The following is a 57,671-nucleotide window of genomic DNA, read 5'->3' as shown; positions in this document are numbered from 1 at the left end:
ACCAGAATGGGCACCGATCCGTTGACTTCTGTTGTCGATAGCAATTGCAAAGCCCACGATTTGGATAATTTGTACATCGTCGATGGTGGATTTTTCGTGTCGAGTGGTGCGGTTAATCCTGCTTTGACGATTATCGCGATGGCGCTTCGTGTTGGTGAATATCTTAAAAATTCTGTCTTAAAGTGATTTCTGATAACCGATTAAAAATAAGGATTGTTTTTGCCTTGGCTTTTTTGACGGGACTTAACTTTGTTATGTTTCCTGCTTTGTCGCCTGTTTTGATGAGTCCTACTTACTTTGCATTAAAAGCTTCTGCATTCGGATTTCTATTTGCGCCACAGGTTATTTTTATTGCTTTGGGTTGTATGTTTGCACCATTTTTAGCAAATAAATTCGGTGCAAAATTGATACTGATTAGCGGACTCATTTTAATGCTTTTGGTGACATTCGTTCTTGGATTTTTAGGTTTTCGAGATTCGGTTTTTCAAAATTTTTCAAAGGATAGTTTGTACAAAATTTTGCTATGCTTAGTTGGTTTAATGGGATTCGGATTTGGTACAAGTGTTACTGTTCTCAATCCATTGGCAGCAAGCTTTTTCCAAAATAATAAAGCATCAGCAATTTTGATGTTGCAGTTTTTGGTTGGTTTAGGAACTTCGGTTGCGCCTTTTTTAATGTTTTTATTAAAAGACTTAAGCGACTGGTATTGGATCCCGAGTTGTATCGCTGTTGTAATGTTTGTCCTAATTTTGGCTTTGGCTTTAACCAAAATTGAAGAAGGCGACTTTTTCAAACTACCAAACAGTATCCAGATTCCACACAAACTTTGGATGTTTATCATCATCATTATTATGTATGGTTTTTTGGAAGGTAGCTTTGGGAGTTTTGGCATTCCAATTTTAATAAGCAAGGGTTTAACAAGTCAAGAAGCTTCACTGGGATTATCCTTGTTCTGGGCGGGAATGGCACTTAATAGATTGTTATTCGGCATTTTTACACCTTTAAAAGATTTGTCCAAAATTTTTATTTTCTCACCTTTGGTTTTGGCGCTGGCTTTAGTACTGTTTCTTTTAGTAAATACCAATCTTGTAATAATAGTTAGTTTCTTTCTAATTGGATTCTTTATGGGAAGTATTTTTCCCGGATCCATTGGTTGGGCAACCGTCGAATTTCCGAATCTCGCTGTTCTGGTTTCTGGTGTTTTGATGGCAGCGAATCAAACAGGTACGGGCATTGTTACCAATGTTTTAGGTATATTTCAAAATGAGATTATTGGAAGTCCAATTATTTTTGGTTTGATCTTGGTTTGCGTTCTGATATTCATGTTGATATTTAAAATAAGTTTAAAGTCTAAAATTAAAGAAGCTTTTTAGTTTCGGAAACGTGAATTATCGTTCTTATCACACATCAATGCAGAGGCTGATTTTTTTGCAGAAATTTGTCCTAACAAAATAGAATTATTATGAAAACAATATTTTATAAAGCAGATAGCAGAGGTTACGCCGATCATGGTTGGTTAAAAAGTAGCCATACATTTAGTTTCGCAAATTATTACAATCCAGAACGTATGAACTTCGGAGTTCTTCGTGTTATCAACGATGACTTCGTAGAAGGCGGAATGGGATTTGGTCGTCATCCGCATCGCGATATGGAGATTATTTCAATTCCATTAGAAGGAAAATTGAAACATGGTGACAACATGGGAAGTGTTGGCGTTGTTGAAAAAGGCGATATCCAAGTGATGTCAGCTGGGACAGGTGTAATGCACAGCGAAGAAAACGGTAGCGATACCGAAGCTGTTAAATTTTTACAAATTTGGGTGATTCCTAATAAGCAAGATGTTACGCCGCGTTATGATGATCTTAATTTTGAAGAAAAATTAGTTCCGAATCAATTATTGCAGATTTTGTCTCCTAATGCCGATGATGATGGCGTTTGGATTCACCAAGATGCTTGGTTCAATTGGGGTAAATTCACAGAAGATACAACGGTTGATTACAAATTCCATAAAGAAGGAAATGGACTTTATGTTTTTGTTTTGGAAGGTGGCGCAATAGTTGATGCGCAACAATTAGACAGACGCGATTCAATTGGTATTTGGGATACCAACAATGTCGAATTAAAATTCCAAAAAGGCACAGAAGTCTTATTAATGGAAGTCCCAATGGATTTACCACAATAATTTTAAGAAATATTTAAGCCTTGTAATTTAATTATTATGAGGCTTTTTTGCCGAAAAAGTATTATTTTTGGCAGAATAAATTTATAATAGTAAAATAACAAATAACACAATGAGAGTACTTATCGTTGGAAACGGAGGTCGTGAATCTGCAATTGCACAAAAACTTAGTGAAGATCAGCGTATTACAAAAATGTATTTTGCACATGGTAACGCTACAACAGAGCAATTAGGAGAAAACATTTACGAAAAAGATATTGATAAACTTAAGCATTTTGCTATCCAACATAAAGTAGACATGACAATTGTAGGGCCAGAGGCGCCTCTTGTTGATGGTCTTGTTGATGAGTTCAAAAAAGCTGACTTATGTGTTTTTGGTCCATCAAAAAAGGCGGCTTCTTTAGAAGGTTCAAAAGCTTTTTCTAAAAAATTCATGCAGACTTATAACATCAAAACTGCGAGAGCAAAAACATTTGATGCTTATAACGAAGCAGTAGAGTATGTAAAAGACGAAAAATATCCTTTAGTTATCAAAGCAAGTGGACTTGCTGGTGGTAAAGGTGTTGTAATTTGTGAGAACGAACAAGAGGCAGAAGCAACTTTGCACGATTTCATGATCAAAAGAATCTTTGGTGATGCGGGTATCCAAGTGGTAATCGAAGAACATCTTAAAGGTTTCGAAGCGTCAATTATCGCATTTTCGAATGGCGAAAAATTGTTCCCTTGCATCTCTGCAAAAGATTACAAAAAAGTAGGAAACGGCGACAAAGGTGCTAACACAGGCGGTATGGGATCTGTGGCGCCAAGTCCAGAATATACGGCTGAGCACCAAGCTGACTTCGAAAAAAATATCCTTGCACCAACAGTGGAAGGTCTTAAGAAGGAAGGTCTTAGCTTCAAAGGATTTATTTTCTTTGGATTAATGGTGACCAAAAACGGAACTTATCTGTTAGAATACAACATGAGATTGGGCGATCCAGAAACGCAAGTTTTGTTACCACTTTTGGAGAACAACTTGTTGGACGTTATCCAAGATTGTATCGATGGCAAAAATGTTGACTTAAAGTTCAAAAACCAAAAAGCAGTTTGTCTTGTGATGTGTTCTGGCGGTTATCCGAAGAACTTCGAAACAGGTTTCGAAATCCGTGGTACCGAGAAAGTTAAACACAGCCAAATACTTTTCGCTGGTGCGAGAATGCAAGGCGACAAGATCCTTTCGGATGGCGGACGTGTGCTTAACATCGTGGCGACGGGCGACACTTACGACGAGGCTCGAAAGAAAGTCTACGAAGATGCCGTGCCGGTTGACTTCGACTACGGCTTTTACAGAGACGATATTGGCAAATTCTAAATACAGAATAAGAGATGTTGGGCAACCAATGTCTCTTTTTATTTGGAGCTAATCCCGCTTTTCGTTGCAATCTTTTTGGATGCCAAAGCTTTATGCCATTTCATCCAAAAAGGATTTCCACTGCAATCGGGGCTAGTTTACAAAATACCGCTAAACTAAATTTTTAGTTTGATAAATAATATCAAGTTAAATCGAGAAAGTTTAGAAAAACCTAAAAATAAAATTATTTCAAAACAATTATAAAACCTATGCAAAACGGAATTATCATATTAGACTTCGGTTCGCAATACAATCAACTTATTGGACGTCGTATTCGCGAGATGGAAGTTTATTCAGAAATCATCCCATTCAACACACCTTTAGAAGACATCTTAGCAAAACAACCAAAAGGAATTATCCTTTCTGGAGGACCAAGTTCTGTTAATGCAGAAGACGCAAATCTTGTGGAGAAAGCTTTGTTCGAGCAAGGTATTCCAGTTTTTGGGATTTGTTATGGTATGCAGTTAACGGCGCATCTTTTAGGTGGAAAAGTTGACAAAGGTCAAAAAGGAGAATACGGAAAAGCGAATTTAGAAATCGTAAAAGAGAATGCTTTGCTTAATGGCGTGTCTCAAAATTCTGTAGTTTGGATGAGTCACTTCGACGAAGTTTCGGCTTTACCTGAAGGTTTTGAACTTAATGCTAAATCTGGCGTTATCGCAGGAATTTCAAATCCTGAAAAAAATATTTACGGCGTACAATTCCATCCAGAAGTTTCGCACAGCGAAGAAGGAGGAAAGATGTTGGAGAATTTCGTTTTCAACATCTGTAAAGCTGAAAAAAACTGGAAATTAACCAGTTATATCGATACGACTGTTGCTGCCATTAAAGAAAAAGTTGGTGACCAAAAAGTAATTCTTGGTTTATCTGGTGGTGTAGATTCTTCTGTTGCTGCGGTTTTAATCCAAAAAGCAATTGGTGATCAGTTGACTTGTATTTTTGTAGATACAGGACTTTTGAGAAAAGACGAAGCTAAAAAAGTAATGGAAAACTACGGTGAGCATTTTAATATGAACATCAAGTTGGTGGATGCTGCTGATCGTTTCCTTTCAAAATTGGCTGGTGTTGACGATCCAGAACAAAAACGAAAAATTATCGGTAACGAGTTTATAGCCGTTTTCGATGAAGAGTCTCACAAAATAGAAGGTGCAAAATTTTTAGCACAAGGTACAATCTATCCTGACGTTATAGAATCTCAATCTGTAAAAGGACCTTCTGCGGTGATCAAATCGCATCATAATGTTGGTGGACTTCCAGAAGATATGGACTTCGAATTGTTGGAGCCACTTCGTGAGCTTTTCAAAGACGAAGTTAGAAAAGTGGGCGAGGAGCTTGGTATTCCGCATCATTTAGTGTATCGTCATCCCTTCCCAGGTCCAGGTTTAGGAATTCGAGTTTTGGGCGCTGTAGATGCCGATAAAGTAAGAATCTTACAAGAAGCAGACGATATTTTTATTGAAGAACTTTACAAAAATGATCTTTACGAAAAAGTTTCTCAGGCATTTGTTGTATTGCTTCCAGTAAAATCTGTTGGCGTCATGGGCGACGAGAGAACTTACGAATATACAGCAGTTGTTAGATCAGCGAATACGATCGACTTTATGACGGCAACTTGGAGTAGACTTCCTTACGAATTTTTGGATACGGTGTCTAGCCGAATTATCAACGAAGTGCGCGGGATTAACCGTGTGGCTTACGATATTTCGAGTAAACCACCTGCAACCATCGAGTGGGAATAAAAAAAAACATGATAAAACTCTTAGATTTTTTCTAAGAGTTTTTTTGTTATTGTATAATTTTTGCAAGACCTCAAAGATTTTCAAAAAACTAAACCTAGGCATCTTATTTATGTCTAATTTTGTAATCTTAAAATATAGCTAAAAATAAATTTCTTTAAAACAATGCATCATCCACACCAAAGCATAATGGAATTGCATCCCGGATTAATCTGGGGATTTGCAGTGGTCGTACTTATTATGCTATTGCTCGATTTGGGCATCTTTAACAAAAAAGCGCATGTTGTGTCTTCCAAAGAAGCAACGACGTGGTCCATCGTTTGGATTTCCCTAGCGATGATATTTTCTGGCGTTGTCTATTGGGTTTTCAATCAGGATGCAGGTGGTCACAAACTTGCCATCGAAAAATTTACAGAATTCCAAGCGGCGTATTGGATAGAGAAAGCCTTGTCTGTCGACAATTTGTTCGTATTTATCATGGTTTTCAACTTCTTTAGAGTTCCGAAACATCTTCATCATAAAGTTTTATTTTGGGGAATTATTGGTGCTTTAATTTTCCGTGCGATATTTATTTTTGCAGGTGTTGAGATCATTAATATGACGTATTTGCCAGAGTTTGAGCTGTTTGGTCATATGGTGAAAATAAATGCTGTTATGACTATTTTCGGATTTTTCTTGGTGTATTCTGGGATTAAATCTTGGGGCGGACATAATCATGACGACGATTCGGCGGAAGATTTCGCGGATAACGCTGGCGCACGATTGGTTAAAAAATTCTATAAAGTTTCTAAAACCTATGATGGCGACAAGTTTTTCACCATCGAAAATGGTATTAAAATGGCGACACCTTTGTTAGTTGTTGTCGCGGTTATCGAGTTCACAGATGTTATTTTTGCAGTGGATTCTATCCCTGCGATTTTTGCAATTTCGGATGATCCATTTATCCTTTATACCTCTAATATTTTTGCGATTTTGGGACTGCGTTCGTTGTATTTTTTACTAGCGAATTTCATCTATATGTTCAGCAAATTGTCTTATGGTTTAGCAATTATCTTAGCCTTTATTGGTGTTAAAATGATTATTGCACCTTGGCTTCATATTCCATCGCCTGTTTCTTTAGGAATTGTTGGCGGAATATTGGTGATTGCTGTTGGTTTATCATTATTGTTTCCAGAGAAGCCAAAAGTAGAAGAACATCATTAATTTAGTTTAAACATAAAAAAATCCGACTTAGAAAACTGAGTCGGATTTTTGTTTTATGGATATTTAATCGCAGTAGCTAAATCTACAGGATTATTTTGACGCTTTATCCGTTCCTGAACTTCTTTCGCATATTGATCAAGCTGAGCGATTGTATTAATAACGCGGCCTTCACTAGGGCTTATGCTCCAAGTACCAGCACTCATACTTCTATAATCTGCATAAGGATTTTTGTAGTCATTCAATTTTAATTCTTCATATTTTTTTCGAGTAATTGCAATTGGTTTTGTGCCGAAATGGGTTTCGATAATATTGGAAGTATCGTAAGTTTTATCCAATTTTTTAACTTCAATAAGTTCGTAAGTGAAATTATCTTTACTGTCTTTAACTTCATAGATTAAACCAGGAAGTCCACGGAATTTGTAAGGTCCTTCCATAATCGGGATGTCTGGGATAAACCAAGCTTCCCATTGACGCCCAATAAAGTTGCTTGTCGCTTTTTGAAGTTTATAAGTATTTTCGGTTTTAGTATCTTTTTCAATGGTCCAACTTATAGGATTTGATGACGGATAACTGTAATAGTTTTGAAAAATAACCTCATAATTGGTGTAATCATCGGCGTTCCTTTTATGCTGTACAATTTGTTCCATTGGCAAATCGTAAAACATACGTGTATTGGCATCTAGAATTTTGTTGCCATCTATAAGACTTTTAAAAATGAATTTGGTTTGATCTTTTTCGACTTGTAAAACAAAATTTTTGTTTATATAATTGGTTGACAAAGAGTCTTCTCGATACCTTAAATTATAAGTGATCTGATAATCTTGCGAAAAGAAAAGTTGTGCAAATAAAATAGAGCCGACGAGAATAATTTTCTTCATAGTTTTTATTTTAATTAAATATATAAAAAAAACCGATTAACAAATTAGTGTCAATCGGTTTTAATATTTTTAAAAACTATTTCTTAAACGAAAGGTGTTTTCACAACTTTTGCAGGAATGTTTTTATTTCTCACTTGGATGAAAATCTCTGTACCAACTTTATTGTGCGATTTGTCAACGTAGGCAAGTCCAATTCCGATTTTCTTCATTGGTGATTGCGTACCAGAAGTTACTTTTCCGATAACATTACCCTCAGCGTCAACGACAGGATAATCGTGTCTTGGCACACCTTTGTCCGTTAATTCGAAACCAACTAATTTTCTAGTAACACCTTCTTCTTTTTGTTTTGCGAAGATTTCTTTTGATACAAAATCTTTATCAAATTTAGTAATCCAACCAAGACCAGCTTCTAGGGGAGAAGTTGTATCGTCGATGTCGTTACCGTAAAGACAAAAACCTTTTTCTAGTCTTAAAGTATCTCTAGACGCCAATCCACAAGGCACAATTCCGAATGCTTCGCCAGCTTCGATAACCGCATTCCAAAGTGTTTCGGCAGCATCGTTTTTAAAATAAATTTCGAAACCTCCAGATCCAGTGTAACCCGTGTTAGAAATAATCACATCGTTAACGCCAGCAACCGTACCAACTGTAAAGTGATAATAAGGAATCTCAGAAAGATTAACCTCGGTCAATTTTTGTAAAGTTTCAACAGCTTTTGGACCTTGGATTGCAAGTAACGACATATCGTCGGAAGCGTTAGTCATCGTCGCACCAATTTCTGCATTGTATTTAGAAATATGATTCCAATCTTTATCGATGTTAGAAGCATTAACCACAACGAAGTACTTTTCGTCATTCATTTTGTAAATAATAAGGTCGTCAACAATACCACCAGTTTCGTTAGGAAGACAAGTATATTGCGCTTTTCCGTCTTCTAAAGTATCAAGATTGTTGGTTGTAACCTTTTGTAAAAGCGCTTTAGCTTGAGGACCTTCCACAAAAAATTGTCCCATGTGTGACACATCAAAAAGTCCAACTTTCTCGCGCACAGCGAAATGTTCTTCTGTAACGCCAGAATATTGTACAGGCATATCAAATCCTGCGAACGGAACCATCTTTGCACCCAAAGCTACATGCTTGTCGTATAATGCTGTTTTTTTCATTTTTAAATTCTAAAATTCGTGATACGCAAAGCTAATGATTTGTATGCTGAAAATAAAGTTTTTCTAAGATTTAAAAGTTGTTTACGGAAAGTTTCGATAATTCTGATGATGAATCAATTTAAAAAAGAAGTAAAAAAATTAAATACTACTTCGGATTCTGCTCAAAGTTTCTGGCGAAATGCCAAGGTAAGTTGCGATAGTCCCAAGCGGTGCACGAAGAATAATATCTTTGTGGTCTTGCATTAGATCTTCATATTTTTCTTTCGCTGTCATATATTGCAAAGAAGTCATTCTGTTGGACATTTGCACCATGAGATTCCCGAGAATATAACGACTAAAATTAGCCGCAGGTAAAGATTCTTTACATAACATTTCGAGTTTTTCGTAATCGCAATACACAATACTCGAATTTTCTAAAGCCTCAATATTGAAACGTGTTGGTTGCTCTTGGAAAAGCGTATCGATATTGGCAACAAGCTTTCCTTCGGGATAAAAATTGGTGGTAATATCTTTTCCATTTTCTAAATAAAAAGCTCGTAATAAACCATTTTCAACAAAATAAATATTACGATTGTAACTTCCATTTCGGCTAATAACATCGCCTTTTTTCACTTCTAAACTTCTAATATTATTTATGATGAAATCCTGAATTTCGGTATCGTTAGGGAAAAACTGAGATATTATTTTTTGGAATATCATGGCGTTTAGTTTTAAAAAATGGAGAATCTATTATTTACTTAATTAAAATTGGTTTTAAAAATACACTTTTTTAATGATTCAAAAAAAAATAAGACCTTCCCGAACTAACGGAAAAGCCTTATCAACAAACACAAAAATGAAAAACTGCCTAGACAGTTAATCTATTTTTTCTTCAATAACCTCTTTAGGTTTATCATTTTTAAAAATGAATTTTAATTTAATTTTTAATGCTACCCAACCCAATACAAAATAAACGGTTGCTAGCGTAAATAGATGCCAAAAATATTTGTCCGTTAAATAATCTGAACCATGTTGTATCACCATAATTTTAAGCGCTTCCAGATATGGCGTTAACGGAATAATGTCTGTTAATGCACGTATTGCTGTTGGCATCGCATAAGTCGGCCATGTAAAACCGCTGATGATGAATGCAGGTGACGCAATAACCATCAAAATTTGTGTCGCTTTTAGCGCGTCAGGAAGAATAATACTGAACAATACTCCCAAGTTGGTTGATGCTAAAACAAAGAAACTTGTCACCCACAAAAAGTTCATCACATTGTCTGGTGCAGGCACTTTGAAGTAAATACTTAATGCGTAAAACATCAAAATATTAAATATTGAAAACACCCAAATCGGAAGACATTTAATCGCCATTATTAAAGCGGCATATTTTTCTTTACCTGCAAAATCTCTTTTAAAACTTTCTCTTTTAAACTCTTCTGAAAAAGTCACCGCCATCGCCAACAGAATAACTTGTTGTAGAACAACTGCCATTAAAGCAGGCCACATGAAAATTAAATAATTACTCGTCGTATTAAAAAGTGTGATGTAATTGGCTTTAAAAGGCTCGTATTGCGAACTCGCTTCAGTGGCAGAAAGACCTTTCTTTTGTAAAGCTTTCATCTCTGCGCCAGCCGAAAAACTTCCTAAAGTAACTTGTATCGCTTTACTCGCAAAATTGGCGGTTAAGACATTGGAAGTGTTTACAAAAACATTAATTTCTGGATACTTTTTTTGCAACATCATGGCTTCAAAACGCTCAGGAATAATAACCACAGCCGCTGCATCTTTTTTAATCACTTCATCTTTTAAATCCAAAGGTTGCTCAAGATAATTGAGAACTTTGATAGAAGAGTTATCGTCAAGCATATCAACAACCTGCTGTGACAGAGGCGTTTTGTCCTGATTAACGACAATGACTGGGATGTCGGTTACTTTTCCTTGTTGGTAGGTAAAGCCCATTAATAATGCATAAACCAAAGGTGCCAAGAAGAAAACAGATCGTAATGTACTATTCGATAGAAAGAGTTTGAATTCTCTCCTTATTAAAAATAATATTTGTTTCATCGCCTTGTTTTTATTGTAAAACAACACTAGAGTTCACCAATAATCCTTTAGTAACGGTGTTATCATTTGGGATAACTTTCACTTCGTACACGGCATCTTCGGGATTATAATCTGGGAAAGCCGTTGTAATATCAGCATACTTTGTCAACTGTTTGATGCTAACTATTTTTCCACTAAATTCTTTATCGCCATAAGTTGTTTTCATTTGTACAGCTTGACCTTTCTGATATTTAGAAATCAAACTTTCGGGAACTGTAAATCTGAAGTAAGTTGTATTCGGCACATAACCATTGAACAACGCATAACCCGCAGTAGCTAATTCGCCTTTGTGTAAAGCAATGGTCTCGATTTCCATGTCGTTGGTGGCAATAATATAACGTTCAGAGTAGGCAACATTGGCTTCTTGCAATGCGCCCATCGCTTGGCTAGCTTGGCCTTCTGCCATATTTATTTTTTCGTAACGCGTTCCTAATTCTACGTCGTGTAACTCTGCATTAACGGCGTCTAGTTGCGCTTTTGCACCTTGATATTTTGCGAAAACTTCGTCATAACTTTGCGGTGACATTAGACTATCACGGAACATATTTCTTGCTCGATTATAAGATTTATTAGCAAAATCATATTGCTCTCTAAGACCTTTTTGTTTGGCTTTTAATTGTCGTAATTGATCGGCTGTTGCACCGTTTTTAGCCATTTGAGCTTGTGCTTGCGCTGCCGCTGTTGCTCCTTTTGCTTGTGCTATTTTTGCAGAAACTTCGGGTACATCGAGTTTTGCTAACGTATCACCAGCTTTTACAGTTTGTCCTTCCTCAACATAGATTTCTAAAATTCTGCCGGTTACTTTTGGTGAAAAAGAAATGACGTCTTTTTTAGTTTTTCCTTCAAAACCTTTTTGGACTTTGGTGTCGTTACAAGCTGTTAAAGTTAAAATTGTCGCTAGACCTAATATTTTTGATAGATTATTCATTGTTTTGTGATGTTTAAAGTTGGTTAATGTCAAGATTTTGTGTGGCTTTCATCAGTTCTATAGCGCTACGTCTTTGGTTGTAGATGGCGGTTTGATACTCGAGTTCTGCAGTTTGCAAATCGTTTTCGGCATCGATAAGATCTGATGATTTTTTAGTCCCGTAACGGAATTCTTTCTCTACATTTTGCAAAGCAATACTTGCAATACTTTTTGCTTTAGCTTTCAGAGTAATCTGTGCATCAGCAATGTCGTAATTGGTTTGATTGTTCGCTAAATTTAACTTTAATTTTTTCTGTGCTTCACGTTTTTTATTCTCTAAAATTTCTTTATTTATTTTGGCACTTTCGACCGCAACTTTACCTTCGTTACCATCAAAAACATCCCACTTGAAACCAACACCCGCTTGGAAAATTGGTAAAATATTTAAGTTAGATGGGTTGATGTTGAGTTTGGTATTTAAACCTTGAATTAAATCTTTGGAAGTCGAAATATGATTGTCATAAAGTCCAAAGTAGGAGAGTGATGTCTGCGCTTGCACCTTCGGAACCCACCATTTTTTCTCGGCTTCTATTTTGAATTCAGTAGCTTTAATCCCATGATCTAAAGCCTGAACTTCTGCACGTTGATCAATATTTTTGTCAGTAACAGCGTACGAAATGGGTTTAAGATTAGGTTTAATCTCCGCAATTCTTTCGCGCTCGATGCCTGTTAATACTTCGAGTTGTGTTATCAAAAGTTGCTTTTTACCTTCATATTCAACAATTTTTGAATCTAAAGTCGCTTGTGCTAATTCAATTTTTTTATGATCATAAGGTGTAATAAGTCCGTAACCAAGCGCTTTATCAGCAGTTTTTCTGTTGATGTCTAATCTCTTTTTACTCTCGTCTAGAACTTTTCGAGATTCTTCCAAAAGTGCAAATTGATCGTAAGCTTGCGAAATCATCGATACAACATCGTCTTTGCTTTTCTCCATCAACATTTGTTCTGATAGATTTTTTTCACGGTTGGCTTCTTTTAGATATTTCACTTTTCCACCAGAATAAAGCAAGACCGAAGCTTCAGCTTTCGCCATTGCAGAAATCCCAGAGATATTAAGATTGTTGCTTCGTTCTGGCACTGTCAATCCTGGAAAAACATTCGGAATTGCTGGCACATTGACTTCTGGCGTCGAAAACTGAGCTGATGTGTACATGTAACCTCCTTTCCCCGAAATTTCGACTTTCGGTAGAAAAATGTCTTTCAGTTTTTCGTCGTCGAGATGTGTGATTTTGTTTTGCAGAACTTGTTCGTTAAGCGTCGCATCATTACGAAGTGCGCTGTTGATAAGCTCTTGCAATGTTGGCGCAGAAGTTTGCGAAAAAATAAGCGATGGTAGCAAAAGCAGAATCCCCGCCCATTTCTTATTTCTGTTTTTCATTTTTGTATGTTGTTTGTTTGTGGTACAAAGTTGAGACAATTAAAACCTCCTTCCTTTGACAAATGTCAAAAAGTATAAACAACAGCAATAATCCGCTAACATTAGGATAGTTGTAAAGTTAAAAATTTAAGATTCAACTTTCAATTTATTTTTTTGATTTTAGACTGAAATTTTAAAATGAAAAATAAATAAATTAAAGAAAAGTTTAGACGAAAATAGTTGATGAAAAATTCAAAACAAAAGTCTCATAATTACACCGAAATTGAAAACAACAAAAACTCTTTTTAATTAATTTAGCAATACAAAAATCTAGATTATGAATTGGAATAATCAAATCACAGAACTTTTACAAATAAAATATCCTTTCATACAAGCACCAATGCTCGGTGTTTCGACACCAGAAATGTTAGTTGCTGCTGGCGAAGCTGGCTGTTTAGGAAGTTTGGCTTTGGGTGATTTGGATGCCGAAACTTGTCTTAAAAATATTCATCAGGTTCAACAAATGACCGACCGAAGTTTTGCTGCAAATATTTTTGTTCACCAACTTCCAAAAGTGAATGATGAATTAAAATTTCATTACGAAAAAACAAAATTATTTCTTGAGAATTTCGCAAAAAACCAGAATTTAGAAGTTGAATTTCCAGATTTTGAATCGATAAAACTTCATCCTTACCAAGAACAAATTAATGCAATTATTGATGCAAAAGCTAAGATTTTTAGTTTCACTTTTGGAAACATCGATGCAGAAAGTATTGAAAAGCTTAAATCAAAAAATATTAATATCATCGGAACTTGTACATCACTTCATGAAGCTTTAGAACTCGAAAAAAATGATGTTGACTTAATTTGTGTTCAAGGACTTGAAGCGGGCGGCCATCGAGGAAGTTTTGTTGACGAAAACATTCCAAAAATTGGAGGTTTGTCTTTGTTAAATAGTGTTTTTGAAAAGGTGAAGAAACCAATTATCTATGCTGGTGGACTTTGTAATTCGCAAACTATTTTAGCTGCTAAAACTTTGGGCGCGCAAGCTTTTCAAATTGGCTCGATGTTGCTTTGTTCCGAAGAAAGTCAATTAAATTTAGCCGAAAAACAAAAATTAAAATCAGCTTCCGAACAAGATATTATGTTGATTAAAAGCTTTTCTGGGCGCTACGCACGAGGATTGCAAAACACTTTTACGGATGCTTTTGAAAACTCAGAATACGTGCTTCCGTATCCGTATCAAAATAAGTTAACAGCAAACTTGCGAAAAGTTGCTAAATCGCAATCTAATGTTAATTTTTCGAATATTTGGACAGGTCAATCGATTGGTCATTTCAGTGAAAAAAGCACCAAAGATATTCTTCAAAATTTGATTAAGAGCATTTAATCATAAACCAAAAATCCTCCATTGTTAATAGAGGATTTAGAATCTATTATCGAGAAAAAACTTAATTTAGAAATCAATAAAATCTGGATTAAGACCAGAAAATCCTGCTTCTTCCATAGCGCTAATCCTTTGCATATCGTCATTATCGATTGTAAAAGCATTAACATCAATATTGGCAAGAATATTCTTCGGCGTTACAGATTTTGGAAGTGGTAAAATCCCGTTTTGAAGACAAAATTTAATACAAAGTTGCGCAACCCAAACATTGTACTTTCCAGCAATGTTTTTTAATAATTCGTTGTCAAGAATTCGTCCCGAACCAATTGGGCTCCAAGCTTCTACCAAAATATTATTCTTTTTGCAATAGTCTACAACATTATTTTGTAGATAACCTGGATGATATTCGATTTGGTTAACCATCGGCGGTATTTTTGCAGTTTCTGCTAAGCTTTCGAGATGATGAACAAGGAAATTGCAAACACCAATTGCCTTTATTTTTCCTTGGTTATAAAGATCTTCCATCGCGCGCCAAGTTTCGGAATTCAGTTCTTTCCAATTATCAAACTGTTTAGCATTTGCGGGCCAATGGATCAAATATAAATCAATATAATCGGTTTGCAAAAGCTCCAATGACTTCTCGAAAGCATCCAAAGTTGATTGATAACCGCGACTTGTATTCCAAACTTTAGTCGTCAGGAAAATATCTTTTCTGTCCAATTGACTTTCTTTGATCGCATCACCAACGCCTTTTTCGTTTTCATAGATTTTTGCGGTGTCGATATGCGTATATCCATTTTCTAAAGCAAAAGTCACTGCATTTTTAACATCGTCACCATCAGGGATTTGCCATGTTCCGAATCCAATTTCTGGAATTTCTAATCCATTATTTAAAACAAAATTTTTCATATTTCTGTATTAATTCATTTAATGAAAACAAATTTAGTTTAAACCAAAAAAACTTCGAGAAATTTTAAGATAAATTAACTTGTGGAAAATGGCTTGCAGTCGATCTTTTAAAAAAGAAAAATTATCTTTGCACCGAAAATTAAAACAATTAAAAATGTCAACAAAACAAGATAAAATAAACAACTTCGATCCATCGCAACCAGGCTTAGCTGATGGGACAATTTTTGGGTTACCTTTTACCGCAGACGAGTCAGAAATTGTTGTTGTGGCAGTGCCTTGGGAAGTTACGGTAAGTTATGGCGCTGGCGCTTCGGAAGGTCCAGATGCTATTTTGGATGCTTCTTTTCAAGTGGATTTGTTGCATCAAGAATTTCCAGGATTGTGGAAGCAAGGGATTTATTTTGATGCTGGAGCCGAACATTGGAAATCGACAAGTGATGAACATAAAGCTTTGGCACAACCAATTATCGAAGCTTTAGAAAATGGAGAAGTTATCGCTGAAAATGAAGCTTTAAGTCAAAGTTTAAAAACGATAAATGAAGCTTCCACTAAATTGAATGCAGAGTTGAAAGAGCGTGTTTTGGATTGGCATTCAAAAGGGAAAAAAGTAATTTTGTTAGGTGGTGATCATTCAACGCCTTTTGGATATTATCAAGCTTTGGCGTCTCAATACGACAATTTTGGTATTTTGCATTTTGATGCACACATGGATCTGAGAATTGCCTACGAAGGTTTTACTTATTCCCACGCGTCTATTATGTATAACACGATTCAGCTTCCGCAAGTGTCAAAGTTGGTACAAGTCGGCATTCGTGATTTTAGCGAGGAAGAAGTTGGTGTAATAAAATCAACGGATAAAGTGAAAGTTTTTACTGATACTGATCTTAAAAAAGCGCAGTTTGAAGGTAAAACTTGGAAGCAACAAGTGGACGAAATCATCGAGTTGTTACCAAATAATGTTGCAGTAAGTTTTGATATCGATGCGCTTTATCAATGGTATTGCCCGAATACAGGAACGCCAGTTCCGGGAGGTTTGTCGTACGAACAAGCGGTGTATGCGTTAAGTCGTTTGGCGGAATCTGACAAAAACATCATCGGAATCGACCTTGTAGAAGTTGCGCCTAGCGAAACTGACGAATGGGACGGAAATGTTGGTGCAAGAATGTTGTTCCACATGTGTGGTGTTTTGGCGAAGAATAACAAACTGAATGTTGGCGAGCCAGTTCGGTTTTAAGAAATTATAAATTCAAAAAAATATAAAGCAACTTGTCATTTGATAGGTTGCTTTTTTGTTTCAAAACAAGCAAGGAACAATTTTTGCGTCCAAGAAAACTAGAATAAATCTTATGTTTGACAAGCAACAAAAAAAAATAAAACGATCGGCAAAGCTTCTTCAAGTTATTAGCAAATATGGACTTCAGGATATGTTGAGCCGAATCTCAAATGGTTCAGATTCAGATTCTGAGAAGAATAAAGCTGGTTACGAAAGACTTCGTTTAGCTTTGGAAGAGTTGGGACCGAGTTTTGTTAAATTGGGACAATCTTTTAGTAATCGCGATGATCTGTTGCCTAAGGATTTAATTCTTGAACTTCAAAAATTACAAGATCGGGTAGAAGTTGTCGATATGGATGTCAAGATGATTCTACAAAAGTCTTTAGATATCGTTGTTGATGAGCATTTTAATTACATCGATACAACGCCGATTGCCGCAGCATCTATCGCGCAAGTTTATAAATCGCAACTTAAAAACGGTCAGGATGTTATCCTAAAAATTAAACGTCCCAACATTGAGAAAACCATACAAGCGGATCTTTTGCTCTTAAAAGATTTAGTGAATTTAATCGACACTTATTCTGATATTGGCGATCAAATCAATCTTAAAAATGCTTTGTTCGCGTTCGAAAAGTCTTTGTTGGAAGAATTGTCTTTGAGTAATGAAAAGAACAATATTCTGAGGTTTCAAAAGAATTTTAAAAACGATAAAGACACTTATGTTCCTAAGGTTTTTGAAGATTATTGTGACAATCAAATCCTTACAATGGAATTTGTTGAGGGCACAAAAATTACCGATATCACTTCTTTAGTCGCACAAAATATTGATGTTAAAATATTAGCAGAAAAAGGTTATCAGCTTTTTGTTTCGCAGATTTTGGATTACGGATTTTTCCATGCAGATCCGCATGCAGGCAATATTTTGGTCAACAAAGAAGGTCAAATTGTGTTCATAGATTTTGGCGCGGTTGGTGCAATTCCGGAAAGTGATCAATCAATTTTAGAAAGTTTAATTCTGAATTTCGTTGCACGAAAGCCTGATAAAATCATCAGAAATCTCAAAAAGCTTGCGATATATTACAGTATTCCGAATGATCGACAATTCGAAAATGATGTTTTAGAAATCCTAAATACCATCCATAACAGCTCGTTAAAAGACATCAATGTGGCAGCGATAATGTCCAAAATGAAAGATGTTCTTAAAGAAAATCGTCTTGTGATGCCAGACTATTTTTATTTGTTGTTTAAAGGAATTTCTTTGATAGACGGCGTTGGACGCACGATAAATCCAGATTTGGATGTTGTCAGTAGTCTAAAACCTTATAGCAAAAAGATATTTTTTAAAAAGTTAAATCCCGAAAAACTTGCTAAAAAAGGATTTAATAAACTAACAGATTTAAGCGATCATTTTGAGGAAATCCCGAACGAATTGCGATCAGTTTTGCATAAATTGGACGAAAACCAATTGAGTCTCCAAACCGAAATTAAGAACATGGATCGACTAGAAGTGGTGATTAAATCGAGTATTGTTAATCTGATTTTAGGAATTGTACTCGCTGCAAATATCATCGGGACTTCCGTTCTTTGGGCTGCGAAAATAGGACCTCAAATTGGCGACCTTCATATTTTCCCAATTTTAGGATTTGTGGTTTCGCTTGTGATGATTATCGTTCTTTTATTAAGAGTTTTAAGAAGGTGAATTTTACCTTAATCTATTTTTATAAGTAATTATATTATTGTGGTTTATATATTTTATTTGTATTAATGCTTTAAATAAAAAATTACATATTTGTTTTTAAATCTTCTAACCAATTATTATCAATTCTTTTGATTTTTTGAGTTTCAGAATCGAATAAAATCCAAAGCGTATCAGACAAAACTACCAATTCATCATTACAATAGAATTCCACTTTACGAGGTTGTTTAATGCCAATTGGCGGAAGCGGATAAGTTTTAATAATTAAAATATCATCAAGAAATAATTGTTTTTTGTACTGAATATGATGATCCATTAACACCCAATAATCTTTGGAATAATTGGTCTTATCTTTCAAAACCTCCCAATGTTCTGCTGCGATTTCTTCAACCCAATGGACATATTGCACGTTGTTGACATGTCGAATTTTATCAAGATGTTCTTCTGTTATTTTTATTTCCTTGGAATAAACTAAATCCATTTTGCTATAATATTTACTTCAAATTTATTAAAAATCTTAGTTTTAAAACTTCATCAAATTCAATAAAAAAGTCTTGTAGCATCTGATATTTTTATAATTTAGAATCCTGAATTGAAAATCGATTTGATATCCTTAGACAAGCTTATCAATGCTAAATTCAGTTTAAGATTTAATTTAAAAATTTAAAGTAAATGGACATCGATAAGGCGACACAAACGATGATTGATAATCTTCACAAAAACTCAGGAAAAACTTTGGAAGAGTGGATCGAAATTGTCAAAAAAGAAAATCTTGTAAAACACGGCGAAATCATTAAATTCTTAAAAGATAAACATGAGTTTACCCACGGTTTTGCAAACCTCGTTGCGCATCGTTCAAAAGCTTCTGATGCAGCCTCTGTAGAAAATAAAGACGATCTAATTACTGAGCAGTACAAAGGAAAGGAAAGTCTAAAACCAATCTATGACCAACTTGTCAACGAAATAAAAACTTGGAGTAAAGACTTAGAAATTGCGCCAAAAAAAGCTTATGTTAGTCTGCGTCGTAACAAGCAATTTGCAACTTTGACACCTGCGACAAAAACTAGATTCGAAATCGGTCTGATCTTGAAAGGTGTAGAAGCGACGGATATTTTGGAAGCTGAAAAACCAAATACAATGTGTACACACAAAATAAAAATCAGCAAAAAAGAAAATCTAAACAATGAAGTTCTTAACTGGTTTAAAAAAGCTTTTGATAAAGCACTTTAGAAGATGACAGAAAAGAAAAAGTTTATAAAAATATAAGAAAGCGATAATTATATTTCAGAAAAACACGAATCAACAAAATAATCATAAACATAAACGAAAAATGGCAACAACTAACATTTATTTAACTTTTGAAGGCAATTGCAAAGCGGCTTTTGACTTTTACAAATCAGTTTTCGGTGGTGATTTCCCACACGTTGGGAAATTCGGAGATATGCCCGAAACGGACGGTAAACCAATCTCTGAAGAAGACAAAGAGAAAATTATGCACATCACACTTCCAATTAGTAAAGAAACTGTGTTAATGGGCAGTGACGCTGGCACAGATTGGGGAAAAGGATTGACAATTGGTAACAACTTTTCGATTGCTATTAATGCAGATTCTCGTGAAGAAGCTGACAAATTATTCAATGGACTGTCAGAAGGCGGAACGGTTACAATGCCTTTACAGGAGACGTTTTGGGGCGCTTATTTTGGAATGTTCGTTGATAAATTCAATATCAACTGGATGATGAATTATGACGATCCTAGCAAGGTTCAACCTCATTAATTTTATTAAAACAAAAAACTGCTTTGCGAAACCGAAGCAGTTTTTTTAATTAAAAAAAGGCGTTCGCCACAACAGCAAAAGCCTTTAACAATACAATATTTAGTTCGGTAGGTAAGCTTCAAACTTACTTTTCCAAAGATAGTTTTGTTAAACCTTTCAAAAATACGGTTAACCGTAAAATCAGGTTTTTAAAACTTTGGATTAGGATTTTTACTTAAAAAATCAATTAATAAATTTTTGATTTTTGTTTCAATATTGTAATAATAATCGCTGTTTTCAGGCATTTGATTTTCGAGGATAACAAGACTCAAATCATATTTCGGAATGTAAATATTAAGTGCGCTAAAACCGTCACCTAAACCAGTATGTCCATAATATTTAATATTTTGCTCATTTACAACACGAATTCCGTAACCGTAAGGCTGTTTTTCTTTTCCGAAAACATCATGTTGAGACAGGGCTTTTCCTTTTAAAAACTCTTGTAGACTTTTATTTTTCAAAATCTTACCAGAATAAAGTAATTGATTCCAAAAGCTTAACTCGCTTGTTGACGCCAACCAACCATCAGCCGCAGCAAAATCTGGTCGAATACCACTTTTTTCTAAAACTTCAATTTTTTCATTGTTGATTAAATGTCCTTTAACATTGGACAAACCGCTATTATTTGTAAAAATTTCTGGATTTTTAAAACCTAAAGATTTCAAAAACGTCGTAGCTTGTTCTGCATAAGGTTTTTTATAAATCTGTTCTAAAATCTGACCAGCAAGCGCAAATGACAAATTTCCATATCGAAATTCTGAACCTGCGGGATAAGCCAGTTTTTGATCCAATTTTACAATACCATGTGTATGATTCAGTAATTGATAAACTTTTACAGAATCTTTCCAAGCCATTTTTAAGTCAGGAAGATATTTAGAAATTGAATCTTCTAGATTTAGCTTCGAATCTTCAACCGCTTTCAGCATCATAACTGCTGTCAACTGCTTTGTAATGGACATTACTTCAAAACGGTTAGTATTTTTAAGTGCGGTTTTAGTATTAAAATTTTGTACACCAAAACTCGATTGATAAAGATTCTGTTTTCCTTTTGTTATTAAAATATTTCCATTAAACTTAATTGGTGAATCTTGATGCATCACCGAATCTATTTTCGAATAAATGGACGAAAATTGTTGTGCGGAATACTGTAGACTCAAAATCGAAAATACAATAATTAAAGACAAACGACTTTGTGTAGCAAGCATCTTTTTATGATTTTAAAAGCTGGTTTCGGATTGTTTATTTTTCTTGGGTTTGGTTTGTAAAAACACCATTAAAATAGCGGATGTAATTACTCCCAAAGCTAATGCCCCGAAAGTCCCTTGTCGCACATAATTAGCAAAATTATATTGTGCTTTTGCTTCATCAAAAGTTCCATAGTAACCATGATTCAAACCATTCTGAATAGCATTTTTAAAGAAGTCTGGCGATATCACAAAAGAGACTATCCATTGTACAAAAGGACTTAGAAAAGCAATAAATAATGACAAGACGATCCCCGAAGTCACACCTTGTTTAAAATCCATTTGCCCTTTATAGTAGTTTTTCTTTTTGTCACGAAGCGCTAGATAAACCATTATCGTTGCAGGAATCGCAAAAAGATTGGTCAGATACATTTGATAATCAATATATTTATCATGTAGACCTGTAAGTTTTTCTAGAAACATCCAGGCTAAGGCCACTATGCTAAAAAGTATTGCCCATTTTATCTCAATCTTAATGCTTTTCATTTAATTTTTATTTTCGATGGCGTTTTTTCGTAATACTTGCTAAAATATTCAAAATTTCTAGATTAGCAAATACCTATTGATAGGATTTTATTAAAAATAACTTAATTTGTCATTTTTAAAATACAGACTAAAAATTAATACTTCTAAAAACAACTTTTTTGTCAATATCAAAGTGTATAACCACCAGATATTTGTAAACTTCTTTCTTAATTTTAGTATTGCTATCTGCTCTCTAAATTTTATTTTTTTGCGACTATAATTAAGAACGAATAAGTATTTATTTTTTAAAATCCACTTCACTTACTCTACAATCAATAATGATTTCGATGACGTCGGAGATCGTTAATAAACTGTTTTCTATACGATTTTAATAAACGTTTTATATTTAAAAACTATTTCAATGGTGAAATATTTTTTATTTTCGTTAAAATTTTATAATGTTAAAATTATTTTCTTTTTTTCTGATTTTGGTTTGTACCAATTCAATTTTTGCTCAAAACGAACATACCACAGAGGTTAAATTTTTAGAAAATGAACAATGGTGGGGTGGCGCGGTTGCCTTGGGTTCTCAGATGCCTTATGTAAAGCCTTTGAAGGAATTCAATCTAGCGACTCAGAACTATAATAATCAGGTGGTGCCTTTGTTTTTGTCTAATAAAGGACGTTTTATCTGGAGCGAAAAGCCTTTCAAATTTGAAGTTCAAGATAAAGCGATACAAATTAAATCCGATTTCGAAGAAATCAAAATTCAACAATCGGGTTCTACGTTAAAATCTGCTTATTTGGAATCTAGTAAAAAATATTTTCCAGCAACGGGAACGCTTCCAGATCCTTTATTTTTCTCGATGCCGCAATACAATACATGGATTGAGTTGATATACAACCAAAATCAACATGATATATTAAAATATGCCCAAGGAATTGCGGATAATAACTTTCCGAAAGGCGTTTTGATGATTGATGATAACTGGCAGAAATACTACGGTAATTTTGAGTTTAAAGCTGAAAAGTTTCCTGATCCCAAACAAATGGTTGAAAAACTCCATTCGATGGGCTTTAAAGTGATGTTATGGGTTTGTCCATTTGTGAGTTCGGATAGTCCAGAGTACAGAATGTTGGAAGAAAAAGGCTATTTAATCAAAGAAAAAGGGAAAAACTCGCCAGCAATTATTTCGTGGTGGAATGGGAAAAGTGCGTGTTTCGACTTAACAAATCCTGAAGCGAAAGCCTATTTCGTAGCTCAATTAAAAAAGATGCAAGCGGAATATGGGATTGATGGGTTCAAATTTGATGCGGGAGATAATCAATTTTACAATCCGAAATACATTGATAGTTATAAAAAAGACGCGATTTCTGTAGATCACACCAAAGCTTGGAGCGAAATTGGTTTGGAGTTTCCGTTTAATGAATATCGTGCGGGATGGCAAATGGGCGGACAACCGTTGGTTCAGAGACTTGGCGACAAAGCTTATTCTTGGAAAGCCGTTCAAATGTTGATTCCAGATATGATTGCAGCTGGACTTTTAGGTTATGCCTACACGTGTCCTGATATGATTGGTGGCGGTTCTTTCGCTGCATTTTTAAATCTAAAAGAAGGTGATTTTGATCAAAAATTAATCATTCGATCAGCTCAAGTTCATGCGTTGATGCCGATGATGCAGTTTTCTGTTGCGCCTTGGAGAATTTTAAGCGCTCAGAATCTTGAGATTGCAAAGAACGCTGCGAGATTACACGAGAAATTCGGCCCTTATATTTTGAAATATGCACAATCTTCATCTAAAAATGGAGAGCCAATTGTTCGTCACATGGATTATGTTTTTCCGAATCAAGGCTTTGATTTAACAAAGGAGCAATTTATGTTGGGTGACAAATATATGGTTGCGCCAATTTTGACAACGGAAGATAAACGAACGGTGAAACTTCCGAAAGGAAAATGGAAAGATGATTTAGGAAATGTAATTCAAGGTGGAAAAACTATCGAAATTGATGTTCCGCTAAGTCGATTACCGTATTACGAAAGATTAGGAAAATACTAGTATTTTATATTTAAATTATAGAAAACCTTGCGATTATTTTGATTGCAAGGTTTTTTCATTTTGGTTAAAATTGATTTATATTTGCTGCATAAAACACAACACATGATTTTCTATTTTCGTCTGCAAAGCATATTGCTAGACATTCATCATCAGCATTTTGATTAAAGATTTCAAGGTTTTGATTTTCAAAATCGAGTGATTATTTCTTTACAATTCAACCCTTTTTTTACAACGATTATTTTTATGTTGCACGAGCTTTTACCATTTGGTTTAATCATGGTTTTCATCATTGTGCTGCTCAATATTTGGGCGACAAAACTCAAAATAGCCTATCCCATTTTGCTGGTTTTGGCAGGATTGGGCATCAGTTTTATTCCAGGTTTACCCGTGATTCGTATCGATCCCGATATGATATTTTTAATCTTTTTACCGCCTCTTTTGTATGAAGCCTCGTGGACGGTTTCTTTTAAGGAAATGAAAAAATGGTGGCGTATTATTGGAAGTTTTGCTTTTCTCGTGGTGTTTTTTACTGCTTTTTTGGTAGCTATTACAGCCAATCATTTCATTCCAGGATTTAGTATCGCATTGGGTTTTGTTTTGGGTGGAATTGTCTCGCCTCCGGACGCTGTGAGTACAGGGGCTATCACCAAGTTTGTGAAAATTCCGAAATCGACATCTGCGATTCTAGAAGGGGAAAGTTTGTTAAATGATGCGTCTTCGTTAATTGTTTTTCGCTTTGCTTTGGTTGCCGTGGGAACGGGACAATTTATCTGGCAAACGGCGATAAAAGACTTTTTGTGGATGTTAGTTGGCGGCGTTGGAACTGGTTTGATTGTGGGTTTCATTTTTATGAAAATTCATAAAAAATGGTCTACAGATCGTGTTTCTGATACGGCGCTAACGCTAATTGCACCATATTTTATGTATTGGCTGGCAGAACAAGCGCATTGCTCGGGAGTTCTGGCGGTCGTAAGTGGCGGATTGTTTCTGTCGTCTCAACGATTAAGTTTTTTAAGTAGCAGCAGTAGAATAACTGGTTTCAGTGTGTGGCAAAGCTTTGTTTTTATCTTAAATGGAATCGTATTTCTCATCATTGGGCTTGAACTTCCCGAAATTGTTGATGGCATTAAAGCCAATGGAATTCCTCTAGAAACAGCAATTATTTACGGTGCGATTGTCACGCTTGTTTTGATATTGGCGAGAATGGTGAGTTCATATATTGCGATTTTTGCTACGATCATTTTTCGCCCCAAAGTGGCTCATAATATGCAACAGCAGGGAAGAAGTTGGTGGGCGCCTTTAGCCATGGGTTGGACAGGAATGCGAGGCGTTGTTTCTTTGGCTGCAGCACTTTCTATTCCGTTACAATTAAATGGTGAGCCTTTTCCGCATCGAAATTTAATTTTGTTTATCACTTTTGAAGCCATTTTATTAACCTTGGTGGTGCAAGGATTGACTTTACCGTGGGTGATTTCAAAATTTAAGCCTTTTTCTGGATTAGCCAATTTGGAGCATGATGAACAAGAAACGCGTCAACATATCAAAAAAGGTTTGAAACAGCATGTTTACGATCATATCAAAAACAAATTTGAAAGTGAAGAACGTTGGCAAGGTCATGCTGGGATGGAGAAGGTTTTGAAGCATTGGGAAAATCAAGCCAATACACAAGATATTCGATGGATTGATGATGATATTAAAGCTGTTCTTTTAGAAATGTTTGAGTTGCAGCGAAATTACCTTCATGAACTGAATAAAGATCCAAAAATTGATGAAGAAATTATCCGTATGCAAGTGTATCAAATCGATTTAGAAGAGGAAAGAATTCGATATGTTTGATTTTAAATTTAATTTCAAAAACAAAAAAACCTCCAATATTCTGGAGGTTTTTTTATGATTTCTGGATTAATTTAATCACATTTCCCGTCGATATCGCAACTTGCAGCATCATTAGACTCTAAAGTTTTAAAACCCGAATCTTTATTAAAATCGGCGTAAGATTGCTTAAGTGCATCTAAGAAATGATGAACTGGTTGCGCACCTTTAACAGCATATTTTCTGTTAAACACAAAAAACGGAACCGAGTCAACACCAAGATCAGAAGCTTCCGCAATATCATCTTTGGCATATTTTAGAAACTCATCTTGTTGCAGTGCTTGGTTAACATCATCTGCAGAAAGTCCAATTAGTTGTCCCAAATCGAGTAGAGTAGCTTCGTCAGCTAAATCTTTTCCATCGGTGAAATGCGCTTTAAAGAAAACTTCTTCGGCTTGATCGCCCAATCCTTTCTCTTTTGCAAACTGAATAATTCTGTGCGCTTTGATGGAATTTGCAAGTAATTGCGTTTCAAAATCGAAATCTAATCCAGCATTTTTTGCCATTTCAGTTACATTTTCGAACATCACATTAACATCGTTAATGTTCATCCCTTTGCGGTTGGCGATGTATTCGGCCATCGTCGTTCGGATTTTAACTTCCTCTGGAATTGTAGGATCTAGTTGGAAAGATTTCCATTCGACTTCAACCCGATCTTTGTGATCAAATTGCGCTAGAGCAGCCTCGAAATGTCTTTTTCCAATGTAGCAAAAAGGGCACATGATATCGCTCCAGATTTCTATTTTCATTTTATTTTGATTCATATTTTTTAAATTTTATTTAGACTAAAACCTATACAAAGTTGCAACAATTAAAGTTTAAAACTCATATCCTAAGTTATGAAGTTCCTTTGCTAAATCCGTTTCTGGCGTCACATGAATTGTAGCAAAACCTAAATCTTTTGCTGTTTTGATATTGTCAATGTTATCATCAATAAAAACTGATTCTTCAGCTTTTAGATCATAACGCTTCAATAAAACACGAAAAATTTTTGGATCAGGTTTTATTAATTTTTCGTCTCCCGAAACAACTATTTTACCTTCAAATAATTGGAAAAAATCATAATGTTCCAAAGCATAAGGAAACGTCTCGGCAGACCAATTGGTCAATCCATACAAAGGATATTTGCCTTCTAACTGACGAAGTACAGCGACATTTTGAGGAATCTCGCCTCGCAACATTGTTGTCCAGTTATCGTAATAAGCGCGGATATCTTTTTCGAAAAGTGGATGTTCTTTAACCAATTTTTCGGTGCCACGTTCGAGTGTTCTGCCACGATCTTGTTCAATATTCCAAGCGTTGGTTGCAATATTTTTTAGAAAAAAATCCATGTCGGCTTCGTTGTCGAAGTGTGTTTTGAAGTAGTATCGCGGATCCCAATCCATCAACACACCACCAAAATCGAATATTATATTTTTAAGTTTCATGTATGCAAAATATAAAAAAGACCGTTAAAAACGGTCTTTAGTACGATAAAAAATCGCTAATTATTTATCAATAGAACCCATCACTTTTTGTGCAAAAGCGTTAAGGGCATCTTTTTCGGATAATCCGTTGCTAACTTCGTTGTGTACCTCCAAAGCACCGCAGATATTGGTAATCATCTCACCAACAACATCCAATTCTTCTTCCTTCACACTACGGAATTCGCAGAAGCTTTCCAAAACTTCCAAAGCAGTATTAAGTTGCTCAGGCGTTTGTGTTTGATAAAATTGTCTTATGATAGGTAATTTCATGTCTTACTATTTGGTTTAGAAACTTTTACTTAAAATTAATTAGTTCTCGAAAAATTACTAAAACTGACTAATCTTACTTAAAGTTTCAGATTATTATTAAAATCGAAAAACAATTAAGCTTTCAATTCGTCGAATAAAGTGTTCAAGCTATCCGCTTGATTGGTTTGCACTTGGTTTTTCAAAGCGCCATTTTCGAAAGCTGCAAAAGTTGGTAGGTTATCCACGTTTGCCATTTTTCTACTTTCAGGAAGTTTTTCCGCATCTACATAATAGAAAGGAATATCTTCATTTTCCGAAGCCAATTTCTTGAATTTAGGCTTCATAATTCTACAATTTCCACACCAAGAAGCGCCGTATTGTACCATCACTTTTGGGTTTTCACTTAAGATTTGTTGTAGGTTATCTTCTTTTAATTCTAAAAACATTTTCTTGGATTTTGGGTATTAAAAATGTGATAATTTGTAAATAATCATCTTCAGTCACCCTCAGCATTACAAATTATCACATTAGATTATTTTAGGACAATTAGTGTTTTGCTAAGTATTCTGCAGTCGAAGTTCTGTCAGCTTTCATAGCGTCTTTACCTTCTTCCCAGTTAGCTGGACAAACTTCTCCGTGTTTTTGTACGTGTGTGTAAGCATCGATAAGTCTTAAGAACTCGCTTACATTTCTACCTAATGGCATATCGTTAACCGCTTCGTGGAAGATTTTTCCAGTCTCGTCGATTAGGTAAGTCGCTCTGTAAGTTACGTTAGATCCTGTGTAGATTTCGTTACCTTCATCATCAAAATCGATATCTTGGTCAACAATACCTAATAGGTTAGAAAGGTGTCTGTGTGTATCCGCTAGGATAGGGTAAGTTACACCTTCGATACCACCGTTATCTTTTGGCGTGTTCAACCATGCGAAGTGTACTTCGTTAGTATCGCAAGACGCACCAATTACGATTGTATTTCTTTTTTTGAACTCATCCAAAGCATCTTGGAAAGCGTGTAATTCTGTAGGACATACAAAAGTAAAATCTTTTGGATACCAGAATAATAATACTTTTTGTTGATTTTCAACTGCCTCATTTAGGATGTTAATTCTAAGATTATCACCCATTTCGCTCATTGCATCGATTGTTACATTCGGGAATTGTCTTCCTACTAATGACATAATTTTATATTTTTAAAGTTAAACTCTTGTTTCAAATTTTGTAGTACAAAGGTAATAAGATTTTGTGAATTAAAAAATTAAAATCAATTTATAAAATCTATCACTCTAAATTTGAAATTATTCTAAATTATTTGGGCGCTTTAACCGGCTTTCACTACTCGCTTTTTTTGCAAGGTAGCTTCGACTCCGCTCAGCCACCATGTAAAAAGAGCTCAAACATGCCGTTCAATCCGGAGCGCTTTGACTATCTTTTTGTTATATAAATTTACAACTTAAACAAAAGAAAACCAAGCTTATACAACTTGGTTTTCTATGATATTTGTTAGGTTGTTTTAAATATTAAAACATTTAAAAATTTAAAAATTTAAAAAATGAAATATTTAAAAATTCAGAGTGCGATTTGATTAATCAAAAATCTTAAATACATAATCCAAAATCATAAATTAAAATAATTCATAATTCATAATTCATAATTCTTTAATCTTTCAATCTTTCAATCTTTCAATCTTTTAATTTTTTAATCCTTTAATCCTTCAATAATTAATAACTATAAATCTTTCACAAACTCCTTTATTCTTCGCATCGCTTCAATAAGATCGGCTTCAGAGGTTGCATACGAGAATCTAATGCAATTAGGATTCCCGAACGATGTTCCGCCAATACAACCAACATGCGCATGTTCTAAAAGGCACATTGCAAAATCGTCAGCATCTTTTATTAATGTTCCTTCAATTGTTTTCCCAATGAAATAAGAAATATCTGGGAAGAAGTAGAATGCACTTTTTGGAAGATTACATTTGAAACCGTTGATGTCTTTCATTAGATCGTAAACCAAGTCACGACGTTTATGGAAAGCATCAATCATATAGTTAAGATCAGATTTTGGCATTTCCAAAGCAGTAATAGACGCACGTTGTGCCACGGTATTTGCGCCGCTCGTCATTTGACCTTGGATTTTATCACAAGCTTTCGCCAACCATTCTGGACACGCCGAATAACCGATTCTCCAGCCAGTCATCGCAAAAGCTTTACTCATCCCGTTGATGACCGCTGTTTGCTCATAAACTTCAGGAAATTCCGCAATCGAAGTATGCTTTCCTGTATAATTAATGTATTCGTAGATTTCGTCGGAGATTATCGTGATTTGCGGATATTTTGCAACAACCGCTGCAATCGCTTTTAGCTCATCATAAGTATAAAAACTTCCCGACGGATTACATGGCGAACTGTAAAGAATAGCTTTTGTTTTTGGCGTGATGGCTTGTTCTAATTGTTCTGCAGTCATTTTAAACTCGGTGTCGATGCTGGTTTCGATAAAGACAGACTTTCCGCCCATCATTTTTACCATTTCGTCGTAACTCACCCAATATGGCGCTGGCAAAATCACTTCATCACCATCATTAATAATAGAAGCCAAAACATTAATGATAGATTGCTTAGCACCATTAGAAACGCAAATTTGTGTTGGTTTATAATCGAGATTATTATCTCTTTTTAGTTTGTTAGCGACGGCTTGTCTTAATTCCAAAAAACCAGGAACAGGAGAGTAGTGGCTGTAGTTTTCATTAATAGCGTCAAACGCCGCTTGTTTTATTTTTTCGGGAACGTCAAAATCGGGTTCTCCAAGAGTAAGACTGATAACATCTATACCATTAGCTTTCATTTCTCGCACTTTATTACTCATTACAAAAGTTTGAGAATAGCTTAATCTATTAAGACGGTCAGAATATTTTTCCATGATAAAATTAATTATCGGACAAAGATAATATTTAAAAGGAATAGAAATTAGATTAATCTTTTTTAAAAAGCTTTAAAACTTGACCTAAAACTATTATTTCTTTTTCCTAATTTCGCAGCATGTCTTTAGAACTTATTTTAAAATACTTTCCGAACATCACGGAGACGCAGAAAAAGCAATTCGCAAAACTAGAAGACCTCTATAACGAATGGAATGAGAAAATAAATGTTATCTCACGAAAAGATATGGAAAGTCTTTATGAGAAGCATATTCTGCATTCTTTAGGAATTGCAAAAGTTATGGATTTCGCACCAGATACCAAGGTTTTGGATATTGGCACTGGTGGCGGTTTTCCAGGTATTCCGTTAGCTATTTTATTTCCAGAAAGTCAGTTTACGCTAATTGATAGTATCGGAAAAAAGATTACAGTTGTACAAGCTGTTGCCGAGGGCGTTGGACTGACCAATGTTACGGCGATCCATGGTCGTGCGGAGAAAGTAAAAGACAAGTTTCATTTCGTGGTAAGTCGCGCTGTGACGCAGATGCCTGTTTTCCTTCGTTGGTTGCATGGTAAGTTTGAGAAAGAACAATTCAACGCAAAACATAATGGGATTTTGTATCTAAAAGGCGGTGATTTAGGTGAAGAATTAGCAGGTATCAAATGTGAACTTTTTCAATTGAAAAACTTCTTTGAGGAAGACTTTTTCGAAACCAAAAAAGTTGTGTATATTTCTAAAGGAAATGTTTAACCTAAAAATACCGCTATGAAAAATTTCACAAAATTTGGAATTGCTGTCTTAGGTATCATGTTTTTGCAGTCTTGTAACAACGATGCCTACGAGCTAAAAAGCTATGAAGAACGAAAAATTGACAGCGTTAAGATTGATAACGATACGATGACTGTGTTTAATATGCAGCCGATAAAAGTGTTCTCAACCTACAATAAAGAGTGCGAAGGCTTTTATGGTATGGATTATATCCCAAAAGATTCTATAAGAACGGTCGTTAATTATGCCTACAAAAACAACCAAACTTGTCAGTCGGGGACTTATCGCGCATTTAACTTAATCCGTTTTGAACCTCAAAAAACGGGAACTTACTATTTTAAGTTTTGGCAAGGCAAAGACGCAAGTGGTAATAATATTTGGCTAGAAAAACAAATCGTTGTTGAGTAGCTTTTACATAAAAATTTAACTAAATTGAGACCTTATTATTAAGGTCTTTTTTTATGAAGTTTCTTGAGAAAATTGTTGAAGATTTATTATCAAAATTTTCAGATTTATCTAATCTAAATATTATCCTTCCCGGCAAGCGCCCTTTGGTTTTCATCAGTAAAATCTTAAAGCAAAACGCCTATTCTGGGATGTTACCACAGTTTTTAACCATCGAAGATCTTATCCAAGATTTGGCTGGCAAGCAGCATTTGCAAGGTGTTGCTTTGCATTTGTTCGCTTATCGAGTTTATCAAAAAGTGGATAATTCTGAGGACTTTGGAGGTTTTTTAAAGTGGTTTCCGACTTTGCAAAAAGATTGGGACGACATGCTAAAATTTACGGATAATGACGAGAAGGTTTTGCAATGGATGTTGGACGAAGAACGTATCAAAAACTGGGGCGATGATCTTGGTGAAGAAGATAACGCCCGCAAAAGAAACCTTAATTTCTGGCGCAAAATGAACGAGTTTCTTCCTCTTCTTAAACAAGAATTAAATGCTAAAAACTGGGCAACTTCAGGAATGATACACGTTGCAGCGCATGATAAAATCGAAAACTTCGCAAAAAATAGCAATTCGCAATTTGTGTTTTGCGGTTTCAATGCGTTTACACCGATTGAGGAGAGCTTGGTCAAAAACCTTTTGCATTGGGACAAAGCGATATGTTACTTCCAAGCTGATCGATACTATATTGATGATACGCGACAAGAAGCTGGCAAGTTTTTGAGAGAACATCTCAAATGGAAAGAATTCAATGATCATCGTAGTTTTAATTGGATTGAAGACGACTTCCGACAAGAAAAAAACATCAATGTGTACGAAGTTTCTGGCAATGTTGTACAGACCAAAGTGCTTCCAAAGATTTTTGCAAATATTCCAATTGAAGATATTTCTAAAACTGCCGTTGTTTTGTTGGACGAAAACCTTTTACCAGCGAGTCTTGATGCCTTGACAATGGTCCCGAATCTCAATATTACAATGGGTTTTCCGTTGAAGAATATGTCGTTTAGTAATGCCATCAAAAAGTTATTTTACCTTCAAAAACAATTAGAGAAAAAGTCGAGCTCTTATTATTATGCTGATGTATTCCCGATTTTGCAAGAACTTCCAAATTCTGCCGACGACCAAAAGATTGTCAACGAATTTATTAGCAATATCGAAAGTCGAAATATTGTCTACATTTCCGCTAAGATGTTCGATGAATTGTTAGGAAAACTAAGCTATTTTTCGTTATTAAAATACCCGAAAGATGTTATTAAATATTTGGATGATTTAATCCATTTTTGCATCGATATCAAATTCCGAATTACAGATGACGACATTCTTTATGAGAATATCAGCCATTTTGAAACAACTTTTAAAATCTTAAAAAATCAACTTCAGCCTTACAAGATTCCTATTAAAATAGAGACTCTGGAAGTGCTTATCAACCAATTGGTCAATTCGGAATCGATAGATTTTCAAGGAGAACCTTTAGCAGGTTTGCAAGTTATGGGACTTTTGGAAAGCCGACTTCTCAATTTTGAAAACATCATTTTGCTTTCTGTTAACGAAGGAAAATTACCTTTAGGAAACACTCAAAACACCTATTTACCTTTTGATGTTCGAAAGAATTTTGGATTAAATACTTTCCTTGAAAATGATAGTATTTACGCTTACCATTTTTATCGTTTAATTCAAGATTCCAAGAATGTACATTTGCTGTTTAATGCATTAAGTTCTGGCGTTAATACTGGCGAAAAGAGCCGTTTCATTACTCAAATCGAAATGGAAAGTTCGCATAACATCAATCATATTGTAGTTGACAATGCGTCAGAACCTATCATTCAAGAATTGATGTGCATCGAGAAAACCGAATCTGTTCTCGCTAAATTGCAAGAATGGAAAAAGTCGGTGTCTGCATCACATCTTACAAGTTATCTTTATAATCCGATCGATTTTTATCTTCGATATGTTCTTAAAGTCCGAGATACCGACGAAATAGAAGAGGAACTTTCGGTGCGTAACTACGGGAATCTTGTGCATTTTGCCGTTCAATATTTATATGAAGATTTAAAAAATAAAATCTTGACTTTGGAAGATTTCAAAGTGTTAAAAGATAGGGTAGAAGCTTCTATTATCCATGCCATCGAAACACTAAATCATCAAAAAGAATTCTATGATCGCGGTATGAATTATGTGCATCGTCAAATTGCAGAACGTGTGATTAGAAGCATTCTTCAATACGATGAAGATTTAGTGAAAAATGGCTCGTCGTTAGAAATCTTAGAACTCGAAAAGAATGTAAAAGCGGAGTTTTTTATTAATGAGGACAAAACAGATTCTGTCATGTTTAACGGATTTGTGGATAGGATAGACCGTCTGGACGGCGTTATTAGGATTATCGATTATAAAACCGCGAAGACTAAAAGGCTTCAGATAAAATCAAATTCTAAAAAAGATAGGGAAGAGCAACTTGAGACTTTGTTTTATAATGAGGATTACAAACAAGCACTGCAATTATCTATTTACAAATATGTCCTTCAACAAGATGAAGACTACAACCGAAATCCGTTAGAGTCGGGGATTTGGTCGTTTGCAGAAGTCAACAAAGGCGTTGCTGCTTTGGATGTTGTTGATTTTGACGACTCCGAAATCGAGTTTGCAATCGCTTCATTAATCAATCTCATCCTAGATCCAAATGTTCCTTTTGAAGAGAAGGAACAAGTGAGTTGGTAAAAGAAACCGCCTTTTCAATAAGATTGAAAAGGCGGTTTTTGTTTATTCTTTAATGACTTTCTGAGTGAGAGTTTCGGTTGCAGTTTTAATTTTTATCACATAGTTTCCTTTATTTAAATGCGTTAAATTCAAAGATTTTGAAACCAGTTGTCCATTTTGATTATACACCTCAATACCTTTAATATCAGTCTGTGGAATATTTGTTTTAAAATTTCCTTGCGATGGATTTGGATATATGAAGTTTGTTTTTACTTTAGTTGATGAAGTGGCCAAAGTTGAAGAATTTTCTAGATAGCGAATTTCGGTGGGTGCTATGCCAGCATTAGTTTCAACAGCGGTTACATCTAGAACTGGGAATTTAAAATCGGGGCTAAACCATTGATAATTAATTAGCTTAACGTTTCGTTGCTGATTAGTGCCATTCTGCGTCGTAGTTAACACTTGTTCTGATACCGTTTTTAATCTAAGAACGTTTCTAAAAGTTTGATCTGCAATAACAAGATCGCCGAAACCATCAACAGTGTTGCTTCTCGTCCCAACGCCACTTACCTGAAGATTGAAACCTTGAGGTTGCACATTTCCGCTATATGAAAAAGCTTCAGTGTAAGCATCATTATAATTCATAGGAAATTTGTATACAAAGTCGGGCTGTTGATAATTGAGAACCATGTTAAAAGTGGTACCAAACGAAACGACCTTCACTCCAATCATTTTGAGTGTAAAATCTGTCGAAGTTTTATTAAAATGAGCATAAACATTTTCTAAAACTGTATTGGGGCCAGCTGTATATGGTGCTTCAAGAAGTTGTATTGCAGCACTATAATTATCGTTAAATTGTGTGTCACAATCTGTTATGTAACCTTCCGATAAACACCATAAGCTCTTATATCCTGTAATATTGGGATCAACATAACTAACTGATTTACTAGATTGATTTTGAATACTTGAGAAGTTCCATTGATAATTAGGACCAGAAAGATCAAAATCAATATTAGTAGAGGCATTTCCCAAGAAGTAATCGGCTTGATCACCAGCATTTGCATAATCTGCAGAGGTATAAGTTACCTGTGCATCTACCAATGGCTGCAATAACGCCATCAGTAGAACTGTGTAGATTTTTTTCATGATTAAGATTGTTTTTAGTTTTCAGTAAAGTTAAATAAAATCAAAACTTTTTATACTATACTGAAAACTAAACGCTTACATGTTTAGTCATGAAAAATAGATACTTTATATTTTTATCAAATTCGCTATGTTTTATATATTTTAATAATAAGTAAATAATATCCTAATAAAAAGATGTATTTAGTATTTATTTGTTAAAAAAAGTTAATAATTTTTAATTATTAGTTTCAAAAATTCTTAAAAAAAACGATGATTTTAAAACAAAAAATAATTAAAAAATCATTATTTACAAGTAACAAAAAACCAGTATAATTTTTATTATTATACTGGTTTTAATTTTAAAATTGATAGGATTTAACCTAAAAAAACTATTTAAAAAGCATTGATCCCTGTAATATCCAATCCAGTGATTAGTAAATGGATGTCGTGTGTACCTTCATAAGTGATAACAGACTCTAGGTTTGCAGCGTGACGCATCATCGGGAATTCTCCCATAATGCCCATTCCGCCAAGGATTTGACGAGATTCTCTAGCGATATCGATTGCCATTCTTACGTTGTTACGCTTAGCCATCGATATTTGAGCAGGAGAGGCCTTATGATCATTTTTAAGCTTTCCTAACTGTAAACAAAGCAATTGCGCTTTTGTGATTTCAGTTAAATATTCAGCTAATTTCTTTTGTTGCAATTGGAAAGATGCAATTGGTTTTCCGAATTGTTTACGCTCTTTAGCATATTGGACTGCTGTACAATAACAGTCGATTGCAGCACCAATAACACCCCAAGAGATACCATAACGCGCTGAGTTAAGGCAAGATAAAGGACCTTTAAGACCTTCAACACCTGGAAGAAGATTATCTTTCGGAATCTTAACATTATCAAACACCAACTCACCAGTTTTAGATGCACGTAGAGACCATTTATCAGTAGTTTCTGGTGTTGTAAAACCTTCCATACCACGTTCTACAATAACACCACGTACTTTACCAGCTTCATTTTTTGCCCAAACAACAGCGATGTCACAAAGTGGCGCATTGGTAATCCACATTTTAGCACCGTTTAACAAGAAATGGTCGCCCATATCTTTAATCGTTGTTTCCATAGAACCTGGATCAGAACCGTGGTTAGGCTCTGTCAATCCAAAACTACCGATCATGTCACCAGCAGCTAACTTTGGAAGATATTTTCTTTTTTGTTCTTCAGAACCGAATTCATTAATTGGGAACATAACCAATGAAGATTGCACAGACGCCGCAGAACGTACTGCAGAATCGCCACGCTCAAGTTCTTGCATGATAAGTCCATAAGATATTTGATCCAATCCAGCGCCACCATATTCTTCAGGAATATACGGACCTAGAGCGCCGATGCTTCCTAATTCTTTCATCAAGTTAGGAATATCGCGATGTTCTTGAGCAGCTTTGTCAATTTGTGGCATGACAAAACTTTCAACCCAATCTCTAACAGATTGTCTAATAAGTTTGTGTTCGTCGCTTAAAAGCTCATCCATCATGTAATAATCAGGAATGCTTGAAAGTGGATAATATGACATATTTTGTAGTTTTGGTTAATTAAATATTTGTTTCCCGAAAATAGGCTTTTCTTAGCAATCCGAAAAATTATTTATTAATTTTAGATTAAATAAGTACAATTTGCTGATGTATCGGCTAATCAATAACTACATAATTAAATGTTAAAGATGATAATAAGAATTAAAATACGGCATTTACAATCATATAATGTGTTCCGAAATAAATACAATTTAACATAATATAAATTATAGGATATTTTTTAAAGTTGTGCGGAGGAGGAGCATTTGTTTTGGCGTAACTACTTTACTAATGTTAATTACAAGAAAATCTATGAGATCTGAGAAAATTATTAAACTAGGCTTAAAAACTAAATCTTTACATTGTGACAATCCTCTAAAAATAAATTTATTATATGTTCATTGAAATTTATAGTCTTCAATATTAAATAAATCAGATTTTACAAGATTGCTATTTTAGATTCTAAAAATCAAAATTTTATGCTAAACTATTAAATCATTATTTTAAATTAAATGTTACCTGGTTAATCTGTTGTATTAAATTAATATTATACTTTATAAATGATTCTAAACAATAAATTTGGTTCCAAATTCAATGATTAATTATTGTTAAAATCTCTTTAAATTTCGTGAGTAAATATTATGTTAAATAGTAATGTCGCAAATTTTAACCTTGAATGTTAATATATTATTCAAGCTTATTTTATTTTTATTAAATATAAAAATTCCATGATGAAAAGCTTGGTAAACGCGATTGATAAAGCTTAAATTTGTAAAAATTACATTGTTATGAAAGCTTTAAAAATTATCGGTATTGAAACTCGAACTTCTAACGAAAATGGCGTTGCTATCGAGGACTTAGGAAAATTATGGGGACAATTCTTCGGCGAAAATATTGCGTCTAAAATTCCGAACAAAATTTCTGATAATATCTACGCAGTCTACACCGATTATGAAAGCGATTACAAAGGAAAATACACGACAATTATTGGTTGTGAAGTTGAGAACTTAGACAACATCCCCGATGGATTGATCGGAAGAGAATTTGCTGCTCGAAAATCTGAAAAGTTTGTTGCAAAAGGTGAAATCCATAAAGCAGTTGGTGAAACTTGGGGTGAAATTTGGGCAAAAGATAAAGAACTTAACAGAACTTATCTTCACGATTATGAAGTCTATGGCGAAAAAGCTCAAGATCCAAACAATGCCGAAATCGAAATTTTTATTGGGATAAAATAATTTTAGTTTTTAGATTTTAGTAAAATTAATTCCTAATTCATAATTCAATTCGTAAAAAATGTCTTTAAAAGAAGATCTTCAACATAAAATAGATTTTAAAACCAAGCCTTTAGGTGCTTTGGGACAATTGGAAAATTTAACTTTAAAAATTGGTTTAGCACAAAATACTTTAACACCAAAACTTAAAAATCCCCATTTAATTGTCTTCGCTGGAGATCACGGCATTGCACAAGAAGGTGTCAGCGCATACCCGCCAGAAGTGACTTATCAAATGATTTTAAATTTTTTAAATAATGGCGCGGCAATTAATATTTTTTGTAAACAAAATAATATCAATTTATCGATTGTTGATGCTGGCGTTAATGGAGATTTTGACGGAAATAAAAATCTTATTCATCATAAAATTGCAAAAGGCACAAAGAGTTTTTCGTCTGATAAAGCAATGTCAATCGAAGATTTAGAACAATGTTTTGAATATTCGAAAAACTTAGTCAACGACATTGCAAAACAAGGTACCAATATTATCGGTTTTGGCGAAATGGGTATTGGTAACACTTCTTCCGCTTCGATGATTGTTAACGCTTTGACAGATATTTCGTTGGAGAACTGTGTTGGTAGAGGAACTGGTTTGGATAATGAAGGCGTTACTAAAAAACTGGAAATCCTTACGAAAGCTAGAGATTTTCACGGGAATATTTCTGATCCCAAAGAAGTTTTGCAAACATTTGGAGGTTATGAAGTTGCCCAAATTACAGGCGCAATGTTGGCTGCATTTGAAAAGAATATGCTTTTAATGGTAGATGGCTTTATTGCAAGTGCCGCTTTTTTAGTCGCTTACAAAATCAATCCTGAAATAAAAAACAATGCTATTTTTTGTCATCAAAGTCAGGAAGTTGGGCATCGATTATTACTCGATTATTTTGAAGAAAAAGCTTTGCTAGATTTGGATTTACGTTTGGGTGAAGGGACAGGCTGTGCTCTCGCCTATCCTTTGATCGAGGCTGCTGTTAATTTTTTAAATGACATGGCGAGTTTTGAAAGCGCTGGTGTCAGCAATAAATAGATTTTTGATTTACGATTGTGTCCTTATCTTTTATGATAAATTTATAAATCGAAATTCAAAATTCGTAAATCGTTATTTTAATCAATGAAAAGAGAATTCCATATATTTTTAACGGCTTTAATGTTTTTCACTAGGATTCCGATTCCGAGTTTCAAAAACTACGATGAAAAACTACTTAATCAATGCACACGATTTTTTTCGTTGATAGGGATTTTGGTGGGAAGTATTTCATTTTTAGCTTTTTGGATTTCGAGTTTATTTTTCCCAATAGAAATAGCCGTTATTTTCTCTTTCGTTGTTGGTGTTTTGACCACAGGCGCTTTTCACGAAGATGGATTTGCTGATGTTTTTGACGGATTTGGCGGTGGCTGGACGAAGACCAAAATCCTTGACATTATGAAAGACAGTCGCCTCGGAACTTACGGTACAGTGGCACTTTTACTAATGTTTGCTCTTAAGTTTTATGCACTTCTTAAGTTTGTTGAATTTGCAAATACAGATTGGTTTTTAATTTTTGTTGGATTTATTTGTTATCATGCCTTGGCAAGAACTGCAGGTATTACATTAAGTTTCCTTATACCCTATTCTCGCGAAGATGCGAGCAGCAAAAGTAAACCTTTGGCAGTTTCTTATACTTGGAAGGAAGTTTTTGGTGCTTATTTTTTTGGTTGTTTAACGTTGTTATTTTTAGTATCTTTCTCTTTATATTTTTTCGCAATTATTCCCGTTTTAATGATGTTGGTTATGTATGCCAAATACTATTTTAACAAATGGATAGATGGCTTTACAGGCGATTGTTTGGGTGCTGTTGAGCAGTTTGCGGAAGTATTTATTTTATTAACGATTGTTGCAGTATGTCGATATATTTAATTCGTCACACAGAAGTGGATGTTCCGAAAGGGACTTGTTATGGGCAAAAAGATGTGCCTTTGAAGAAAAATGCAGAGAAAGAGTTTGCGAAATTAAAACGACTTTTACCGAAGTCTTACGATGTTGTATACAGCAGTCCTAGTCAACGTTGTACAGAATTAGCTAAATTTTTAAATCCTAATTTTAAAACTGAAAAAGCACTCCTAGAACTCAATTTTGGAGATTGGGAAGGCATGCTTTGGCAAGATATCCCAGAACATGAACTAAAAATTTGGGGTGAAAATTTTGTTACCGAAAAACCTCCAAAGGGAGAAAATCTACTAAAATTGTTTGAACGTACCAGTCAATTTTTTGATACTTTAAGAATGTATGATGATCAAGATATTGTGATTGTTGCGCATGCTGGCGTTATCCGATGCATGATAGCTTACATGTTACAAATTCCGTTGGAGAACATTTTTAAAATCCAAGTTGGCTTTGGAAAGGTTTACAAATTTGACCTTAAAGACGATTCGCAAATGGACCAATGGTTTATTTAATTCTTTTAAATAAAAAACAGAACAAGCATAAATAGTTTTTGAGAAGCAATTGTCAAAAGGAACTTAAATTATTTTCCGAATATTATAAAACCCATAAAAAATTTTATGGGTTATTTTTTTTATAAAGACTAAAAACTGTTGTTGTTTTTTTATAAAAATTAGCAGAATTAATGAAAAACAATACATTTTACATTAATAATATTCTTTATATCCAGATAATAAATTTAATTAAAAAAACTGATTTATAGCGTTTTACATTTATCTAGGTGTATACAATCTGTTTACATTCATTCATTACATAAACTTTGGTTAGTATTCATTCCTATCTTTAGCCACAAAAAAAATGAAAAATTTCAATTTTCTAACTGTTTTACTATCTACAGTTGTTATTGGCTCTAGTAGTAATGCAATTCTTGCACAAACTAATTCTAACAAAGTAGCACCAAACGAGTGCGAACAAAAATCTCCATTTGCTGGTTGGCGCGGTGCCGCAATGGAAAAAGCTGCTGTTGATGTAGAAGTTCCTGCTGGACAAAATTACAAGTACTATGGTCTAAAGACGACTTACCTATACCTAGAAGATGGCGCAGGTGCATTAGATTATGTTTTGTATGAGGACAACAACGGGCTTCCTGGACAAGTTATCAAAGAATTTTCTGGGACATTAACTAGGAATGTTGTTATGAGTAGATTAGGTGGCGGTTCTGCTTACGTCTCAGAAATTACTGTGATGTTTGATACGCCTCTAGAACTTGCAGGTGGCAAAACTTATTGGATTTCTACAAAAAGAGATACTTGGGCTGTAACAGAAACCGTTGTTGGTGGTGAAGCTGCCTTCCTAGAAAACGGTGAATGGACAAAACGTAGTACCCCGACAGAAATGGCTTTTGAGCTTCTTTGTTCATCAGACATTATTAATTATGACTGTACAACTCACGCTTTTACAGGTGTTACGCCTAACAGCCCTTTTGACTCTCCATCTATCAAACGTGGTACGTCTGAAGCTGCAAATGATATTTTCGTAGAAAAAGACCGTGAATTTGTAATGAATAAATTAAAAGCTGAAGTTATTGTTGAACATCAGTTTTTAAAACCTCTTGACTTTGATGTCGTTGTATATTCAGATAAAAATGATGCTCCAGATCAGTTAATTGCAAGCTATAAAAATATTACACCAACCAACTTGACAATTTCTGGAATTTTTGTAGATGCTTTTACGCCAATGTATTATGCAGATATTACATTACCACAACCCTTGACTTTATCAGGTGGTAGCAATGGTACAAGATATTGGATTGGTCTTAGATCAATTAGCGACAATTCGGATAATACAAATCCAGGTATAAGATGGATGACCTATTCTTATAATTCGGGTATTAATTCAAAACCTGCTGTGAGTCGCGATGACGTTGCCAGTGCTACTTGGTCTACGTTTGGTGCAGGTTACGAAACAGGACTTTTTGTATTTGGGGAATGTAAGGCATCTCTTGCAACTAACGACACTAAATCTTTTGATTTTAAATATTATCCAAATCCTGTTAAAAACTTCTTGGACCTAAAGTCTGAAAAGAAAATAAACAGTGTTTCAATTTATTCTCCTGATGCTAAACTTATTGTTACCAAGACTATTAAAGCTAACAACGACAGAGTAAATCTATCATCAATCGCAAACGGAATGTACATTGTAGATGTAAAATTCGAAGATGGAACTTCTAAAAACTTTAAAATTGTTAAACAATAATATTTAAAGTCTTCACGTAGAATTATTACTATTTATTTTGATACTATAGGAAGCTTATTAAACTTAGTTTGATAAGCTTCTTTTTTTTTTGATTAAATTAAAACTAAGCTTTTGCTACTGTACTTTTTCGATAAAAATAATAAGCATTTAACAATCCTGAAATCAACCAAAATAGAAAACCTACTGGCACTTTGTGATATTCTGTCATTGCATAAAAATCTAGTTTTAAAATATAATCTAGACCATAAACCAACATCGGAATTATTGTAAAATAAGCTAAATATTTTCCAAAATTCGCAGTATAAAGCATCCAAGAAATTATTAAAGTAAAATTACATAACCATGTTACAAAATCTGGCGCTGACTCAAATGCCATCCAACCCAAACCCACATACTGATAACCAAATGTTTCTGATCTCGTAAAATCTGGCGGAATATATGAAAACACAGGCGTCACCAAACTAATGACGTAACTTATGATGCTAAAAGCAAGAAAATTCTTTTTCATGTTTATAAAATTAAACTAAAATTTTCATCAAAACTTAAAACACCTTCTTCAATATTTTCAGGATGAGTTGTAAAACCTTTTAGCTTCGAGGTTTTTCCTTTTTTAATTAAATCAAAAATCTGTTTTTCGGTCAGCTTCTTTCCAAAAACTTCAAATCCAACTTTGAAGCCACAAACTTTAAAATCCGAGCAACCAATTGCGGTTTTCCCTTTCATTAGTTTGCTTTTTTTGCATTTTGGACAATCTTCATCTTCCCAAATTATGCTTGTCGGTTTTCGCGGCGCTCGTTCTTTTTTCTCTTTTGGAACTTCAACTTCTTGATGCGCAATAACTTTTGGCTTCTCATGAATAACTTTCCTTGTCAAATCTGTCACCATTTGTATCAACTCATCTTTGAAATGGTTGGCCTCGTACTCCCCTTTTTCAATTTTACGAAGTTTGGACTCCCATTCTCCAGTTAATTCGGGACTTTTCAGAAGTTCATCTTCGATCGTGTCAATTAACTCAATGCCGACTGTTGTTGCAAAAATATTCTTTTTTTTGCGATCGATATATTTTCTTTTAAATAAAGTTTCAATAATATTGGCACGCGTTGAAGGTCGTCCAATACCATTGTTTTTGAGCATTTCACGAAGTTCTTCATCTTCCACTTGCTTGCCCGCAGTTTCCATCGCGCGCAACAAAGTCGCTTCGGTATAAGGTTTTGGCGGACTCGTTTTTCCTTGATGAATTAAAGGTTCGTGCTCCCCTTTTTCGCCAATAACAAATTCTGGAATCGATTGTTCTTCGTCTTTTTCTTTCTTTTCAGAGTCGTCTTTTTTGTCTTTTGCATAGACTTCGCGCCAACCCATTTCGAGGATTTGTCGTCCTGATGCTTTAAAAGGAATTGTCCCAACTTGCGCTTCAACCAAAGTGTTCGAAATTTTACATTCGGGATAAAAAACAGCGATAAAACGTTTCGCTACCAAATCATAAATCAGCTTTTCTTCTTTGCTAAGATTTGACGTTGGCGGAATTTCGGTCGGGATAATTGCGTGGTGATCTGTCACTTTAGAATCATCAAAAACCGCTTTAGACTTCGGAATTGGCTGACTTAGCAAAACATTTGTCCATTCGGTATAAAACTTCATCGATGCAAGGATTCCTGCAATTTTGGGATACAAACTATCGGATAGATAAGTCGTGTCAACTCTCGGATAGGTCGTATGTTTTTTCTCGTAAAGACTTTGGATATATTTAAGCGTATTCTCCGCAGAAAAACCATATTTTTTGTTGGCTTCGACCTGCAAAGCCGTCAAGTCAAACAATCTAGGATTTTTTTCGCGACCTTCTTTTATTTCAAAAGATAAAATTTCGAACAGATGTTGTTTAAGATATTCTAAACCTTTTTCAGCTTTATCCAAAGATTTTAAGCGATCAATTGCAGCATTAAAAACAACATCTCTGTATTTGGTTTTCAGCTCCCAATATTCCTCTGTTTGAAAGGCATCAATCTCTTTTTGACGTTGCACCAGCATCGCTAAAGTCGGCGTCTGTACACGTCCAATTGATAAAACCGCTTTATTACCACCATATTTTTTTGTGAACAGTCTTGTCGCGTTAATTCCTAAAAGCCAATCGCCAATCGCTCGCGCATTTCCCGCCAAATAAAGATTTTGATAATCTTCGGCAGGTTTCAACGTTTCAAAACCTTCTTTGATCGCATCTTCCGTCAAAGACGAAATCCAAAGACGTTTCATTGGTTTTTTACATTTTGCTTTTTGTAGAACCCAACGTTGTATCAACTCTCCTTCTTGCCCAGCATCCCCACAGTTGATGACTTCATCGCAGTCTTCAACTAATTTTTCAATGGTTTTAAATTGTTTTTCAACACCGTTATTTGGGATTAATTTAATGCCGAAATTCTGAGGAATAATCGGTAAAAAAACCAAATCCCAAGATTTGAAATGCGGACTATAATCGTGTGGTTCTTTTAGTGTACAAAGATGTCCAAAAGTCCAAGTTACGCAATAGCCGTTACCTTCGTAATAGCCTTGTTTAGGCATATCTGCGCCCAAAACTTTGGCGATATCTCGGGCAACACTTGGTTTTTCGGCAATGCACAACTTCATAGATTTTCAGTTCTAAATTTGAACAAACAAAGGTCGACAATTTTTCATTAAAAGACAATTGGTCTTGTTTTGATTTTTTTTCAGAAATTAGGAAAACTTAAATTAAAATTATGACACCCGAAAAACGACAATTGGTCGAGAAAAGTTTTAACAATTCCGAAACTTTAAAGTTCTACAAAGCAACTTTGGAAGAATTGGACACCGATTATATCTCTATTAAAATCCCCAAACAAGACATCATGACGCGCAAAGCTGGAATGTTTAACGGTGCAATGATGGCGTCTTTGGTCGATGTTTCCTCGGGTTATGCGGCGGTCACACATTATGACGACGATTGTTATGTCGTAACGGTTGAACTAAAAGTTAATTATCTAAGACCTGCAATTGGCGACGCACTTCTTAGTAAATCCTATGTCATAAAAGGTGGAAAAAGCATCAGCGTTGTCCGCACCGAAATCTATTGCATCTCCGAAAATCAAAAAGAATCGCATGTTGCAACCTCGCTTGTAACCATGATGAGAATTAAATAGACCCGCTAAAACAATTTCGTTAAACGCTAAAACCTGCGGTGGAGCAATAAAATCTCACAAAATTTTATTTTGCAAGGTTTTAGTTTCTTTCGGTAATTTCATAGTAATTCTAAAAGTTGTGCCTTTTCCGATTTCGGTTTGACTGACTTTTATTTCGCCGTTGTGATATTCTTTCACGACACGGTTTGCGAGCGAAAGTCCTAATCCCCAACCACGTTTTTTTGTAGAATATCCAGGTTTGAAAACACTTCGCGCTTGGGCTTTCGTCATTCCAGAACCATTATCTTTAACATCGATATAGATGGTACGGTTCTTTTTATACAGTAAAATTTCGAGTTTGCCCTCGCCTTTCATCGCGTCCACCGCATTTTTCACCAAGTTTTCGATAACCCAACTCATCAAAATTCGACTATGCGGAATCATTATTTCCTCGTAAGTTTTTTGCAAACTAAACTCAACACGTGTCGAAATTCGCTTCTTTAAATAATCAAAATTTTGCTGAACGGTTTCAGTCAAGTCCAAATCATTAAGATCTGGTATCGAACCAATTTTTGAAAACCTTTCCGAAATCGTTTTTAATCGATTAACGTCCTGTTCCAGCTCTTTAACGCCCATCCCATTTTCATCTTCCATTTTCATAATTTCGACCCAACCAATCATCGATGACAATGGCGTACCAATTTGGTGTGCCGTTTCTTTCGCCAAGCCAGCCCAGACAAAACCTTCATCAGTTTTCTTCAAAGTTCTCAAAAACCAAAACGAAAAAGCAATATAACCACCAATAAATAATGCCAAAACATAAGGATAAAACCTCAAATTATTCAATAATTCGGAATTGTCGTAATAAATAAATTGGTTGTTAAATTCGGGCAACTGAATCTCAAACGGCGGATAACGACTTTCCATTTGGCGCATCACAGCCTTCAATCGAGCGGGATCATTTCGAACTTCTTCAGGAATATTTCGGCTTTCGATCAGGTTACCTTTTTTATCGGTCAAGATAAACGGAATATCTTCATTTTCATTAATCACGTTCAGCGATAACTCGTTCAGACGATAGTCAAAATTCACGTCTTGCATGTACTTCATCGCCGTCGCAATCGACTTTATCCGTCCAGTTTCTTTTTCTCGCAGATAATTAATCATCACCGAAGACGACAAAATGATCCCTATCACAACTGCCGTCAAAATGGTATAAATAATCCATTTATTAATCTTCGAAAAAAAATAAAGCCTTTTCATAAAACGTTGACTAATTTAGAAAAAATTCGGGAGCTACCAACAACACTGAGTTTTATTAAACGTGATTTATCCATTTAAAATTGTTTTTAGGAGCTTTATCCCGCTATCAGCTGTATCTTTTGTAGATGCCACCATCCCAAACGCAAAACGGCATCCACAAAAGGATGCCGCTTCTATCGGGGCTATTTTACTAACAAAAAGTAAAAGAGCTGGTTTTATATTTTAAACTCTCCAAATATTTTTTGGTCATAATCATAATTAGGGTTCGTAGGAAAATACAGGTTCAAATCTGGAAATATTAACTGCAAATACTTATACTCTCTATTTTCGTAGAATTTAATTGAACTTAATACATTTTCAACTAAATTTTCATTTTCCACCTCGATAAAGAAAATAGGAAATCTATCTGTTAAATTTTCTATTTTAGTATTTATCGGAACTTTATTAAACTTATATTTCTCAACATAATTCTCAATTAGCTCACCAGAAAAATTTGGACCTAATCCCGAAATAATTAATTCAGGTATTTCAAAATTTTCAAAAATTCCAGTTGAGTAAGCAAACGGCGTAAAATCAACATCTTCAAGAACAGCAGTTGTATGAAAACCTTTTGTTTTAATATTCTCATTCACCGTCTTAAAATATTCATTTTTCTTTTCTTCTGAAATATCCATTGTACTTGAATATACTAATTAAAGATTAATACATAATTTCAAACTTCCTTTGATCACAGAGTCTCTTTCAACCAATCAAAAAATTCACGTTGCCATACCAATCCATTTTGAGGATGAAGCACCCAGTGATTTTCGTTCGGGAAGTATAAAAATTTAGTTTTCAAACCTTTTAATTTTGCAGCTTGGAAGGCCTCTTGACCTTGCTCATAAGGCACACGGAAGTCAATTCCTCCTTGGATAACCATAATTGGTTTGTTCCAATTAGCTACTTTTTTAATCGGGTTAAAATCTGTGTAAGCCTTTGGCGTTGGATTTTTCCAATAAGGTCCACCCAAATCCCAGTTTGCAAACCACAATTCTTCCGTTGTCCCGTACCAAGATGTCATATCGAATAAGCCATCATGTGCAATAAAAGTTTTAAATCTATTCTCATGCACACCCGCCAACATAAACACCGAATATCCACCGTAACTAGCGCCAACAGCCGCAACACGATCTTTATCTACATACGGAAGCGTTTTTGCAAAATCCGTTGCGGCAAGATAATCACGAATAGGTTGTCCTCCCCAATCGCCAGAGATATCTTCATTCCATTTGGTTCCCCAACCTGGCATACCGCGACGGTTAGGTGCTACAACGATATAATCATTAGCTGCCATCAAAGCGAAATTCCATCTTACAGAATTGTATTGCGTTAACGCCGATTGCGGACCACCTTGACAATATAGAAGTGTTGGATATTTTTTGTTAGGATCAAAATTCGGTGGATAATGGAACCAAACGCCCATCTCTTTACCATCCGAAGTTTTAACCATTTTAAGTTCAGACTTTCCGAAAGTTAATTTTGCGTAGTTATCTTTGTTAACATCGGTAATCTGTGACAATTGTCCTTTTTTTAATTCAACATTAAAAAGATCTGCATTGTGATTGATATCCACTTTTGAAACGACCAAAGCATTTTTAGTCTGTGCAACAACATCGTTAACATCAAATTGTCCGTTCGTAACTTGACTTACTTTTCCACCTTTCGCATCGACAACAAAGAGTTGTTTTGTCCCGCGATAAGCCGCTGTAAAGTAGATGCTTTTAGAATCTGCGCTCCAAAACGTTGAACCAGAAACGGTTTCGTCCCAAGCTTCCGTTAGATTTTTTTTGGTTTTAGACTTCCAATCCATAACAATGATGTCATTTTTGTCAGCTTCATAACCATCGCGTTTCATACTTAACCAAAGTAAATTTTTACCATCATTACTAAAACTCGGGGCAACATCGTAACCCATCATTCCTTCTGTCAAATTGGTGGTTTGACCAGATGCTAAGTTGTAAGCGAAAATATCTGTATTGGTACTTTGCGCATAATCTGCACCACTTTTAGCTTTGGTTACATAAAGCAATTCTGTAGAATCTGGACTCCAAACAAAATCTTCGCTTCCACCAAAAGGTTTCTGCGGCGAATCAAACTTTTTGCTTTCTAATAAATCTTTTGCTTTATCGGACGAATCGGACGTGTTAACTACAAAGACGTGATTATATTTGCCCTCATTCCAAGCGTCCCAATGTCTGTGGTTAAGATCTGTGTAGATTTGTCCTGTAGATTTTGGCGTATCAACATATTTGTCTTTCGCCATTAAATTCTCTACTAAAACAGCTTTGCTAAACGCCACTTTTTTTCCGTCTGGAGAAATTACAATATTCTCGGCATCATTTCCGATTGTATAGAATTCTGACCAAGTCTTTCCTGCATCTTTTGATAATACAATTTTATCAGCTTCTTGCGCGTACAAGCCATTTTTATCCCATTGGATGACAGCACGTTTTCCAAAATCAACTTTCTCTGCCGATTGATTGAGCAAATTCATAAAATAAGTAGAAGAATTTGATTTTTCAGTTTTCAAATCCGTTTTACTGACTTTGTAGATTAGCGAAGATTGATCTGGAGAAACTGCTTGAACGCCTAATTTATTAAGTGTCCATAAGATTTCGGGCGTTAATTTTTGCTGTGCATTCATCATAAAGGGCGCAATTAGCGCAACGATAGTATGTTTTAACTTCATGAAACTATTTTTTCTTTGTAAGCACGAATTTATTAAATTTAAAACGATTAACCCAAAACTTATTAACTATGAAAAAATCTTTACAAGTTTTAGCCCTTGTTTTTGCAACTTCTTTATTCTCACAAGTTTCTTTCCACCCATATTTTAATTATTCTCCTACACCATTTATGTCTATAATTTATGGACCTGGCACAATTTATTATACGACAGATGGATCAGATCCAAATTTTAGTTCTTTAAGTATTACTGATAGTAATGTTAATATTCCGATCCCTCACAATTTGACGATAAAAGCACGTGTGAAATTGTCTGATAATACATTATCTGCTGTGTATCAAAGAAACTACTATACAACACTACCAGAAAAAAAAGTGTTTTTTAAACCTGCTGCCAGTTGGGGTGTTCCATGTTCATTTATTAATATGATTGAGCCATCAAATGCTATAGATTTTTTTCCACCTGGTCAAAAAATGACTGAAGCATGTGAAGGTTGGTATCAAATGGCATACTTATATGGAAGTGCGGAAATAAATTTTAACAACTGTTCAGATTTTGGGCAGACTCCAAGTCCTTTTCCTCGTTATCAAATTATAGCAGAAGACACGGTCTATTATGACGCGTCTTCTGGTCCAATTACCAATCCGCCTGCTTGTCTACTTGCAACGCAAGAAACATCTAAAATTGCGAATGTAAAACTTGCTCAAAATCCAGTGAAAGATGTTTTACTTGTAAACTCTGATTTAAAATTTGAGACTTATCAAATTTTAGATTTTTCAGGAAAAATAATAACGCAAGGTAAGTTCAAAAAAGACCTAAATGTATCGCAATTATTAAAAGGAACTTATCTTGTAAAACTGGTAGGAGATAATTCTGTTCAACATTATATTAAATTCATTAAAAATTAAGTAATTAATATTTTTAGTAATAAATATTTATCATTATATTTGCCACTCAAAATTTAAAATTACATGGGCACTATATTTACGCTATTTATGGTATTGATTATGATTGCATGCGTGCTGTTAATCATTATTATTATGGCTCAAAACCCAAAAGGTGGCGGTCTTTCAGGAACATTTGGTGGTACTTCTTCAGCAACTTTTGGAGTACAAAGAACCAATGACTTTATGGAAAAAGCAACTTGGACATTAGGAATCTTCATCGCTGTGATGATTATTTTAAGCATTGTTGTTACTGGTAAACCAACAACAACTTTCCAAGCGCCAAAAACGCCAACTAAGAAAGAAGCGCCTGCACAAAGTCAAGCACCAGCTAATCAAACGGCTCCTGCAACACAGGTACCTGTTCAAAAATAAACTATCTACATAGTATATATAAAGCGATTGATTTTTTCAGTCGCTTTTTTGTTTTTTAAATAGTTGATGGCATTATTTTAGCACCAAAGAAAAGTTGTTTTAATTATAAATATGGAAGCAAAAGCTCTTCGAGTTTCGTTGATTGTCGGTGCCACTTTTTTGATGGAAAATCTAGATTCCACCGTAATTACGACTGCACTTCCACAAATGGCAAAATCCTTTGGCGCCGATCCGCTTCACATGAGTATTGGAGTTTCTGTCTATATTATAATGTTAGCCGTTTTTATCCCGATTAGCGGCTGGATCTCTGAAAAATTTGGTGTTAAAAAAGTTTTCGGAACGGCAATTCTTGGTTTTTTAGTGGCTTCTGCACTTTGTGGGATAAGTCAAAACTTGACAGAATTCACTCTTGCTAGAGCTTTACAAGGCTTCTTTGGAGCGATGATGGTTCCTGTAGGGCGACTTTCGGTTCTAAAAAACACTGAGAAAAATGATCTAGTCAGCGCCATTGCATTTATTACTTGGCCTGGACTTATTGGACCAATTTTGGGTCCTTTTGTAGGAGGTTATATTACAACCTATTTCAGTTGGCACTGGATCTTTTTCATTAATATTCCGTTGGGGCTTTTAGCCTTCTTTCTAAGCATGAAATACATTCCCGATACGAACGAAAAAACGGACAGAAAACTTGATGTTAAAGGATTTGCGTTAAGTACGATTGGGATGATTGGGTTTATGTTGGGTTTAGAAAGTTTTACGAATGATATGCTGCCTGTTTATTATTCGGTGCCATTGATGATATTTAGTATTTTGGTGTTTTATATTTTTTATTTACATACCAAAAAAGTTGATAATCCGCTACTCGATTTTTCCGAATTAAAAACCAAAACTTACGCAATCACCATCTACTCTGGTTCTATAACAAGAATGGTTATTGGGATGGCGCCTTTTTTAATGCCATTAATGTTTCAAGTCGGATTTGGATTGACAGCCTTCGAATCTGGAAGTTTGCTAATGGCAAGTATGGTTGGTAGTTTGGTAATGAAGCCTGCAACAGTTTGGATCACTCGGAAATTTTCGTTTAGAAGAGTTCTAGTTGCCAACACTATTTTACTTAGTTTAACATCTTTTGCAATGCTTCTACTCTTCCCAGATACACCACATTGGATGACCATAACCGTATTGTTTATTTCAGGATGTGTTCGGTCGATGCAATTTAGTAGTCTTAATACTTTAGCATACGCTGACATCCCGAAAGAGCGCATGAACAACGCCAATACATTATATAGCACAGCACAACAAATGACTTTGGGGATGGGAATTACGCTTGGTGCATTCTCGTTAAAAACAGCAAGTCTTTTTCATGGTACAGAAGGTCATTATAATGTTAAAGATTTTCATTTAGCTTTCGCTATTATTGGTGTTCTTGGCTTGGTAACACTTTATGAATATCTAAAACTATCAGATCGCGATGGCATCAATGTCAGAAACATGAAAAGCCGAAAACGTGCGAAAAACGACTTACACAAAACACATTAACCAATTTAAGGTGTATTAAAAAACAAAAAAAGAGGAAGCTAACTTCCTCTTATATTATATTCTGTTCTAAAAAATTATTGATTAGAAATAAACTTCATTAAATCTCGTCTTCCTGTCTCAAAATCAAATGCATCACCAACGACGAAATATTGATTTTTATCAACGCAATTTTTGTATAATATTTTTGCCACATCCAGTCGATTACTATCAAACGAAAACGGTTTTAGTAACATTGCAATTTGATTTGATGTAAAATTCGAAGCTCGGACTTGTTGAAGAATGAATTCCTTTTTATCTTTATCAAAAGCCGCATTTTTCAGCATTGCATTATAAAATTGTTGAAACAATTGATTGTTCATAACGCCACTGTTATTGAAATTTGGAGAAGTAGGTTGATTCCATCCAGAATTATATGGATTATTCCAAACATCGTCCCACTCGTTAAAGCCATACATTTGTCCTTGTACAGGATACGAATCTAGCAAAAACAAACCTTTATTGGTGAAGAAATCCAAAACCATTCTGCTGTTATTCGCAACTTTCAACTGAGTTCTATAGATTAAATAACCATTCGTATAAATTGAAACCGGAATCTTACCAGAACTTAAATCAAAGAAACGGTATTTTCCTGAAGAATTACTTATCATTTGATCACCAACTTCTACTGTGAAATAGCCATTTTCAGGAATTCTTAAAAATACTTCAGAGTAACCGTAGTTTTGGTTCCATCGATAATTATTTGTCGACCTTATTCCTGAAGATCCATTGCTTCGGCCATAATCATTACTATTATTTTCAGAGTTTCGTTGTCCGTTATTTTTTGAAGAACCTCTTTCACCACTTATCTCTCCAACATTATTTCGTTGTTGCATTTCGGAAGTACTTGCTTCATTTTTTAGCAATTCTCCAGATCGTCCAGCTTCTTGTGCAAAAGTTTGTAAGCTGATAGCTAAAATTAAAAATGTAAATATCTTTTTCATGACTTTTAAAATTTAGGTTTACAATTTCCTATATTCTACAAACGTGCCAAAAACCTTGTATTTTAGGAACTTTAAATGAATAATTAAATATTTTTAGTAAATCATTTTTTTTAACAAAATTCAATTTAACTCTCTTTAAAAAATATCATCAAAGCAAATTTTAAAATAAAAAAAAAAGAGAAGCCAAAATTGACTTCTCTTTTTAAATATTTTGATTTTAAAAATCTTACATATGGATTGCTCTTTTTCCTGTAGCGTCCAAAGCAGCTTCTTTTACAGCTTCTGCGTAAGTTGGGTGCGCGTGAGACATTCTTGTTAAGTCTTCTGCACTTGCACGGAATTCCATTGCAGTAACACCTTCAGCAACTAAGTCTGCAGCTCTTGCGCCAATCATGTGGAAACCAAGGATTTCGTCAGTTTTTGCATCAGCAATAATTTTCACGAAACCATCTGTATCACCCGAAGCACGGCTTCTTCCCAAAGCTCTCATTGGGAAATTACCAACTTTATACTCAACACCAGCTTCTTTCAATTGCTCTTCTGTTTGTCCAACTCCAGCAACTTCTGGCCAAGTATAAACAACTCCCGGGATTAAGTTATAATTGATGTGTGGCTTTTGACCAGCCAAAGTTTCAGCAACGAAAACTCCTTCTTCTTCTGCTTTGTGAGCCAACATCGCACCTTTGATAACATCACCAATTGCGTAGATGTTTGCAACATTTGTTTGAAGATGATCGTTTACTTTTACTCTTCCTCTTTCATCCAATTCAACTCCCGCAGCTTCAAGACCAAGTCCGTCTGTGTAAGGTTTTCTACCCACAGAAACTAAACAATAATCTCCTTCGAAAGCAACTTCTTCACCTTTTTTGTTTTTAGCACTAACTTTTACGCTATCGCCATTTCTTTCGACACCAGAAACTGCTGTAGAAAGTTCGAACTTCATACCTTGTTTTTTCAAGACTTTTTGAAGCTCTTTAGACAAAGAACCATCCATTCCTGGAATGATTTTGTCCATATATTCAACCACAGTTACTTGAGAACCTAATCTTAAATAAACTGAACCTAACTCAAGACCGATTACACCACCACCGATTACGATTAAATGTTTTGGAATTTCTTTTAAGTTTAAAGCTTCTGTAGAAGTGATTACTCTTTCTTTATCTAATGTGATAAACGGCAACGAAGATGGCTTAGAACCTGTTGCTATAATCGTATATTTTGACTCGATAGATTCTGTAGAACCATCATTTTTAGTCACTTTAATTTTTGTAGCCGATTCAAAACTTCCTACACCTTCAAAAACAGTGATTTTGTTTTTGTCCATCAAGAAGCTGATTCCTTTCGTCGTCATATCAACCACTTCGTTTTTACGAGCGATCATTCTTGCTAAATCTGCTTTTGGCTCGTTGATGATAATACCGAAATCTGCAAAATCGTGTTTTGCTTTTTCGAAATGCTCAGAGCTATCCAAAAGTGCTTTCGAAGGAATACATCCTACGTTAAGACACGTTCCACCCATGGTTGGGTATTTTTCGATAATTGCTGTTTTGAAACCCAATTGCGCCGCACGAATTGCAGCAACGTATCCACCAGGACCAGAACCGATTACGGTAACATCAAATTGTGACATTATATATTTTTTATGTTAATACTTTTTAAGCGTTACAAATTTAAAGATAATATACAGCATCGCCAACTGAGATTGCGCAAAATTTTGTTAAACCTGCGATAGATGTTATAAATTTCCTAAAACTTGCTCATATTTTTTCATAATGATGTCTTTCGAAAATCTTGAAAATATCGAACCTCGAATGGAATTTGCATCATGTTCTTGTTTTAAAATCTTTAAAATATCTTGAGCAAAATCCTCGTGATTCTCAATATTAGAAACTTCACCATTGATACCTTCTTGCACAATTTCGTTGATTCCACCAGGGCAATTATTGGCTAAAGAAAAAGTTCCGCAAGCGCCAGCTTCCAACAAAACATTGGGGAAACCTTCATAGCGAGACGATAAAACAAATAAATCTGCAAATTTTAAAAACTGATAAGGATTCTCTTGTCTTCCGTGAAAAATCACGTTTTTAAGTCCAAGAAGTTCTTTCATTTCATGGAGCATTTCTTTGTCGCGTCCATCGCCCAAAATATGAAGCAAAATATTTTCGTTTTTTAATCTTGAAAATACTTTCAATAAATTATCAAAGCCCTTTCTCGAAGAAAGGTTTCCGATGGCGACAACGTTTTTAAAATTGGTTTTAAAACTTTCTGGACGTTGAGACGATTTCAATTTTTCATCAATAAAATCAAAGTCAACAGGATTGTTTATTTTGACTATTTTATTGGATTTAATATCAAAATTTTTGAGTAAATCCTGCGCCATATCATCACTTTGACAAATGATGTTTTTGTAGCTGTTGTAAAATTTATAAAAAAATCGAATTTCCTTTCTTGTAACGTGTTCCGAAACCACATTGGTTTCTCTTGCTATGAATTTCGTTTTCGGAAAAAGCTTGATAAACAAGGATAAGTACGCATTAACTTCTCCAAATCCCGAAAAAACAATATCAGGTTTTCTTTTTCGAATTTCCTTTAAAATCGGCCGAATCGAATGTCGAATGCGTTCTGTATTGAGGTCGATAATTTCCACATCATCTTTCACATAACGCAGATAACCGCCTTCTTTACGCAAAAGCATGATTTGAGGTTCAAACTTTTCGCGCGGAAGATGGTTGGCAAGCGTCATCACAATGCGCTCGGCACCGCCAGTTTCCAAATCGGGAAGAATGAATATTATTGAATTTTTTTTCATCATTCCAAAGATAAAAAAATAAACGCTCTACTCGATTAGTAAAGCGTTTATTTAATATTTTAAAATAGATTAATTTGCGACATCGCTAATAAATTTAATTCTTAACATTCGGATTTCTTCATCAGAAAGGTCATCACCAAATTCGTCTGTCAAAACTTTCATTGAGTCGCTTTCGGAATCTTTCATAAATTCCATAAATTCTTCAACGATATCTTCATCAAAATTATCTTCGATGTAGTAATTAACATTCAACTTAGTTCCTTGATATACAATCGCTTCCATTTCTTTAAGAAGCTCATTCATTGTTAAATTTTTGGCTCTCGCAATATCTTCAAAATCTAACTTTTTATCAGTATTCTGAATAATAAAAACCTTGTGACTCGCCTTGTTGGCCACTTGTTTCAGAACCATATCTTGCATACGCTCGATATTATTTTCTTCCACATATTTCTTGATGAACTCCGCAAAATCTTTTCCGTATTTTTTGGCTTTACCTTCGCCAACGCCATAGATTTTAGCAATTTCTTCTAAACTCGTTGGATATTGCACCGTCATATCTTCCAAACTAGGATCCATAAAAACCGTGTATGGCGGAATTCCTAGCTTGTGCGCGACTTTTTTACGAAGATCTTTTAGTTGCCCAAACAAAACTTGGTCGAGTCCACCACCAGCTTGCACTTGGACTTGTTCAGATTCGGATTTTTTGGTTTGTGCTAAATCATATTGTCTATCTTCCGCAATGAAGAATTGCTCTTTGCATTTGCCTTCCAACATATCATTGCCTTTTGGAGACAATTTTAAAACACCATACGTTTCGATGTCTTTTTTAAGATATTCTTGCACCGTCGCTTGGCGAATAATCGATTTCCAATAGTTGTCGCTTTGCTCCTTCCCGATTCCGAAAGCTTCAGATTTTTCAAGTTTATAAGACTTTGTAACCGCAGTTTCTTTTCCTGTAATAATAGAAATCAAATCTTTGGTACGGAATTTTTCACCCAAATCTTTTATCAGTTTTAAAACAAAATTTAAATCTTTGGTCGCTTCAATTAAACTTGGTGGATTAACCGAATTGTCGCACATTTTGGCACCATCACCTTTTACAGGATCAAACTTTTCTCCAAAATAATGCAATAAATATTGACGACGGCTCATCGAAGTTTCCACATAACCGACAACTTCATTCAACAATTGAAGTCCGATTTCGCGTTCAGAAACTGGTTTTTGAGCTAAGAATTTTTCTAGTTTTTCAATATCTTTTGGATCATAAAATGCCAAACAATAACCTTCACCGCCATCTCTGCCAGCTCTACCCGTTTCTTGATAATAACTTTCTAAAGATTTTGGAATATCATAATGAATAACAAATCGAACGTCTGGTTTGTCAATTCCCATTCCGAAAGCGATGGTTGCGACAATAACGTCAACTTCTTCCATCAAGAATTTGTCCTGATTGGCAACTCTCGTTTTTTGGTCAAGTCCCGCGTGATAAGGCAAAGCATTAATACCATTAACCTGAAGAAGTTGTGCAAACTCCTCTACTTTT

The 57,671-nt window shown here is 34.8% G+C and carries 52 protein-coding genes (2 of these 52 cut by a window edge); 25 read left to right on the top strand and 27 right to left on the bottom strand.

What is annotated here, in order from left to right; translation table 11 throughout:
• From B5X62_RS12895 to B5X62_RS12870, 6 genes are all read left to right on the top strand, one after another.
• Window positions 1-186 carry the final stretch of an FAD-dependent oxidoreductase gene (locus tag B5X62_RS12895; protein WP_079667848.1) on the top strand. Its footprint begins 1,344 nt before the window's first position, so 186 of the gene's 1,530 nt are visible here — the last part of the coding sequence; its start codon lies beyond the left edge, outside the window; it ends in the stop codon at window positions 184-186.
• Complete coding sequence (locus B5X62_RS12890) at window positions 183-1,373, top strand: MFS transporter (protein WP_144038388.1); 1,191 nt, start codon at window positions 183-185, stop codon at window positions 1,371-1,373. The genes B5X62_RS12895 and B5X62_RS12890 overlap by 4 nt, the downstream gene beginning before the upstream one ends.
• 89 nt (window positions 1,374-1,462) lie before the next feature.
• Window positions 1,463-2,182 (top strand): pirin family protein, encoded by a 720-nt coding sequence (locus tag B5X62_RS12885; protein WP_079667846.1) that lies wholly within the window; start codon window positions 1,463-1,465, stop codon window positions 2,180-2,182.
• 109 nt (window positions 2,183-2,291) lie between these two features.
• Entirely contained in the window at window positions 2,292-3,530 is a 1,239-nt protein-coding gene (purD, locus tag B5X62_RS12880; protein WP_079667845.1) for a phosphoribosylamine--glycine ligase, read from the top strand.
• A 248-nt stretch (window positions 3,531-3,778) separates the two neighbouring features.
• The gene (gene guaA / locus B5X62_RS12875) at window positions 3,779-5,308 is read left to right on the top strand and encodes a glutamine-hydrolyzing GMP synthase (protein WP_079667844.1); all 1,530 of its coding nucleotides are present in this window, start codon (window positions 3,779-3,781) and stop codon (window positions 5,306-5,308) included.
• Between the two features lie 162 nt (window positions 5,309-5,470).
• The gene (locus B5X62_RS12870; protein ID WP_079667843.1) at window positions 5,471-6,508 is read left to right on the top strand and encodes a TerC family protein; all 1,038 of its coding nucleotides are present in this window, start codon (window positions 5,471-5,473) and stop codon (window positions 6,506-6,508) included.
• Between the two features lie 53 nt (window positions 6,509-6,561).
• On the opposite strand, the gene B5X62_RS12865 is transcribed toward B5X62_RS12870, so the two are convergent.
• The 6 genes from B5X62_RS12865 to B5X62_RS12840 form a co-directional block, all read right to left on the bottom strand.
• On the bottom strand, window positions 6,562-7,386 hold the full coding sequence (locus B5X62_RS12865; RefSeq protein ID WP_079667842.1) for a GLPGLI family protein: 825 nt from the start codon (window positions 7,384-7,386) through the stop codon (window positions 6,562-6,564).
• An 83-nt stretch (window positions 7,387-7,469) separates the two neighbouring features.
• Window positions 7,470-8,549, bottom strand: a complete 1,080-nt coding sequence (gene gcvT, locus B5X62_RS12860; RefSeq protein ID WP_079667841.1) for a glycine cleavage system aminomethyltransferase GcvT — start codon at window positions 8,547-8,549, stop codon at window positions 7,470-7,472.
• Between the two features lie 138 nt (window positions 8,550-8,687).
• A complete protein-coding gene (locus tag B5X62_RS12855) occupies window positions 8,688-9,248 on the bottom strand; it encodes a Crp/Fnr family transcriptional regulator (RefSeq protein ID WP_079667840.1) in 561 nt (186 codons plus the stop codon).
• A 156-nt stretch (window positions 9,249-9,404) separates the two neighbouring features.
• On the bottom strand, window positions 9,405-10,598 hold the full coding sequence (locus B5X62_RS12850) for an ABC transporter permease (protein WP_079667862.1): 1,194 nt from the start codon (window positions 10,596-10,598) through the stop codon (window positions 9,405-9,407).
• A gap of 10 nt (window positions 10,599-10,608) precedes the next feature.
• Window positions 10,609-11,565: an HlyD family secretion protein gene (locus B5X62_RS12845; RefSeq protein ID WP_079667839.1), complete on the bottom strand. Its 957-nt coding sequence runs from the start codon at window positions 11,563-11,565 to the stop codon at window positions 10,609-10,611.
• 13 nt (window positions 11,566-11,578) lie between these two features.
• The gene (locus tag B5X62_RS12840; protein ID WP_079667838.1) at window positions 11,579-12,982 is read right to left on the bottom strand and encodes a TolC family protein; all 1,404 of its coding nucleotides are present in this window, start codon (window positions 12,980-12,982) and stop codon (window positions 11,579-11,581) included.
• Window positions 12,983-13,298: 316 nt separating this feature from the next.
• Between B5X62_RS12840 and B5X62_RS12835 the strand changes: the two genes are divergently transcribed.
• On the top strand, window positions 13,299-14,351 hold the full coding sequence (locus tag B5X62_RS12835) for an NAD(P)H-dependent flavin oxidoreductase (protein WP_079667837.1): 1,053 nt from the start codon (window positions 13,299-13,301) through the stop codon (window positions 14,349-14,351).
• A gap of 66 nt (window positions 14,352-14,417) precedes the next feature.
• On the opposite strand, the gene B5X62_RS12830 is transcribed toward B5X62_RS12835, so the two are convergent.
• A complete protein-coding gene (locus B5X62_RS12830; protein ID WP_079667836.1) occupies window positions 14,418-15,257 on the bottom strand; it encodes an aldo/keto reductase in 840 nt (279 codons plus the stop codon).
• A gap of 154 nt (window positions 15,258-15,411) precedes the next feature.
• On the opposite strand from B5X62_RS12830, the gene B5X62_RS12825 reads away from it, so the two are divergent.
• Window positions 15,412-16,491 carry an agmatinase family protein gene (locus B5X62_RS12825; RefSeq protein ID WP_079667861.1) on the top strand — a complete coding sequence of 360 codons (1,080 nt, stop codon included), beginning with the start codon at window positions 15,412-15,414 and terminating at the stop codon, window positions 16,489-16,491.
• Between the two features lie 112 nt (window positions 16,492-16,603).
• Window positions 16,604-18,229 carry an AarF/UbiB family protein gene (locus B5X62_RS12820; RefSeq protein ID WP_079667835.1) on the top strand — a complete coding sequence of 542 codons (1,626 nt, stop codon included), beginning with the start codon at window positions 16,604-16,606 and terminating at the stop codon, window positions 18,227-18,229.
• A gap of 82 nt (window positions 18,230-18,311) precedes the next feature.
• Here B5X62_RS12820 and B5X62_RS12815 read toward each other — a convergent pair whose 3' ends face one another.
• Window positions 18,312-18,707 (bottom strand): acyl-CoA thioesterase, encoded by a 396-nt coding sequence (locus B5X62_RS12815; RefSeq protein WP_079667834.1) that lies wholly within the window; start codon window positions 18,705-18,707, stop codon window positions 18,312-18,314.
• Between the two features lie 191 nt (window positions 18,708-18,898).
• Here B5X62_RS12815 and B5X62_RS12810 point away from each other — a divergent pair, with 191 nt between their 5' ends.
• Window positions 18,899-19,456 (top strand): DUF5655 domain-containing protein, encoded by a 558-nt coding sequence (locus tag B5X62_RS12810; protein WP_245797198.1) that lies wholly within the window; start codon window positions 18,899-18,901, stop codon window positions 19,454-19,456.
• Window positions 19,457-19,556: 100 nt separating this feature from the next.
• Window positions 19,557-20,003 carry a VOC family protein gene (locus B5X62_RS12805; RefSeq protein WP_079667833.1) on the top strand — a complete coding sequence of 149 codons (447 nt, stop codon included), beginning with the start codon at window positions 19,557-19,559 and terminating at the stop codon, window positions 20,001-20,003.
• 188 nt (window positions 20,004-20,191) lie between these two features.
• Here B5X62_RS12805 and B5X62_RS12800 read toward each other — a convergent pair whose 3' ends face one another.
• Both B5X62_RS12800 and B5X62_RS12795 read right to left on the bottom strand, forming a co-directional pair.
• A complete protein-coding gene (locus B5X62_RS12800) occupies window positions 20,192-21,247 on the bottom strand; it encodes a serine hydrolase domain-containing protein (RefSeq protein ID WP_079667832.1) in 1,056 nt (351 codons plus the stop codon).
• 12 nt (window positions 21,248-21,259) lie between these two features.
• Window positions 21,260-21,772 carry a DUF4199 domain-containing protein gene (locus B5X62_RS12795; RefSeq protein WP_079667831.1) on the bottom strand — a complete coding sequence of 171 codons (513 nt, stop codon included), beginning with the start codon at window positions 21,770-21,772 and terminating at the stop codon, window positions 21,260-21,262.
• A gap of 437 nt (window positions 21,773-22,209) precedes the next feature.
• Between B5X62_RS12795 and B5X62_RS12790 the strand changes: the two genes are divergently transcribed.
• Together B5X62_RS12790 and B5X62_RS12785 are read left to right on the top strand one after the other, a co-directional pair.
• Window positions 22,210-23,808 carry a glycoside hydrolase family 31 protein gene (locus tag B5X62_RS12790; RefSeq protein ID WP_079667830.1) on the top strand — a complete coding sequence of 533 codons (1,599 nt, stop codon included), beginning with the start codon at window positions 22,210-22,212 and terminating at the stop codon, window positions 23,806-23,808.
• A gap of 195 nt (window positions 23,809-24,003) precedes the next feature.
• Entirely contained in the window at window positions 24,004-25,644 is a 1,641-nt protein-coding gene (locus B5X62_RS12785) for a Na+/H+ antiporter (RefSeq protein ID WP_317041909.1), read from the top strand.
• Window positions 25,645-25,715: 71 nt separating this feature from the next.
• On the opposite strand, the gene B5X62_RS12780 is transcribed toward B5X62_RS12785, so the two are convergent.
• From B5X62_RS12780 to B5X62_RS12755, 6 genes are all read right to left on the bottom strand, one after another.
• Window positions 25,716-26,444 (bottom strand): DsbA family oxidoreductase, encoded by a 729-nt coding sequence (locus B5X62_RS12780; RefSeq protein WP_245797197.1) that lies wholly within the window; start codon window positions 26,442-26,444, stop codon window positions 25,716-25,718.
• Between the two features lie 54 nt (window positions 26,445-26,498).
• Entirely contained in the window at window positions 26,499-27,107 is a 609-nt protein-coding gene (locus B5X62_RS12775) for an HAD family hydrolase (RefSeq protein ID WP_079667828.1), read from the bottom strand.
• 60 nt (window positions 27,108-27,167) lie between these two features.
• Window positions 27,168-27,416 carry a DUF6952 family protein gene (locus B5X62_RS12770; protein WP_079667827.1) on the bottom strand — a complete coding sequence of 83 codons (249 nt, stop codon included), beginning with the start codon at window positions 27,414-27,416 and terminating at the stop codon, window positions 27,168-27,170.
• Between the two features lie 113 nt (window positions 27,417-27,529).
• A complete protein-coding gene (locus tag B5X62_RS12765) occupies window positions 27,530-27,841 on the bottom strand; it encodes a thioredoxin family protein (RefSeq protein WP_079667826.1) in 312 nt (103 codons plus the stop codon).
• Window positions 27,842-27,941: 100 nt separating this feature from the next.
• Window positions 27,942-28,574 (bottom strand): peroxiredoxin, encoded by a 633-nt coding sequence (locus B5X62_RS12760; RefSeq protein WP_079667825.1) that lies wholly within the window; start codon window positions 28,572-28,574, stop codon window positions 27,942-27,944.
• A 547-nt stretch (window positions 28,575-29,121) separates the two neighbouring features.
• Window positions 29,122-30,312: a pyridoxal phosphate-dependent aminotransferase gene (locus tag B5X62_RS12755; RefSeq protein WP_079667824.1), complete on the bottom strand. Its 1,191-nt coding sequence runs from the start codon at window positions 30,310-30,312 to the stop codon at window positions 29,122-29,124.
• A gap of 119 nt (window positions 30,313-30,431) precedes the next feature.
• Between B5X62_RS12755 and rsmG the strand changes: the two genes are divergently transcribed.
• From rsmG to B5X62_RS12740, 3 genes are read left to right on the top strand one after another with little or no spacing between them, the layout of a single operon-like run.
• Window positions 30,432-31,061: a 16S rRNA (guanine(527)-N(7))-methyltransferase RsmG gene (rsmG, locus tag B5X62_RS12750; RefSeq protein ID WP_079667823.1), complete on the top strand. Its 630-nt coding sequence runs from the start codon at window positions 30,432-30,434 to the stop codon at window positions 31,059-31,061.
• Between the two features lie 15 nt (window positions 31,062-31,076).
• Window positions 31,077-31,487, top strand: coding sequence for a hypothetical protein (locus tag B5X62_RS12745; RefSeq protein WP_079667822.1), 411 nt, complete (start codon window positions 31,077-31,079; stop codon window positions 31,485-31,487).
• 53 nt (window positions 31,488-31,540) lie between these two features.
• The gene (locus B5X62_RS12740; protein ID WP_079667821.1) at window positions 31,541-34,243 is read left to right on the top strand and encodes a PD-(D/E)XK nuclease family protein; all 2,703 of its coding nucleotides are present in this window, start codon (window positions 31,541-31,543) and stop codon (window positions 34,241-34,243) included.
• A 42-nt stretch (window positions 34,244-34,285) separates the two neighbouring features.
• Here the strand turns inward: B5X62_RS12740 and B5X62_RS12735 are convergent, their stop codons facing one another.
• Together B5X62_RS12735 and B5X62_RS12730 are read right to left on the bottom strand one after the other, a co-directional pair.
• Entirely contained in the window at window positions 34,286-35,368 is a 1,083-nt protein-coding gene (locus tag B5X62_RS12735) for a T9SS type A sorting domain-containing protein (RefSeq protein WP_079667820.1), read from the bottom strand.
• Between the two features lie 372 nt (window positions 35,369-35,740).
• A complete protein-coding gene (locus B5X62_RS12730) occupies window positions 35,741-36,919 on the bottom strand; it encodes an acyl-CoA dehydrogenase family protein (RefSeq protein WP_079667819.1) in 1,179 nt (392 codons plus the stop codon).
• 786 nt (window positions 36,920-37,705) lie between these two features.
• On the opposite strand from B5X62_RS12730, the gene B5X62_RS12725 reads away from it, so the two are divergent.
• From B5X62_RS12725 to B5X62_RS12705, 5 genes are all read left to right on the top strand, one after another.
• Window positions 37,706-38,152: a GyrI-like domain-containing protein gene (locus tag B5X62_RS12725; RefSeq protein ID WP_079667818.1), complete on the top strand. Its 447-nt coding sequence runs from the start codon at window positions 37,706-37,708 to the stop codon at window positions 38,150-38,152.
• Between the two features lie 58 nt (window positions 38,153-38,210).
• Window positions 38,211-39,215 (top strand): nicotinate-nucleotide--dimethylbenzimidazole phosphoribosyltransferase, encoded by a 1,005-nt coding sequence (gene cobT / locus B5X62_RS12720; protein ID WP_079667817.1) that lies wholly within the window; start codon window positions 38,211-38,213, stop codon window positions 39,213-39,215.
• A gap of 84 nt (window positions 39,216-39,299) precedes the next feature.
• Window positions 39,300-40,085 (top strand): adenosylcobinamide-GDP ribazoletransferase, encoded by a 786-nt coding sequence (locus tag B5X62_RS12715; protein ID WP_079667816.1) that lies wholly within the window; start codon window positions 39,300-39,302, stop codon window positions 40,083-40,085.
• Window positions 40,070-40,624, top strand: a complete 555-nt coding sequence (gene cobC, locus B5X62_RS12710; protein ID WP_079667815.1) for an alpha-ribazole phosphatase — start codon at window positions 40,070-40,072, stop codon at window positions 40,622-40,624. The genes B5X62_RS12715 and cobC overlap by 16 nt, the downstream gene beginning before the upstream one ends.
• 343 nt (window positions 40,625-40,967) lie before the next feature.
• A complete protein-coding gene (locus B5X62_RS12705) occupies window positions 40,968-42,365 on the top strand; it encodes a T9SS type A sorting domain-containing protein (protein ID WP_079667814.1) in 1,398 nt (465 codons plus the stop codon).
• 103 nt (window positions 42,366-42,468) lie between these two features.
• On the opposite strand, the gene B5X62_RS12700 is transcribed toward B5X62_RS12705, so the two are convergent.
• Window positions 42,469-42,873 carry a hypothetical protein gene (locus tag B5X62_RS12700; protein WP_079667813.1) on the bottom strand — a complete coding sequence of 135 codons (405 nt, stop codon included), beginning with the start codon at window positions 42,871-42,873 and terminating at the stop codon, window positions 42,469-42,471.
• A gap of 2 nt (window positions 42,874-42,875) precedes the next feature.
• Window positions 42,876-44,984, bottom strand: a complete 2,109-nt coding sequence (locus B5X62_RS12695) for a type IA DNA topoisomerase (RefSeq protein WP_079667812.1) — start codon at window positions 44,982-44,984, stop codon at window positions 42,876-42,878.
• Window positions 44,985-45,094: 110 nt separating this feature from the next.
• On the opposite strand from B5X62_RS12695, the gene B5X62_RS12690 reads away from it, so the two are divergent.
• Window positions 45,095-45,514 (top strand): PaaI family thioesterase, encoded by a 420-nt coding sequence (locus tag B5X62_RS12690; protein WP_079667811.1) that lies wholly within the window; start codon window positions 45,095-45,097, stop codon window positions 45,512-45,514.
• A gap of 54 nt (window positions 45,515-45,568) precedes the next feature.
• On the opposite strand, the gene B5X62_RS12685 is transcribed toward B5X62_RS12690, so the two are convergent.
• From B5X62_RS12685 to B5X62_RS12675, 3 genes are all read right to left on the bottom strand, one after another.
• The gene (locus B5X62_RS12685) at window positions 45,569-46,756 is read right to left on the bottom strand and encodes a sensor histidine kinase (RefSeq protein WP_079667810.1); all 1,188 of its coding nucleotides are present in this window, start codon (window positions 46,754-46,756) and stop codon (window positions 45,569-45,571) included.
• Window positions 46,757-46,971: 215 nt separating this feature from the next.
• Complete coding sequence (locus B5X62_RS12680; RefSeq protein ID WP_221405230.1) at window positions 46,972-47,430, bottom strand: DUF4262 domain-containing protein; 459 nt, start codon at window positions 47,428-47,430, stop codon at window positions 46,972-46,974.
• 53 nt (window positions 47,431-47,483) lie between these two features.
• Window positions 47,484-49,484: a S9 family peptidase gene (locus B5X62_RS12675; RefSeq protein ID WP_079667809.1), complete on the bottom strand. Its 2,001-nt coding sequence runs from the start codon at window positions 49,482-49,484 to the stop codon at window positions 47,484-47,486.
• A 68-nt stretch (window positions 49,485-49,552) separates the two neighbouring features.
• On the opposite strand from B5X62_RS12675, the gene B5X62_RS12670 reads away from it, so the two are divergent.
• The 3 genes from B5X62_RS12670 (at window position 49,553) to B5X62_RS12660 (ending at window position 52,339) form a co-directional block, all read left to right on the top strand.
• Window positions 49,553-50,389 (top strand): T9SS type A sorting domain-containing protein, encoded by an 837-nt coding sequence (locus B5X62_RS12670; RefSeq protein ID WP_079667808.1) that lies wholly within the window; start codon window positions 49,553-49,555, stop codon window positions 50,387-50,389.
• Window positions 50,390-50,452: 63 nt separating this feature from the next.
• Window positions 50,453-50,800: a preprotein translocase subunit SecG gene (secG, locus tag B5X62_RS12665; RefSeq protein ID WP_079667807.1), complete on the top strand. Its 348-nt coding sequence runs from the start codon at window positions 50,453-50,455 to the stop codon at window positions 50,798-50,800.
• Between the two features lie 111 nt (window positions 50,801-50,911).
• Entirely contained in the window at window positions 50,912-52,339 is a 1,428-nt protein-coding gene (locus B5X62_RS12660) for an MFS transporter (RefSeq protein WP_079667806.1), read from the top strand.
• Between the two features lie 74 nt (window positions 52,340-52,413).
• Here B5X62_RS12660 and B5X62_RS12655 read toward each other — a convergent pair whose 3' ends face one another.
• From B5X62_RS12655 to recQ, 4 genes are all read right to left on the bottom strand, one after another.
• On the bottom strand, window positions 52,414-53,319 hold the full coding sequence (locus tag B5X62_RS12655; RefSeq protein WP_079667805.1) for a DUF4476 domain-containing protein: 906 nt from the start codon (window positions 53,317-53,319) through the stop codon (window positions 52,414-52,416).
• Window positions 53,320-53,545: 226 nt separating this feature from the next.
• Window positions 53,546-54,949 (bottom strand): dihydrolipoyl dehydrogenase, encoded by a 1,404-nt coding sequence (gene lpdA / locus B5X62_RS12650; RefSeq protein WP_079667804.1) that lies wholly within the window; start codon window positions 54,947-54,949, stop codon window positions 53,546-53,548.
• Window positions 54,950-55,054: 105 nt separating this feature from the next.
• Window positions 55,055-56,128, bottom strand: coding sequence for a glycosyltransferase (locus B5X62_RS12645; RefSeq protein WP_079667803.1), 1,074 nt, complete (start codon window positions 56,126-56,128; stop codon window positions 55,055-55,057).
• Window positions 56,129-56,197: 69 nt separating this feature from the next.
• Window positions 56,198-57,671, bottom strand: the 3' portion of a protein-coding gene (gene recQ, locus B5X62_RS12640) for a DNA helicase RecQ (RefSeq protein ID WP_079667802.1). 734 nt of this gene lie beyond the right edge of the window; only the last 1,474 of its 2,208 coding nucleotides appear in the window; the start codon falls outside the window, past its right edge — the gene reads right to left on this strand; the stop codon is at window positions 56,198-56,200.

Source organism: Soonwooa buanensis (assembly GCF_900167905.1).
Classification (GTDB): Bacteria; Bacteroidota; Bacteroidia; order Flavobacteriales; family Weeksellaceae; genus Soonwooa; species Soonwooa buanensis.
This window is presented reverse-complemented; position numbering and strand designations above follow the sequence as displayed.

Excerpts from the sequence above, each read along its gene's own strand:
- B5X62_RS12885 (WP_079667846.1), top strand. The coding sequence starts at position 1,463 with ATGAAAACAATATTTTATAAAGCAGATAGCAGAGGTTACGCCGATCAT.
- purD (WP_079667845.1), top strand. The coding sequence starts at position 2,292 with ATGAGAGTACTTATCGTTGGAAACGGAGGTCGTGAATCTGCAATTGCA.
- guaA (WP_079667844.1), top strand. The coding sequence starts at position 3,779 with ATGCAAAACGGAATTATCATATTAGACTTCGGTTCGCAATACAATCAA.
- B5X62_RS12870 (WP_079667843.1), top strand. The coding sequence starts at position 5,471 with ATGCATCATCCACACCAAAGCATAATGGAATTGCATCCCGGATTAATC.
- B5X62_RS12865 (WP_079667842.1), bottom strand. The coding sequence starts at position 7,386 with ATGAAGAAAATTATTCTCGTCGGCTCTATTTTATTTGCACAACTTTTC.
- gcvT (WP_079667841.1), bottom strand. The coding sequence starts at position 8,549 with ATGAAAAAAACAGCATTATACGACAAGCATGTAGCTTTGGGTGCAAAG.
- B5X62_RS12855 (WP_079667840.1), bottom strand. The coding sequence starts at position 9,248 with ATGATATTCCAAAAAATAATATCTCAGTTTTTCCCTAACGATACCGAA.
- B5X62_RS12850 (WP_079667862.1), bottom strand. The coding sequence starts at position 10,598 with ATGAAACAAATATTATTTTTAATAAGGAGAGAATTCAAACTCTTTCTA.
- B5X62_RS12845 (WP_079667839.1), bottom strand. The coding sequence starts at position 11,565 with ATGAATAATCTATCAAAAATATTAGGTCTAGCGACAATTTTAACTTTA.
- B5X62_RS12840 (WP_079667838.1), bottom strand. The coding sequence starts at position 12,982 with ATGAAAAACAGAAATAAGAAATGGGCGGGGATTCTGCTTTTGCTACCA.
- B5X62_RS12835 (WP_079667837.1), top strand. The coding sequence starts at position 13,299 with ATGAATTGGAATAATCAAATCACAGAACTTTTACAAATAAAATATCCT.
- B5X62_RS12830 (WP_079667836.1), bottom strand. The coding sequence starts at position 15,257 with ATGAAAAATTTTGTTTTAAATAATGGATTAGAAATTCCAGAAATTGGA.
- B5X62_RS12825 (WP_079667861.1), top strand. The coding sequence starts at position 15,412 with ATGTCAACAAAACAAGATAAAATAAACAACTTCGATCCATCGCAACCA.
- B5X62_RS12820 (WP_079667835.1), top strand. The coding sequence starts at position 16,604 with ATGTTTGACAAGCAACAAAAAAAAATAAAACGATCGGCAAAGCTTCTT.
- B5X62_RS12815 (WP_079667834.1), bottom strand. The coding sequence starts at position 18,707 with ATGGATTTAGTTTATTCCAAGGAAATAAAAATAACAGAAGAACATCTT.
- B5X62_RS12810 (WP_245797198.1), top strand. The coding sequence starts at position 18,899 with ATGGACATCGATAAGGCGACACAAACGATGATTGATAATCTTCACAAA.
- B5X62_RS12805 (WP_079667833.1), top strand. The coding sequence starts at position 19,557 with ATGGCAACAACTAACATTTATTTAACTTTTGAAGGCAATTGCAAAGCG.
- B5X62_RS12800 (WP_079667832.1), bottom strand. The coding sequence starts at position 21,247 with ATGCTTGCTACACAAAGTCGTTTGTCTTTAATTATTGTATTTTCGATT.
- B5X62_RS12795 (WP_079667831.1), bottom strand. The coding sequence starts at position 21,772 with ATGAAAAGCATTAAGATTGAGATAAAATGGGCAATACTTTTTAGCATA.
- B5X62_RS12790 (WP_079667830.1), top strand. The coding sequence starts at position 22,210 with ATGTTAAAATTATTTTCTTTTTTTCTGATTTTGGTTTGTACCAATTCA.
- B5X62_RS12780 (WP_245797197.1), bottom strand. The coding sequence starts at position 26,444 with ATGAATCAAAATAAAATGAAAATAGAAATCTGGAGCGATATCATGTGC.
- B5X62_RS12775 (WP_079667828.1), bottom strand. The coding sequence starts at position 27,107 with ATGAAACTTAAAAATATAATATTCGATTTTGGTGGTGTGTTGATGGAT.
- B5X62_RS12770 (WP_079667827.1), bottom strand. The coding sequence starts at position 27,416 with ATGAAATTACCTATCATAAGACAATTTTATCAAACACAAACGCCTGAG.
- B5X62_RS12765 (WP_079667826.1), bottom strand. The coding sequence starts at position 27,841 with ATGTTTTTAGAATTAAAAGAAGATAACCTACAACAAATCTTAAGTGAA.
- B5X62_RS12760 (WP_079667825.1), bottom strand. The coding sequence starts at position 28,574 with ATGTCATTAGTAGGAAGACAATTCCCGAATGTAACAATCGATGCAATG.
- B5X62_RS12755 (WP_079667824.1), bottom strand. The coding sequence starts at position 30,312 with ATGGAAAAATATTCTGACCGTCTTAATAGATTAAGCTATTCTCAAACT.
- rsmG (WP_079667823.1), top strand. The coding sequence starts at position 30,432 with ATGTCTTTAGAACTTATTTTAAAATACTTTCCGAACATCACGGAGACG.
- B5X62_RS12745 (WP_079667822.1), top strand. The coding sequence starts at position 31,077 with ATGAAAAATTTCACAAAATTTGGAATTGCTGTCTTAGGTATCATGTTT.
- B5X62_RS12740 (WP_079667821.1), top strand. The coding sequence starts at position 31,541 with ATGAAGTTTCTTGAGAAAATTGTTGAAGATTTATTATCAAAATTTTCA.
- B5X62_RS12735 (WP_079667820.1), bottom strand. The coding sequence starts at position 35,368 with ATGAAAAAAATCTACACAGTTCTACTGATGGCGTTATTGCAGCCATTG.
- B5X62_RS12730 (WP_079667819.1), bottom strand. The coding sequence starts at position 36,919 with ATGTCATATTATCCACTTTCAAGCATTCCTGATTATTACATGATGGAT.
- B5X62_RS12725 (WP_079667818.1), top strand. The coding sequence starts at position 37,706 with ATGAAAGCTTTAAAAATTATCGGTATTGAAACTCGAACTTCTAACGAA.
- cobT (WP_079667817.1), top strand. The coding sequence starts at position 38,211 with ATGTCTTTAAAAGAAGATCTTCAACATAAAATAGATTTTAAAACCAAG.
- B5X62_RS12715 (WP_079667816.1), top strand. The coding sequence starts at position 39,300 with ATGAAAAGAGAATTCCATATATTTTTAACGGCTTTAATGTTTTTCACT.
- cobC (WP_079667815.1), top strand. The coding sequence starts at position 40,070 with ATGTCGATATATTTAATTCGTCACACAGAAGTGGATGTTCCGAAAGGG.
- B5X62_RS12705 (WP_079667814.1), top strand. The coding sequence starts at position 40,968 with ATGAAAAATTTCAATTTTCTAACTGTTTTACTATCTACAGTTGTTATT.
- B5X62_RS12700 (WP_079667813.1), bottom strand. The coding sequence starts at position 42,873 with ATGAAAAAGAATTTTCTTGCTTTTAGCATCATAAGTTACGTCATTAGT.
- B5X62_RS12695 (WP_079667812.1), bottom strand. The coding sequence starts at position 44,984 with ATGAAGTTGTGCATTGCCGAAAAACCAAGTGTTGCCCGAGATATCGCC.
- B5X62_RS12690 (WP_079667811.1), top strand. The coding sequence starts at position 45,095 with ATGACACCCGAAAAACGACAATTGGTCGAGAAAAGTTTTAACAATTCC.
- B5X62_RS12685 (WP_079667810.1), bottom strand. The coding sequence starts at position 46,756 with ATGAAAAGGCTTTATTTTTTTTCGAAGATTAATAAATGGATTATTTAT.
- B5X62_RS12680 (WP_221405230.1), bottom strand. The coding sequence starts at position 47,430 with ATGGATATTTCAGAAGAAAAGAAAAATGAATATTTTAAGACGGTGAAT.
- B5X62_RS12675 (WP_079667809.1), bottom strand. The coding sequence starts at position 49,484 with ATGAAGTTAAAACATACTATCGTTGCGCTAATTGCGCCCTTTATGATG.
- B5X62_RS12670 (WP_079667808.1), top strand. The coding sequence starts at position 49,553 with ATGAAAAAATCTTTACAAGTTTTAGCCCTTGTTTTTGCAACTTCTTTA.
- secG (WP_079667807.1), top strand. The coding sequence starts at position 50,453 with ATGGGCACTATATTTACGCTATTTATGGTATTGATTATGATTGCATGC.
- B5X62_RS12660 (WP_079667806.1), top strand. The coding sequence starts at position 50,912 with ATGGAAGCAAAAGCTCTTCGAGTTTCGTTGATTGTCGGTGCCACTTTT.
- B5X62_RS12655 (WP_079667805.1), bottom strand. The coding sequence starts at position 53,319 with ATGAAAAAGATATTTACATTTTTAATTTTAGCTATCAGCTTACAAACT.
- lpdA (WP_079667804.1), bottom strand. The coding sequence starts at position 54,949 with ATGTCACAATTTGATGTTACCGTAATCGGTTCTGGTCCTGGTGGATAC.
- B5X62_RS12645 (WP_079667803.1), bottom strand. The coding sequence starts at position 56,128 with ATGAAAAAAAATTCAATAATATTCATTCTTCCCGATTTGGAAACTGGC.